Origin of the sequence: Yersinia frederiksenii ATCC 33641 (genome assembly GCF_000754805.1) — a bacterium.
Lineage (GTDB): Bacteria > Pseudomonadota > Gammaproteobacteria > Enterobacterales > Enterobacteriaceae > Yersinia > Yersinia frederiksenii.
Window position 1 is genome coordinate 2,117,258 of sequence record NZ_KN150731.1, and the last position, 57,671, is coordinate 2,174,928.

Below are 57,671 nucleotides of genomic sequence, written 5' to 3' on the forward strand. Positions count from 1 at the left end.
CGAGCGTGGTTTGCCCGTGGTGGCGACCAATGATGTGCGTTTTATCGATGAGTCAGATTTTGATGCGCACGAGATTCGTGTTGCTATCCATGACGGTTTTACACTAGTTGATCCTAAACGGCCCAAGAACTATAGCCCTCAGCAATTTATGCGTGACGAAGAGCAGATGTGTGAACTGTTTGCCGACATTCCTGAGGCGCTGATCAACAGTGTTGAGATAGCCAAACGTTGTAATGTGACCATCCGGCTGGGGGAGTATTTTTTACCTCAGTTCCCGACTGGCGATATGAGTACCGAAGACTTTCTGGTTGAAAAGTCTAAACAAGGTTTAGAAGAGCGACTGGAGTTTTTGTTCCCAGACCCTGAAGTTCGAGCACAAAAGCGGCCCGAATATGATGAACGTTTGGAAATCGAACTGAAAGTTATCAACCAGATGGGCTTCCCTGGTTACTTCTTGATAGTTATGGAATTTATCCAGTGGTCAAAAGATAACGGTGTGCCGGTAGGCCCAGGACGAGGCTCAGGTGCGGGTTCTCTGGTAGCCTATGCACTGAAGATTACTGACCTTGACCCACTGGAATTTGACCTTCTGTTTGAACGTTTTCTTAACCCTGAACGTGTATCAATGCCCGACTTCGACGTTGACTTCTGCATGGAGAAACGCGACCTGGTGATTGAACACGTCGCGGACATGTATGGCCGTGATGCGGTTTCTCAGATTATTACCTTCGGTACCATGGCTGCCAAAGCGGTGATCCGTGATGTGGGGCGTGTACTGGGTCACCCTTATGGTTTTGTTGATCGCATCTCTAAATTAGTCCCGCCTGATCCGGGCATGACGTTGGAGAAAGCCTTCGCCGCAGAACCGCAACTGCCAGAAATCTATGAGGCAGATGAAGAGGTTAGGGCGCTGATTGATATGGCGCGTAAGCTGGAAGGGGTAACACGTAACGCCGGTAAACATGCTGGTGGGGTAGTTATCGCACCAACCAAAATCACTGATTTTGCTCCACTTTATTGTGATGCCGAAGGGAAAAACCCGGTCACCCAATTCGATAAAAACGATGTGGAATATGCCGGGTTAGTGAAGTTCGACTTCCTTGGTTTGCGAACGCTTACTATCATTAACTGGGCGCTGGAGATGATTAACGCCCGGCGCGCCAAAACCGGTTTAGAGCCCATTGATATTGCTTCTATTCCGTTGGATGATAAAAAAAGCTTCGATATGCTGCAACGTTCGGAAACGACCGCCGTGTTCCAGCTTGAATCCCGAGGCATGAAAGATCTGATCAAGCGGCTGAAACCTGACTGCTTCGAAGATATGATTGCGTTGGTGGCACTGTTCCGCCCTGGTCCATTGCAATCAGGGATGGTTGATAACTTTATCGACCGTAAACATGGCCGTGAAGCTATCTCTTATCCCGATATTGAATGGCAGCATGAATCTCTAAAACCGGTGCTTGAACCAACTTATGGCATTATCTTGTATCAAGAACAGGTGATGCAGATTGCTCAGGTTCTGTCTGGTTATTCACTCGGCGGCGCAGACATGTTGCGGCGTGCGATGGGTAAGAAGAACCCGGCAGAGATGGCCAAACAGCGCTCGGTGTTTGAAGATGGGGCCAAAAGTCAGGGCGTTGATGGTGAACTGGCGATTAAGATCTTTGACTTGGTAGAGAAATTTGCCGGTTATGGTTTTAACAAGTCCCACTCCGCCGCTTATGCTTTGGTTTCTTACCAAACATTGTGGTTGAAAGCGCATTATCCGGCTGAATTTATGGCGGCGGTAATGACCGCTGATATGGATAACACCGATAAAGTCGTTGGCCTGGTCGACGAGTGCTGGCGCATGGGGCTGAAAATCTTACCTCCTGATATCAACAGTGGCCTGTATCATTTCCATGTAAATGATGACGGTGAAATTGTTTATGGTATTGGTGCCATCAAAGGTGTGGGTGAGGGGCCGATTGAGGCGATGCTGGAGGCTCGTAAAGAGGGGGGGTATTTCAAAGAGTTATTTGATCTATGTGCCAGAGTCGATACTAAAAAACTCAATCGTCGGATTTTAGAAAAGCTTATTATGTCCGGTGCCTTCGACCGTCTGGGGCCACACCGTGCCGCATTAATGAGTTCGTTGGGCGAAGCATTAAAAGCTGCGGACCAACATGCCAAGGCAGAAGCTATTGGTCAGGTAGATATGTTTGGTGTATTGGCAGATGCACCTGAGCAGGTTGAGCAATCTTATGCTAATGTGCCGCCGTGGCAGGAACAAATTGTTTTAGACGGTGAGCGGGAAACGCTGGGGCTGTACCTGACCGGCCACCCGATTACCCAATATCTTAAGGAAATAGAACGTTATGCCGGCGGGCTGCGTTTGAAAGATATGCATCCGACGGATCGGGGCAAAATGACCATGGCAGCGGGGCTGGTTATCGCTGCCAGGGTTATGGTGACAAAACGCGGAAATCGTATTGGCATTTGTACTTTGGATGACCGCTCTGGGCGTCTGGAGGTGATGTTATTCACCGATGCGTTGGAAAAATATCAGCATTTGTTGGAAAAAGACCGTATCCTGATAGCCACTGGACAGGTCAGCTTTGATGACTTTAGTGGTGGACTTAAAATGACCGCCCGTGAGTTAATGGACATCAGTGAAGCTCGTGAAAAATATGCCCGTGGGCTTGCTATATCGCTGACTGACAGGCAAATTGATGACCAGCTTTTGAACCGTCTCCGTCAATCGTTGGAACCCCATCGAGCGGGGACGATCCCAGTGCATCTTTATTACCAACGGGAAGATGCTCGCGCCCGGCTGCGGTTTGGAGCCACATGGCGCGTGACGCCCACCGATCGCTTATTGATAGATTTGCGAACGTTGGTAGGTAATGAGCAGGTGGAACTGGAATTTGACTAAAATAGGAATGCTATGAGTCTGAATTTTCTTGATTTTGAACAGCCGATTGCAGAGCTGGAAGCGAAAATTGACTCGCTGACCGCAGTCAGCCGTCAAGACGAAAAATTAGATATTAATCTGGACGAAGAGGTTCAGCGTCTACGTGAGAAAAGTGTCGAACTGACGCGGAAGATATTCTCGGATCTTGGCGCATGGCAAATTGCCCAATTGGCACGCCATCCTGGTCGCCCTTACACCCTGGATTATATCGCTAATATCTTTACCGATTTCGAAGAGCTGGCAGGTGATCGTGCTTATGCCGACGATAAAGCTATCGTTGGTGGTATCGCACGTCTGGATGGTCGTCCGGTGATGATCATTGGTCATCAAAAAGGCCGTGACACCAAAGAGAAGATCCGCCGTAACTTTGGTATGCCAGCACCAGAAGGTTATCGTAAAGCATTGCGTCTGATGGAAATGGCCGAGCGTTTTAAGCTGCCGATCATTACTTTCATTGATACGCCAGGGGCTTATCCTGGTGTGGGTGCTGAAGAACGTGGTCAATCTGAAGCCATCGCGCGTAACTTGCGCGAAATGTCGCGCCTGAATGTACCTATCGTTTGTACCGTCATTGGTGAAGGTGGCTCCGGTGGTGCATTGGCAATCGGTGTTGGCGATAAAGTGAATATGCTGCAATACAGCACTTATTCTGTTATCTCTCCGGAAGGTTGCGCTTCTATCTTGTGGAAAAGTGCAGATAAAGCACCATTAGCTGCAGAAGCTATGGGTATTACCGCCCATCGGCTGAAAGAACTGAAAATGATCGACTCGGTGATCCCTGAGCCGTTAGGTGGTGCACATCGCGATTACACTGCGATTGCGGCTTCACTGAAAGCACAGCTTCTGGCGGATCTCAGTGATTTAGACGTTCTGAACAATGAAGAGCTACTGAATCGCCGTTATCAGCGTCTGATGAATTACGGTTATTGCTGAGTAATAGTGTCCAGATTGTTGGTCATCTAAGTTAGCTATTGAAATCCGGTGCATATATTATGTACCGGATTTTTGTTTATAAATGTCTCGTTAATCCTGCCAAGCTCATCTCACGATGTTATATCTGCACAACGTTTAGCAATAACGATAAATAACAGAGCAGTATTATTTAATTATCATGCTGCCAATCGAGTATTTATCTCAAAGTAATGCCTAGCCTCATAATTTTCAGGTAAAAGGTACCCTAGGTGGAATTTTCATGTTGTTATAGATGATTAGTGAACAATTTGAGGATTCACCAATGAATATCATCGCCATCATGGGGCCAATGGGGGTCTACTATAAAGATGAACCTATTCGCGAGTTGAATGATGCTCTGCTCAACAGAGGTTTCCAGCTGATTTATCCCAAGGATCATGGCGATCTACTCAAACTGATCGAGCACAATGCACGGATTATTGGTGTTATTTTTGATTGGGATCAGCACAGTACAGAGCTGTGTGCTGAAATTAACGAGCTAAACGAATATCTTCCTCTCTATGCCTTCATCAATACGACATCTTCACTCGATGTGAGTTTGAATGAAATGCGCATGGCTCTTTATTTCTTTGAATATGCTCTGAATGCTGCAGAAGATATTGCACAGCATATTGAACAATATACGACAGAGTATATGGATAGCATTACTCCGCCTTTAACTAAGGCACTATTTAATTATGTCAAAGAAGGGAAATATACCTTTTGTACACCAGGGCATATGGCAGGAACGGCCTTCCAAAAAAGCCCAATAGGTAGCTTGTTCTATGATTTTTTTGGTGCCAATACCCTCAAAGCGGATATTTCAATATCAGTCACTGAATTGGGATCATTATTAGATCATAGCGGGCCGCATCTGGAAGCTGAAGAGTATATTGCCCGCACTTTCAATGCTGAACAGAGTTATATGGTGACGAATGGCACATCGACGGCAAATAAAATTATCGGTATGTACTCATCCCCTGCAGGTAGCACGGTATTAATAGATCGTAATTGCCATAAGTCTCTGACGCATCTTCTAATGATGAGCGATATTATTCCGCTCTATTTACATCCTGCTCGTAATGCATATGGCATTTTAGGCGGCATACCGCAGCGTGAATTTACCAGAGAGTCTATTGCAGAGAAAGTTGCACAAACTAACAATGCCGACTGGCCGGTACATGCGGTCATTACCAACTCGACCTATGATGGTTTGCTCTATAATACGGACTATATTAAGAAAGTACTGGATGTGCCTTCCATTCATTTTGACTCGGCGTGGGTTCCTTATACTAACTTTCATGAGATCTATGAGGGAAAAAGTGGCATGAGTGGGGAGCGGATTGCAGGGAAAGTATTTTATGAAACGCAATCGACGCATAAATTACTGGCCGCATTCTCTCAAGCTTCGATGATTCACATTAAAGGTGATTACAATGAAGGCACTTTTAATGAAGCTTATATGATGCATACCACCACCTCACCAAATTACAGTATCGTCGCCTCAATGGAGACTGCGGCAGCAATGATGCGGGGCAAGCCGGGTCGACGGATGATTATGCGTTCCATCGAACGGGCGATGCATTTCCGTAAAGAGGTACGACGTTTACGCTCGGAATGCGATAACTGGTTTTTTGATGTTTGGCAACCTGAGGCCATTGACGAAATCGCCTGTTGGCCACTACAGCCGGGGCAGAAGTGGCATGGTTTTAGCAATGTAGATGCAGATCATATGTATCTGGATCCTATCAAAGTGACTATCTTGACGCCGGGGATGAGCCCTGAAGGTGAACTTGAAGATGAGGGGATCCCTGCCGCGTTGGTCGCTAAATTTTTAGATGAGCGCGGTATCGTGGTAGAAAAAACCGGCCCATATAATTTACTGTTCTTATTCAGTATTGGTATTGATAAAACCAAGGCAATGAGTTTACTACGTGGATTGACCGAGTTTAAACGTGCTTTTGATCTTAATTTGCGAGTTAAAAATATGCTTCCGGATCTGTTTGCTGTGGATCCGGACTTTTACCGCCATATGCGCATCCAGGATCTGGCGGCCGGTATCCATCAACTGATCCGCCAGCATGATTTGCCTCGCCTGATGCGCCAGTCATTTGATGTGCTGCCAGAGATGAAACTCACGCCGTATAATATGTTCCAGCAACAGATCCGCGGTAATATAGTCGCTTGCGATATGGCCGATTTGATTGGCAAAGTGGTCGCTAATATGATCTTACCTTATCCACCAGGAGTGCCGCTGGTGATGCCCGGCGAAATGATTACTGAGAAGAGCCGGGCAGTATTGGATTTCCTACTGTTGCTGGGGGCTATTGGCGAACATTACCCCGGATTTGAGACAGATATCCATGGTGCCAAACGCAGCGATGATGGGCGTTATTGGGTCAATGTACTGAAAATTAACTAGGCTAAAACACATGCTGGCAATACGTCAGGTTCATCATATTGCGATAATTGGTTCAGATTATCAGGCAAGTAAGAAATTTTACTGCGAGGTATTGGGTTTTAGCCTAATGAGTGAAGTCTATCGTGAAGCTCGAGACTCATGGAAAGCTGATCTTGCGCTAAATGGACAATATCTTATTGAGTTATTCTCTTTTCCTGCCCCGACACCACGACCTAGCCGCCCGGAAGCTTGTGGTTTACGACACCTGGCTTTTCAGGTTGATGATATTGAGCTGGCGGTCCGGGAACTTGAGGCTGCTGGGGTAATTTGCGAAGCGATTCGCATTGATCCCTATACCGAATCACGTTTTACTTTCTTTAATGACCCAGATGGTTTACCTCTGGAGCTCTATGAATTGATACCGGAATAATATGAACACCACTTCCTCGGCACCCAATGTTTTGCTTAACCCGTTATTCGCGCAATTGGGCGAACAGCGGCGGGTATTAGTTGGGTTCAGTGGTGGTTTGGATTCCAGCGTACTGCTGCATTTATTAGTTTGCCTGCGTGATCAACTTATTCCTGAGTTGAAGATTCGCGCCATTCATATTCACCACGGACTAAATCCACAGGCTGATAGCTGGGTAATGCATTGCCAGCAGCAATGTAAACAATGGAGAATTCCGTTAGAAGTGGTGCGAGTGAGTATTGACGCTCGTCACTCTGGTATTGAAGCCGCTGCCAGAACCGCCCGTTATCAGGCATTCTCTTCACATTTAGCGGCTGATGAAGTGCTACTTACCGCCCAACACCTGGATGATCAGTGTGAAACCTTCTTATTAGCACTCAAACGTGGCAGCGGCCCTGCGGGTTTATCTGCGATGGCGGCTAAAATGCCTTTTGCGCACAGCCAGCTACTGCGGCCACTACTGGCATTCTCGCGCGAAATACTAGAAAACTATGCTCGAGCACAGCAGCTACAGTGGATTGAAGACGACAGTAATCAAGATGATCGCTTTGATCGCAATTTCCTGCGATTAAAAGTCTTACCTTTGCTCAATCAGCGCTGGCCGCACTTTGCTCAAGCCACGGCGCGTAGTGCCAGTTTGTGTGCTGAGCAGGAGCAATTGCTGGATGAGTTACTAGCCGATAATTTACAGCAGCTACAAAATCCTGAAGGCGCGTTATCTATTGCTGGCTTATTACTTGCTTCGGAAGCTAAGCGTGCGGCACTGTTACGGCGTTGGCTGGCTGGATGTGGTGCTTCAATGCCGTCGCAGAGCCAACTGCAACGTTTATGGCTGGAGGTTGCCATGGCCAGAGCGGATGCCGAACCTCAACTGATTATCGGGTCACATCAGGTTCGCCGCTTTCGGCAATATTTATATCTATTACCACCGCTGGCAGAGATAAGAGCACCGCATCTGACTTGGGCTACTGTTCTGGCGGCCCCAGACAAAACTGCAACAGTACCGGAACCCTTGGTTTTACCTGCCAATCTTGGTGTGTTGAGTTTTGTTGCTGATGGCGGGCAAGCTGTTAGAGCTGCCGCTATTGGTGAAGAAATAAATATACGTTTTGGTTTGCAAGGGGAGATAAAAATTGTTGGGCGGCAACATTCGCGCCATAGCAAGAAGATATGGCAGGAATTGGGCATTCCCCCTTGGCTGCGGGAACGTATTCCACTGCTGTACTTTGGCGAGCAATTAATTGCGGCTGCGGGTGTCTTTGTCACGCAGGCGGGTCAGGCTAATGAAGGTGAGCTATGCTGGCATCTGGATTGGAACACTGCGGTATTAAAAAATAAAAATAGTTAATGTGATTTATTTTTGAGGAGCAATGATGAAATTAGTCGTCAGTTTAGTGGTGTTAGGCTTATGTAGCTTTTCAGCGTTGGCCAAAAATGACATTGAAGCGGGCCGGGCGAAGTCAGCCACTTGTGTCGCTTGCCATGGTATGAATGGTAAAACCTCGGTGCCGATGTATCCCAGTTTAGCGGGGCAAAACTCAGTTTATCTTGAGCAGTCTCTCGCCGCTTATAAAAAGGGCAACCGTACAGGGGGGCAGGCTGAAGTGATGCGCGCTTATGTTTCTCAGTTGTCGGATGAAGATTTTTCGGATCTGGCTGCATATTATGCCAGTTTAAAACCCTAACGAGACTCGGATAAGCTTATCATGACGCATGAAATTATGGGTATTCAGTAAGTTTGAAAGCCGGATACAAAACAGGCCGCTTTTCAGCGGCCTGTTAGTAACTGCATGGAAATTATGATGCGCTAACTATTACAGTCCCTATTTCAGGGTGACTGAAGCTGGCTATATGGTCAAGACGTAGTTCACGCTCTTTCCCTTCCTGCTCAACAATCAAGTATTCGACTTTTTTTCTTAGCAGCAGATCGACAGCTTTACCCTCTACGATCTCGCCACCTCTCAACTTCAACGTCAGTATTAGGTGATGTTGGCAGGCGAGTTCCAGATTATCGTAGTCATCGCAATTGATGGGTTGATATTCATCGTTCATCAACATAATCGCTCACCAATAAGTTAGCAGCGGCATAGGCCGCCTGTTCCCTAACGGAGGACGGGAGTGCGTCGTTAGCCGCAACTTCGTCCAATGCTTTCAATACACAACGCAGTGCGTCTGGCACATAGCCACGGTCACCGCTTCCAATTTCGGCATAAAAACGGCGTACTAATTCACAGTATTGCTGCACAATAATCCTCCCGGAAAAGTTTAACCCGGTAGATTCTCAGCGGAAACACCACGCTGTCAAACTACGAAGATAAACTCTGAACTTATAAGGACTATAGCACAGGAGTGATAGAGATATTAGAGTGGAAACGAAGGTTTCTTTTTAGTATTGATGGCACTAATAACTCTCTTTATGCAGGGTTGGCTGGCTGCTGGCAGGCCTAATCAAGTACACTGTCCGCCAGATAATTAAGAGGTCACTCATGGCACTAAAAGCAACCATCCATAAAGCCGCAATTAATATCGCCGATATGGATCGTAATTTTTTTCAGGATATTAACCTGACAATAGCGCAACATCCCTCAGAAACGGACCAACGTATGATGCTGCGTTTATTGGCATGGATTTGCCATGCTGATGAACGTTTGCAGTTTACCAAAGGGTTGAGCGCCGATGATGAGCCAGAAATCTGGCGTCACAATGATCATAATGGCATCGAATTATGGGTTGAACTAGGGCTTCCTGAAGAGAAACGGCTACGTAAAGCCTGTAATCAGTCACAGCAAGTTGTGCTCTATGCTTACAGTGAACGTGCTGCCAAAGTGTGGTGGCCACAGGTTCAGGGAAAGTTATCTGGCCACCGTAATCTTCGAGTGCGTTTCCTGGATGATGAACAGATGGCAAAGTTAGCGGCATTATCTGCTCGCAATATGTCATTACAGGCTACGCTGCAAGAAGGAACTATTTGGCTATCAGATGCTCTGAATAATTTGGAAATTAGTTTTGATGAATGGCAAGGCAACGGGCAATAAGTGTGTTGATTATATCCAATAATATCAGCCTAGCCGATAGTGAGATTGAGCTGACGGCAATTCGAGCTCAAGGCGCAGGAGGGCAGCATGTTAATAAAACCTCAACGGCTATCCATTTGCGCTTTGACATTAAGGCCTCAAGCCTGCCAGAGTACTATAAAGAAAGGTTATTAGCGCTCAATAGCCATTTGATGACCGCCGAAGGGGTCATCATCATCAAAGCGCAAGAATACCGCAGCCAGGATATGAATCGCGAGGCTGCACAGCAGCGGCTGGTGGCATTGATTCGTCAAGCTATGGTGGTGGAAAAAACACGCCGGGCGACGAAACCGACCAAAGGCTCAAAAATTAGGCGAGTTGAAAGCAAAGTCCGCAAAGGAGCAACAAAAGCGCTGCGCGGTAAAATACATCAGGAGTGATGCCCATATCTGTCAGTGTTATAGATTGCGCTCGATACGGCCTCATTCCTTATATATCGGACACAGTATGGGAGAATGACTGTGAGTAAATTAGCAATAACGCTGTTTTTGGCAGTAGGTGCGCTGTCATTATTGGGCTGTAATAACCGCCATCAGCCGGTTGAACAGGATTTACAACCCATGCAGCAAAGTTATCACGGGGTGCTACCTTGCGCAGATTGCAGTGGTTTGGATACCTCACTGTTTCTTGATAGCGATGGGACCTTCGTCCTGAAAGAAACCTATCAAGGTAGTAAAAATGGCGACGAATCTTTTGCTGAATATGGCACCTGGGCACGTACTGCCGATAAATTAGTATTAACCAATGGGCAGGGTGAAAAACGTTATTTCCAGCCAGTAGGTAAAAATCTGGTGATGCTTGATATACAAGGCTTGCTGATTAAATCTAGTTTGAACTATCAGTTGGTACCGAGCGAAGAACCTTTGCCTAAAACGCCTATGCCATTAAGCGGGATGTATAAATACTTCGCTGATGCGGCAGTGTTTACCGATTGTGCCACGGGCAAAACTTTCCCAGTAGAGAATAATATTGCCTTGGAAAAGGGGTATTTGAATGCTCGTAAAAATGCAGGAGAGCCAGTATTCCTGCGGCTTAACGGTCATTTTGATATCCGGCCGTCAATGGAAGAGGGGCGGTCAGATAAGACGCTAATCCCGGCAGATAACATTCAGTTTATCGCGAATAAAAATTGCGATAGCAAATAATTCGACCCTTTGCTTTTGAAATTGAAGCAATAAAAAGCCGCTGGTCGTTATTCACTCTCCAGCGGCTGGGTAAGTAAAGCACCCAATGACTCATTGGGTGTGTTACTAACGCTAAATTAACGTTTAATTTGGCTCAGTAGGAACTCAATGATTTCGTTAGTTTTAATCATTTGTTTCTCGCCAGCACGGCGATTTTTGTATTCCACTTCTTCGCTGTCGAGATTACGATCACCAATAACGATATTGTGTGGTACGCCAATCAACTCCATATCAGCAAACATCACGCCCGGGCGCTCTTTACGGTCGTCGAGAATAACGTCAATACCATGAGAACGCAGAGTGGCATACAGTTCTTCTGCCAGTTCTTTCACTCGGAAAGATTTGTGCATATTCATGGGTAAGATGGCGACCTGGAATGGGGCGATAGCATCTGGCCAAATAATGCCACGGTCATCATGATTTTGCTCGATTGCCGCAGCAACTACACGGGAAACTCCGATACCGTAACAACCCATGGTCATCACTTGGTTACGGCCATCTTCGCCCTGAACCGTCGCTTTCATTGCTTCCGAGTATTTGCTCCCTAACTGGAAGATATGCCCAACTTCAATACCGCGTTTGATTTGCAGTGTGCCTTTTCCGTCGGGGCTGATATCGCCTTCAACGACATTACGTAAATCAGCAACCTGAGGCAGCGGTAAATCACGCTCCCAGTTAATGCCAAAGTAATGTTTACCGTCGATATTCGCGCCCGCACCAAAGTCACTCATCACTGCTACGCTACGGTCGATAACAACGGGTATCGGCAAGTTGATTGGGCCGAGAGAGCCAGGGCCTGCGCCGACGATAGCTCGAATTTCTTCTTCGGTAGCGAAAGTCAGTGGTTTGGCAACTTGAGGTAGTTTCTCCGCCTTGATTTCGTTCAATTCGTGATCGCCACGAACCAACAAAGCAACCAGTTTATGGCCGCTTTCTTCCTGAGCGTGAACCATCAGAGTTTTAACCGTTTTCTCGATTGGCATTTGGAACTGCTCAACCAAGTCAGCAATGGTTTTGGCATTTGGTGTATCAATGATCCGCAGTTCTTCTGCCGCTGCCGCGCGTGGCTCCGAAGGGGCCATCGCTTCAGCAAACTCGATGTTAGCAGCATAGTCAGAACCGGTTGAGAATACGATATCGTCTTCGCCACTTTCCGCCAGCACTTGGAATTCATGTGATGCACTGCCACCGATGGAACCCGTGTCTGCCAGTACAGCACGGAAATTCAGATCCATACGTTCGAAAATCTTACTATATGCGGCATACATCGCATCGTAAGTTTCTTGCAGGGATTCCTGAGTGGTATGGAAAGAGTAAGCATCTTTCATCAGGAATTCGCGTGCGCGCATCACACCAAAACGTGGGCGAACTTCGTCACGGAACTTGGTCTGGATCTGGAAGAAATTCAGCGGTAATTGTTTGTAAGAGTTAATCTCCCCGCGAATCAAGTCAGTAATCACTTCTTCATGCGTTGGACCGAGTACAAAAGGGCGCTCGCCACGATCAACAAAACGTAACAGCTCAGGACCGTATTGTTCCCAGCGGCCACTCTCTTGCCACAAATCAGCCGGCTGTACGACTGGCATGGAAACTTCGATAGCACCGGCGTTATTCATTTCTTCGCGCACGATGTTTTCGACTTTCTTCAACACCCGAACCCCGGTCGGCAGCCAGGTATAAAGACCTGAGGCCAGTTTACGGATCATCCCGGCGCGGAGCATCAGTTGGTGACTGATAACTTCAGCATCAGCAGGTGTCTCCTTCAGAGTGGAGAGCAAATATTGGCTAGTACGCATGATGTTTTGGTTCCATTAGCACTGCAATTATATCCGTCATCTTTCAAGTTACAGGTGTGTTGGCTACGCTCAATTACCCGAATCACATACTTATGTAAGCTCATCGGGATGTTCTCGCTTGCCGCCTTTCTGTACTTGAAATCTATTGGTTTAGAGCAGCCAAAAAAGTAAAAAGTAATTTAGTTTACCAGCGAGTGCGGGTTGTCAAAAGAGAGCAGACTGAAATTTAGCGATGGTCGATAGATAACACGGTCGTTTGCTGGCCAATAACTCGCCAACGCACATTGAATTCCAGCAGTAGAACAGCATATTCTCGGCTTTCACTATCTTCTTTACGGTAGGCAGGGCGTGGGTCTTGGGCCAATACCTGAGTGATAAAACGCCGCAAATGTGGATGGCGTTGTTGCTGTTGTACCAACTGTTGCTCAGCGGTGATGGAAAAGCAAACTTGCATATCGGCATCAGGGGCTGCTTGAGCAAAACCGGCTCGTGCCAATGGCTGACTCTCGGCAAAAGGCAGATAGGGCTTGATATCAATCACCGGGGTACCATCAACCAAATCCAGGCTGCCTAACTCTAAAATCACCTCTCCGCCACGGCAATGCACTGCTTTCAGTTCAATCAGAGACATCCCAATCGGGTTGGGGCGAAAGGTGGAGCGGGTGGCAAATACTCCCATTCGGGCATTGCCTCCCAGACGTGGAGGGCGAACTGTTGGGCGCCAACCACCATCCATGGTCTGATGGAAAACAAACATCACCCATAAATGGCTGAAATCAGATAAGCCGCGCACGGCTTCCGGTTGGTTATAGGGCGCCAGAAGTTGTAGCTCTCCTCCGCCATCTTCAATCAAACCGGGCTGCCGCGGTACCGCAAACTTTTCTTTATAGGGCGAGCGGATGACACCGATCTGATTAAAGGAAAATACACTCATTTTGATGAAACATTCAGTGCGGAGCCTTGACACACAGCTTGTTGATAACAGCCGGGGACACCACTGAGTATTTCACATTGATGCAGTAAGACCGCATTGGCTTTCATATAAGATGCACGGTTTTGCATCCTTTTACGAGCTGCTGCGAGACTCGGTGGGGAGTCTTGAACGGTGGATTGGCACGACTCACCGGACACTTCTCCTAAGTCGCGGAAAGGCTTGCCAACAAGCTCTTCAGCACTTTTATACAGTTTTACTGGTGCCGGACGAGGGGCAACCGTAGGGCTGGGTTTGGCAACCGGAGCGGGTTGCTTAACCGGACTATCTGTGGTGGATGGCTTTGATTGAAGCACGGAGCATCCAGTTAGCGAAAGGGCCAACAGACACAGAGGTAACGCACGCATAGAAATTCCTCAGCCTTTTTTATTTAAGAGGCGCTATTGAAGCAATCTATTATGCAAATAACAAGACGGGCCTTGGCCCGTCTTGCAATATATTTAGCAAATACTGAATTCAGTAAACCGAGTGTTCAGTGAAATAGTCAATTAGCGATTACCAGCCTTTGACTGCACCACCATTGAAGGCTTTGTTTGCTGCATCATAAACTTCGTCAGACTGGTAAGCCTGTACGAATTTCTTCACGTTTTCCGCATCTTTATTATCTTCGCGGGCTACGATCAGGTTCACGTAAGGTGATTCTTTATCTTCCACAAACAGGCCATCTTTCGCTGGTGTCAGGCCAATTTGGCTAGCGTAAGTGGTATTGATGACCGCCAAAGCGATTTGTTGGTCATCCAAAGAACGTGGCAACTGAGGGGCTTCCAGTTCAACCAATTTCAGGTTTTTTGGATTCTCAACCACATCCAGCACGGTTGGCAGCAGGCCAACACCATCTTTCAGTTTGATCAGGCCCACTTTTTCCAGCAGCAACAGAGAACGGCCTAGGTTAGTCGGGTCATTCGGCAAGGCTACCTGAGAACCCGGCTGCAGTTCTTCTAACGACTTAATTTTTTTAGAATAACCGGCAATCGGGTAAACGAATGAATTACCAACAGCAACCAGTTTGTAGCCGCGATCTTTAATTTGTTGATCCAGATAAGGCTTATGCTGGAAAGCATTCAGGTCGATATCACCTTTGCTCAATGCTTCGTTTGGTAATACATAGTCGTTGAATGTCACTAGCTCAACATCCAAGCCGTATTTGTCTTTTGCTACTTTCTGAGCCACTTCTGCAACTTGTTGCTCAGCACCGACAATAACACCCACTTTAATGTGGTTTGGATCTTTCTCTGCTGGGCCACAGCCTACCAGTGCCAGAGTACCAATCAGTGCACTGACTGCCGCGATAGATTTGAATTTTAAAGACATATCCCTTCCTCTATAGACATTCGTTAAGATGCGCCGCTGTGTGAGGCAGTCGCTATACCCTTCATACTTTGGGCTACAGGGTGGTTAGCCACGTTCACTCACCTGAATCACTTATTTAAGTAAGCTCATCAGGATTCATTCGCTTGCTGCCTACCTGCAGCCCCAAGTCCTTTGGGTAATTTATGTATTAATCACTATTTATGGGTAACGGCTTTTACGATCCGATCGCCACTGAACTGAATCAGATAAACCAGAATTACTAACAATACTAATACTGTATTCATTACAGTGGCGTTATAACCAATGTAACCATACTGATAGCCGATTTGGCCTAAGCCACCGGCTCCTACTGCACCCCCCATAGCGGAATAGCCCACCAGGGTAATTAAGGTAATTGTGGCTGCATTCACTAAGCCTGGAAGAGCCTCGGGCAGCAACACCTTCTTGATAATTTGCATTGGCGTCGCGCCCATTGCACGTGCTGCCTCAACCAAACCAGATGGAATTTCCAACAGAGCATTTTCCACCATGCGGGCTATAAAAGGTGCTGCGCCCACAGTTAACGGTACAATTGCTGCTTGTAAACCGATAGAAGTACCGACAATCATACGAGTGAATGGAATCATCCATACCAGTAAGATAATAAAAGGTATGGAACGGAAGATATTCACCACGCCAGACAGGGTTCGGTAAATCTTATTATTCGCAATAATTTGCCCTGGACGAGTGACATACAGTAGCACCCCAACCGGCAACCCTAGGACAAAGCCAAAGAAACCGGACACGAAGGTCATCATTAGAGTTTCCCAGACGCCTCGGGCCATTAACCACATCATTGCCTCAGACATAACCCAGAACCTCTACTTTTACATGATGATCTTGTAAGAACTTAATGGCAGCGAGGCCATCTTGAGTGTCGCCATGCACCTCAGCCAGCATGACCCCAAATTTAACGCCACCGGCATAATCCATCTGCGAGCTAAGAATGCCGATATCAATATTAAAGCGGCGTACTGCTTGTGAAATTAACGGCGCATCAACTGACTGGCCGGTGAATTCCAACTTCAGCAGGGGCACTCGGTCTGTGCTTGGCTCTTGAGTCATACGCTGGGCGTAATCTTCCGGAATATCCAGATGCAAGGTTGATTGGATGAATTGCTGAGCGAGCGGAGTTTTCGGGTGAGAGAACACTTCGCTAACGCTATCTTTTTCAATCAATTTACCTTCGCTGATGACCGCCACCTGATCACAGATACGTTTCACTACATCCATTTCATGGGTGATCAACAAAATTGTCAGACCTAAACGGCGATTGATATCTTTTAACAGTTCCAGAATTGAGCGGGTTGTTGCCGGGTCCAGTGCGCTGGTGGCTTCATCACACAACAAAACTTTAGGATTACTGGCCAAGGCACGGGCGATAGCCACACGCTGTTTCTGCCCACCGGACAGATTTGCTGGGTAAGCATCCTGCTTATCGGACAGGCCGACCAAATCTAATAGCTCAGTCACTCTCTTCTTTATATCTGCACGCGAAGTGTTATCCAATTCTAGGGGCAGCGCGATATTGCCATACACCGTACGGGAAGAGAGCAGGTTGAAATGCTGGAAAATCATGCCTATTTGACGACGTGCGCGCGTCAATTGGCCTTCAGATAAGGTTGTCAGATCTTGCCCATCAACCAGAACTTGTCCGCTGGTCGGTCGCTCTAACATATTGGCGCACCGTATTAGGGTACTTTTACCGGCACCTGAAGCACCAATAACGCCATAAATTTGCCCTGCGGGGACGTGTAGCGTCACGTCTGAAAGCGCGGTAATCGTGCGCGAACCCTGCTGGAACACTTTGCTGATGTGAGAAAGTTTAATCATATTATTCTTATTTTATCGTCGTTTCCGTGGCTAGATAAAAAGTAAACTTCAGTAGAACCAAAGTATGGATTGGATGTTAAGGCGTCTAGACGGCTAAGTCAACTGGCAACACCGATTCTCTTCCATTCTCAATCGGCAATGAAACATGCGATACTAACGGGGTTTACAGCCCTTAGGAGCAAATAAGTGACTCAGCCCGTCCCTGCAATATTTTTAGACCGTGATGGTACAATTAATGTCGATCACGGTTATGTCCACGAAATTGATAATTTTCAGTTTATCGACGGTGTTATTGATGCTTGCCGTGAATTGAAAGAAATGGGTTTTGCTTTGGTTCTGATCACCAATCAGTCGGGCATTGCACGCGGTATTTTTACCGAAGAGCAATTCTTAAGCCTAACCGAGTGGATGGATTGGTCCCTTGCCGACCGTGGTGTTGATTTGGATGGCATCTATTTTTGTCCACATCACCCCGACGCCAGTGTAGCGGAGTTCCGTGAAACATGTGAATGCCGCAAGCCATTGCCGGGCATGTTACTGCAAGCACAAAGCGAATTGAACATCGATATGGCTTCTTCTTATATGGTTGGCGATAAAATTGAAGATATGCAGGCCGCAGCAGCGGCAAATATCGGTACTAAAGTATTGGTTCGCACCGGCAAGCCGGTAACCGTTGAAGGTGAGGCTAGCGCTGATTGGGTGCTAAATAGCCTGGCAGAACTGCCAAAAGCGATAAAAACGCGTCATATATAGTCGTTGCGTTCAAATAACCAGCAATCGAAAAAAACTTTACTATAAACCCTTGCCATTCTGAAGCAGCTCCCTATAATGCGCATCCATCGACACGGCGCTGTGAGCAACTTCACAGAGTGGCCGGGAAGAGCAGAGAAAATTAACTGATTAAGTGGTTGACTCTGTAGCGGGAAAGCGTATTATCTGCCTCCCGCGTTACCGTAAGATTCGCCGCAAGGCAAACGGGTAACGAACGCTCTTTAACAATTTATCAGACAATCTGTGTGGGCACTCGCAAGACGATATCGAAGCCTGTTTCGACAGGCAGAAGTAATATCAAAGTCTTGAAGAGTGACCAAAGCAGTACACATTTGAACTTCGGTTCGAATGCATATTTGCAGAAAGTAATCTTTGAGCATCGCTTTTAATTAAGCAAATCAAACAAATCTTAAATTGAAGAGTTTGATCATGGCTCAGATTGAACGCTGGCGGCAGGCCTAACACATGCAAGTCGAGCGGCAGCGGGAAGTAGTTTACTACTTTGCCGGCGAGCGGCGGACGGGTGAGTAATGTCTGGGAAACTGCCTGATGGAGGGGGATAACTACTGGAAACGGTAGCTAATACCGCATGACCTCGTAAGAGCAAAGTGGGGGACCTTCGGGCCTCACGCCATCGGATGTGCCCAGATGGGATTAGCTAGTAGGTGGGGTAATGGCTCACCTAGGCGACGATCCCTAGCTGGTCTGAGAGGATGACCAGCCACACTGGAACTGAGACACGGTCCAGACTCCTACGGGAGGCAGCAGTGGGGAATATTGCACAATGGGCGCAAGCCTGATGCAGCCATGCCGCGTGTGTGAAGAAGGCCTTCGGGTTGTAAAGCACTTTCAGCGAGGAGGAAGGGGTTGAGTTTAATACGCTCAATCATTGACGTTACTCGCAGAAGAAGCACCGGCTAACTCCGTGCCAGCAGCCGCGGTAATACGGAGGGTGCAAGCGTTAATCGGAATTACTGGGCGTAAAGCGCACGCAGGCGGTTTGTTAAGTCAGATGTGAAATCCCCGCGCTTAACGTGGGAACTGCATTTGAAACTGGCAAGCTAGAGTCTTGTAGAGGGGGGTAGAATTCCAGGTGTAGCGGTGAAATGCGTAGAGATCTGGAGGAATACCGGTGGCGAAGGCGGCCCCCTGGACAAAGACTGACGCTCAGGTGCGAAAGCGTGGGGAGCAAACAGGATTAGATACCCTGGTAGTCCACGCTGTAAACGATGTCGACTTGGAGGTTGTGCCCTTGAGGCGTGGCTTCCGGAGCTAACGCGTTAAGTCGACCGCCTGGGGAGTACGGCCGCAAGGTTAAAACTCAAATGAATTGACGGGGGCCCGCACAAGCGGTGGAGCATGTGGTTTAATTCGATGCAACGCGAAGAACCTTACCTACTCTTGACATCCACAGAACTTAGCAGAGATGCTTCGGTGCCTTCGGGAACTGTGAGACAGGTGCTGCATGGCTGTCGTCAGCTCGTGTTGTGAAATGTTGGGTTAAGTCCCGCAACGAGCGCAACCCTTATCCTTTGTTGCCAGCACGTAATGGTGGGAACTCAAAGGAGACTGCCGGTGACAAACCGGAGGAAGGTGGGGATGACGTCAAGTCATCATGGCCCTTACGAGTAGGGCTACACACGTGCTACAATGGCAGATACAAAGTGAAGCGAACTCGCGAGAGCAAGCGGACCACATAAAGTCTGTCGTAGTCCGGATTGGAGTCTGCAACTCGACTCCATGAAGTCGGAATCGCTAGTAATCGTAGATCAGAATGCTACGGTGAATACGTTCCCGGGCCTTGTACACACCGCCCGTCACACCATGGGAGTGGGTTGCAAAAGAAGTAGGTAGCTTAACCTTCGGGAGGGCGCTTACCACTTTGTGATTCATGACTGGGGTGAAGTCGTAACAAGGTAACCGTAGGGGAACCTGCGGTTGGATCACCTCCTTACCTAACGATACGCATTGCGTAGTGTCCACACAGATTGTCTGATGAATGTAAACGAGCAAGCGCACCTGTTGATGTCGTGAGTTTCGACTCATGCTGATACGAAACGGTTAGATTTCGGTTTAATCGGAATTTCGTGTCCCCATCGTCTAGAGGCCTAGGACACTGCCCTTTCACGGCTGTAACAGGGGTTCGAATCCCCTTGGGGACGCCAATCCGATAATGTGTGAAAGACATTATCACCGGTTCTTGATGAACCACAAAGTATCTTAAAGATGACTTTAACGAGTCGTGTTTAAGATATTGCTCTTTAACAATCTGGAACAAGCTGAAAATTGAAACATTACAGCTGAAACTTATCTCTCCGTAGATGTACTGAGATAAGGAGTAACCTGTAATAGAGTCTCTCAAATAATCACAACGCAAGTTGTCGAAAGACACCTTCGGGTTGTGAGGTTAAGCGACTAAGCGTACACGGTGGATGCCTAGGCAGTCAGAGGCGATGAAGGGCGTGCTAATCTGCGAAAAGCGTCGGTAAGCTGATATGAAGCGTTACAACCGACGATACCCGAATGGGGAAACCCAGTGCAATTCGTTGCACTATTGCATGGTGAATACATAGCCATGCAAGGCGAACCGGGGGAACTGAAACATCTAAGTACCCCGAGGAAAAGAAATCAACCGAGATTCCCCCAGTAGCGGCGAGCGAACGGGGAGGAGCCCAGAGTCTGAATCAGTCTGTGTGTTAGTGGAAGCGTCTGGAAAGTCGCAGGGTACAGGGTGATACTCCCGTACACAAAAACACACTTACTGTGAACTCGATGAGTAGGGCGGGACACGTGACATCCTGTCTGAATATGGGGGGACCATCCTCCAAGGCTAAATACTCCTGACTGACCGATAGTGAACCAGTACCGTGAGGGAAAGGCGAAAAGAACCCCGGCGAGGGGAGTGAAATAGAACCTGAAACCGTGTACGTACAAGCAGTGGGAGCACCTTCGTGGTGTGACTGCGTACCTTTTGTATAATGGGTCAGCGACTTATATTTTGTAGCAAGGTTAACCGAATAGGGGAGCCGTAGGGAAACCGAGTCTTAACTGGGCGTCTAGTTGCAAGGTATAGACCCGAAACCCGGTGATCTAGCCATGGGCAGGTTGAAGGTTGGGTAACACTAACTGGAGGACCGAACCGACTAATGTTGAAAAATTAGCGGATGACTTGTGGCTGGGGGTGAAAGGCCAATCAAACCGGGAGATAGCTGGTTCTCCCCGAAAGCTATTTAGGTAGCGCCTCGTGAACTCATCTTCGGGGGTAGAGCACTGTTTCGGCTAGGGGGTCATCCCGACTTACCAAACCGATGCAAACTCCGAATACCGAAGAATGTTATCACGGGAGACACACGGCGGGTGCTAACGTCCGTCGTGAAGAGGGAAACAACCCAGACCGCCAGCTAAGGTCCCAAAGTCATGGTTAAGTGGGAAACGATGTGGGAAGGCATAGACAGCCAGGATGTTGGCTTAGAAGCAGCCATCATTTAAAGAAAGCGTAATAGCTCACTGGTCGAGTCGGCCTGCGCGGAAGATGTAACGGGGCTAAACCATGCACCGAAGCTGCGGCAGCGACACTTAGGTGTTGTTGGGTAGGGGAGCGTTCTGTAAGCCGTTGAAGGTGGACTGTGAGGTCTGCTGGAGGTATCAGAAGTGCGAATGCTGACATAAGTAACGATAATGCGGGTGAAAAACCCGCACGCCGGAAGACCAAGGGTTCCTGTCCAACGTTAATCGGGGCAGGGTGAGTCGACCCCTAAGGCGAGGCTGAAAAGCGTAGTCGATGGGAAACAGGTTAATATTCCTGTACTCGGTGTTACTGCGAAGGGGGGACGGAGAAGGCTAGGCTAGCCGGGCGACGGTTGTCCCGGTTTAAGCATGTAGGCGGAGTGACCTGGTAAATCCGGTTGCTTATCAACGCTGAGGTGTGATGACGATGCACTACGGTGCAGAAGTAGTTGATGCCAAGCTTCCAGGAAAAGCCTCTAAGCATCAGGTAACATTGAATCGTACCCCAAACCGACACAGGTGGTCAGGTAGAGAATACTCAGGCGCTTGAGAGAACTCGGGTGAAGGAACTAGGCAAAATGGTGCCGTAACTTCGGGAGAAGGCACGCTGGCATTAGGTAAAGAGACTTGCTCTCGTAGCCGAAGCCAGTCGCAGATACCAGCTGGCTGCAACTGTTTAATAAAAACACAGCACTGTGCAAACACGAAAGTGGACGTATACGGTGTGACGCCTGCCCGGTGCTGGAAGGTTAATTGATGGGGTCAGCCGCAAGGCGAAGCTCTTGATCGAAGCCCCAGTAAACGGCGGCCGTAACTATAACGGTCCTAAGGTAGCGAAATTCCTTGTCGGGTAAGTTCCGACCTGCACGAATGGCGTAATGATGGCCAGGCTGTCTCCACCCGAGACTCAGTGAAATTGAACTCGCTGTGAAGATGCAGTGTACCCGCGGCAAGACGGAAAGACCCCGTGAACCTTTACTATAGCTTGACACTGAACATTGAGCCTTGATGTGTAGGATAGGTGGGAGGCATCGAAGTGTGGACGCCAGTCTGCATGGAGCCAACCTTGAAATACCACCCTTTAATGTTTGATGTTCTAACTCGGCCCCGTGATCCGGGGTGAGGACAGTGTCTGGTGGGTAGTTTGACTGGGGCGGTCTCCTCCCAAAGAGTAACGGAGGAGCACGAAGGTTAGCTAATCACGGTCGGACATCGTGAGGTTAGTGCAAAGGCATAAGCTAGCTTGACTGCGAGAGTGACGGCTCGAGCAGGTACGAAAGTAGGTCTTAGTGATCCGGTGGTTCTGAATGGAAGGGCCATCGCTCAACGGATAAAAGGTACTCCGGGGATAACAGGCTGATACCGCCCAAGAGTTCATATCGACGGCGGTGTTTGGCACCTCGATGTCGGCTCATCACATCCTGGGGCTGAAGTAGGTCCCAAGGGTATGGCTGTTCGCCATTTAAAGTGGTACGCGAGCTGGGTTTAGAACGTCGTGAGACAGTTCGGTCCCTATCTGCCGTGGGCGTTGGAAGATTGAGAGGGGCTGCTCCTAGTACGAGAGGACCGGAGTGGACGAATCACTGGTGTTCGGGTTGTCATGCCAATGGCACTGCCCGGTAGCTAAATTCGGAAGAGATAACCGCTGAAAGCATCTAAGCGGGAAACTTGCCTCGAGATGAGTCTTCCCTGGGGCTTTAAGCCCCCTGAAGGAACGTTAAAGACTATGACGTTGATAGGCTGGGTGTGTAAGTGCAGCGATGCATTGAGCTAACCAGTACTAATGATCCGTGAGGCTTAACCTTACAACACCCAAGGTGTTTTTGTTATTTGAGAATTGATTTTCAGCGATGTTTACAGATTGAATTGGCTGGCTGCGTGATAGACATCATGTGGCGGGTTGATTGAAACAGAATTTGCCTGGCGGCCATAGCGCGGTGGACCCACCTGAACCCATGCCGAACTCAGAAGTGAAACGCCGTAGCGCCGATGGTAGTGTGGGGTCTCCCCATGCGAGAGTAGGACACTGCCAGGCATCAAACACGCATTATCAGAGTGACATCTGGTGATGGACAAAATCGCCATGAGCGGTTTTGCACAGCGAGGAACGCTGGCCCTGAAGAGGGTAAGTATCAGGAAGATACACGTAAAAGAATCGGTGGAGCGGTAGTTCAGTTGGTTAGAATACCTGCCTGTCACGCAGGGGGTCGCGGGTTCGAGCCCCGTCCGTTCCGCCACTTATTGCAAAACCCCTGAATCTATGATTCGGGGGTTTTTTGCATTATAAAATCGCAATCAGCTAGATTTATCCCTCTATAAAAGCCCATCAATAACCTTTCATGGCAGCATTTACTTCTCAAACATTTCTACTTTATAGACTATTTTTTAAATCCCGTTGGTTACTCAGTATATGCTTATATAAATAGAGCTGTTTGGCTAAGGGGAGGGTAATAGAGATGAGGACTACAGAGATATTAAGCCCTCCCATCGAGGGCTTAATAGTTAAGCAGGTTCTTTACGGCAAATTAATAATGTATGTCCAATACCAAGGCCATCAATATCTTTCTCGATATAGAATCCTGCAGCAGCTAAGCATTGGTAAAAAGTATCAGAATGATAAAAACGGCTATTGCCATTAGCCATACATGTAAAATAGAGAGAGGAAGCGTTTAGGCTAAATGCGCCAGCTTCGAATTGTTGCCTATCCCAAAATATCTCCATGATACATACGTAGCTGTCAGGCTTCATCGCCCGGTGAATAAGCTTGAGAATATGTACAATTCTTTCTTCACTAAAACAGTCTAGAAATTGGCTCATCCACCAAACATCAGCATCATTTGGTAGCTTATCAGCTAATAATAGATCGACAGGATAGGTACTAATACGGTGGCTAAGACCTTTACTTTTGACGTTTTCGTTAGCTAACACTAGCTGTTGTGGCAAATCTAACAATGTTATCTTCACGTCAGGGTCATAAGCCGCACACTGCAAAGCCCATTTACCTGTATTGGCACCAATGTCATATATATGCTTTGGTTCAAGATCAAAAATGGTTTTTAGTGCAAGTTGAAAAGCATTATCGGAATAAAAGTGATCAAAAGCGAACCAACTTTCACGAGCAGCAGTCGGTAACTCATTCAGTGCAGGATAAATAGTGGGCCATTCGCCAAAGACTGACAGTCCGGCTGGCTTTCCCGTCTCTAGTGCTTCTTTTAAATTGAATAAACCCTGGTAACAAACATCTTGTGTAAAATCCATATTTACGCGGGTCATTTGGTCATGTAATAAGTAGTGACCAACCTTTCCGAGATAAAATCGTTTCTCCCGCTGGTAGAGAATATTGCCACTAAGCCCCATATCTAGCAGGATGCTGATTGCATATCGACTGAGTGGACAAAGGGTATCAAGCTCATCCAGTGTAATGCCATTTTTACCTGATTCATCTAATGCGGCTAGGATCCCTGATTCTCTCAGGTTAAGTGCGGCTTGAAATAGCATCGGGGCAAAAGCTATTTTCTGAGCTTCAGTGATTGCCGCCAAAGCACTAATTTGGTCTTTATCATATCCGTAGCGCAAGCTAACGTCCTCGTAATTCAGGTAATTGCCCACCATTCGACGTTGTTCAATTGGAATGGTGAACAAGAAATTAATGTAATCTTTTGTTATAAAAGGATTTTATGCTAATGGCTGAACGAGTTTGGTCTGGATGTCTTTGTTCAAGTTAGCGATCCAGCGATTATATTTTGAATGTATTTTCCCATTCTTTGCATCCATGTTAGTGCTGCCAACGTATTTTATTTGGTAATCATTAGCACTGTAATTAATTCTTATCTCAACGATATGATCGCGATTGATTAATTTGCCATTAATCACACCTTCAGAAGCGGGTACCATTATCCAGCCACGGCTTATCCCGCCAGCTAAAATGGCTCTTTGTACTTCTGAAGCAGTATGACTACCCATCACTGTTTGGTTTACATCTTGGATTGGGGTTGTACCAGCACAGCCAGCAATAAATACAATAGATACTAATCCGACTAGAAGTGATTTTAATATTTTCATGATATTCCAATTTACTAATGATTTTTATGTTATTCATGAGGGGAATAACGCAGATATGCTATGCAACAGAGATAAAATACTCTGACTTATTCGAATACACAAATATTCTTATGTTTAATTTATTTTAAATAAATGTAAAATTTATATTATAACTTTGTCTTGTTTTTTATTTTCACTTTCACTGTGAATTTATTTTAACTTTATCTAAAGAATATTAAATTAGTGCCGATATATAATATATTTTCTCCTGCTAATTTGAATGGCAAAGCTAAATGATTTATTAATTAAACAAAGTCATAATTAAGACAATTTTTAAATGCTTTTTATCTAAAAATAGAATAAATTACCTTGCTTTGCTACTTGGGAATTTCTGATACTGTGGCTCATTCTTTGAATGTATTGAACTGGTGTGCTTTAGCTCCTGGTATGGGGATACATCAGGATTGGGTTGTTTGGGCGCAAGAGCCTGAACTCCGAACCTCATGGTTGGGAGATTTACCCAAGTCATCGCATATACCTATGATGTCAGCTAGAAGAATGAGTACAGGTAGCCGGTTAGCCGTTGCAGCAGGTCTTTCACTGTTAGAAGGAACCACTGCTGATATGGCGATTTTTACCAGTCGTCATGGCGAATTAGAACGCACTTATAAAATCTTACAGTGTCTCCATTCTCAGCAGAATATCTCTCCGACTGATTTTGCTATGTCAGTGCATAATACAGCCTCAGGATGGCTGACTATTGCTGGGAATATAGCAATGCCAGTGGCTTCTCTTGCCGCTGGAGTGGATAGTTTCCAGCAAGGTATTATTGAGGCAATGGGGATGCTTGCCAGCGGTGCTGAGCGTGTATTATTGGTCGATTTCGATGGGATTATGCCTGATTTTTATCATTCTCAGACTTCTCCAATAGGGTTGCCCTATGCTTTGGCATTACTGTTAACTGCGGGTGATGATTTACAGTGTGAACGTATCTCTTCGATTGATTCTTATGAGTCTGGATTACCTCAAGGTCTTAGCTTCTTACGTAATTGGTTGAGTAAAAAAGCTTCTTTTGTTGTACCTGGTCAGCAGAATAATTGGCAATGGAGTCAGTGATGGACAGCTCTCTCGCAGTACAGACTGCCTCCCAGCATTCTTCTTTACTTAATCGCTTATGGCGGGTTGTGGCGACAGGTTTTTGCTTTGCACTTTTTGGTCTTGGGGGGCTGATATTATCTATTGTCTGGTTTTCCTTCCTTCGTCTCATTGTTCGCTCTGAGACCGTACGCAGTCGAGTTACTCAACTGAGTATTCGTTATAGTTTTCAACTGTTTCTGCGAGTCGCCAGATTTCTTGGTGTTTTTGATTACCAGATAAAAAATAGTGAATTATTCGCTGAAGATGCAGGGTGTTTGATTGTTGCTAACCATCCCAGCTTATTAGACTATGTGTTACTAGCAGCACATATGCCCAGGTGTGATTGTATTGTCAAAGAAGCATTACTAAACAATATATTTGTCTCTGGCGTTATTAAGTCTGCTGGTTATTTAGTTAATGCTGAATCAGATAAATTATTAGCACATTGTCAATCTCGTTTAGCTCTAGGTGGGAGTATTCTTATATTTCCTGAGGGGACGAGAACAACAGCGGGGAGTATACTGAGCCTGCAACGAGGAGCGGCTAATATTGCATTACATAGTGGATGTGATATTCGAGTGGTGTTTATTGATTGTAACCCGCCAATGCTGACTAAAGAGCTTAAATGGTATAATATCCCACCGATCAAACCTCAATTTAATATTATTGTTCAAAATAAAATCAATACCAGTGATTTTATTCAAGCTAACGAGTTATCGTTAGCGCTGGCGGCAAGACGACTTACTAAGCATTTAACCTGTGCATTAATGCCTGAATCTAAGAGAACGAATTAATGGAATTACTGAGTAGTGAGATTAAACAGCTAATTATTGATGCCTTAAATCTGGAAGGAATGTCAGTGGATGATATTGATTCGCAGGCTGCATTATTTGGTGATGGTTTAGGCCTGGATTCCATTGATGCGCTAGAACTTGGATTAGCATTAAAAAACCGATATAGCGTTGTGCTCTCGGCGGAGAGTGAAGATATGCGCCAACACTTTTATTCGGTAGAAACGCTCGCGAAATTTATTTCTGAACAGCGTAACTAACAGGATAGTGCAATAATGGAAAAACAAGAGATATATCAGCAGATTAAAATCCTTCTGGTTAAGCTTTTCGAAATTGATGAAGCTGATATCAAGCCAGAATCACGGCTGTATGAAGAATTAGAATTAGACAGTATTGATGCTGTCGATTTGGTTGTGCATTTACAGAAAGTGACTGGTAAAAAAATAATGCCAGAAATGTTCAAATCAGTTCGAACTGTGCAAGATGTTGTCGATGCTGTCGACAATTTATTAAACACCAAATCGTAAGTGGTGGAATCAGGTGACAACTAATCAAAGTAATTTATTCATTGGTCGCCTGACTATTTTGCTCAAAATTTTTACCGTTATTGCATTTATTGCCTATCCGTTGGCTGTGTGGTTCGGTTTGACGTACTGGGGAATGCAGGTATTAGCCCCCATACTGTTATTGATGTTTACACTGCGGCTCTTTGTCGTGCGTCATCAAATTAAACAACAACTTTGGTTAGGTAAAGCGCTGGCAGTTACAGGTATCATTCTGTCTTTGGCAAGTTGGGGGTTAGGGAAGGCGCAGTGGTTGTTGTTTTATCCGGTTGTGGTAAATATCCTATTGCTGTCACTGTTTGCCTATTCTCTGTTTTATCCCCCTCCCATCATTGAACGATTGGCAAGACTGGCTGAACCCGAATTATCTCCCCAAGCGGTGGCTTATACCCGCAAAGTCACGCTGGTATGGTGCGTTTTTTTTGCTGTAAATGGCACTATTTCTCTAGCTACTTGTTTGTACAGCAATATGCATTTATGGGTTTTGTATAACGGTGGCTTGAGCTATTTACTTATTGGTTCTTTGATGGGTCTGGAATGGATAGTCAGAAAAAGAGTTCAACAGCAATGAATCTGCCCATGGCTAATTGGTTGGATAATTCTCGTGATGATGCTTTGGTGATTGCTATATGCGGTACAACAGAGATAACTTTGCATCAATTTAGGTATGACGTGACCTCTCTATTTAATAAAATCACGCTATTGCCTAATGAGCGCTGGGCGTTATGTTTTGAAAATAGCTATTGGTTTACCGTCGCATTGTTGGCCACTCTGTATTGCCAAAAAACACCGGTTATTTTCGGCCATGCTCGAGAAGCTGTTCTTAAAGAGCAACAGCATGAATTTGATGGCATGTTGACTGATCAATTACTGCATCTTGATTGCCAGAATATAAGGATAACTGACCACGCATCTGTTGAGGCTATTTATCATCCACTACCTGATTGGTCTCCAAATGCTGCATTAATCCTCTTCACATCAGGCTCGACGGGTACACCTAAAGCCATAGTCAAATCTGTTGAATGTTTAGATATTGAAAGCCATTGGTTGGCCGAGCAATGGAATCCTTGCTTTGATAAAAAGGATAATCCCTTAATTGTTGCGTCGGTTTCTCATCAACATTTATATGGGCTAACATTCCGTATTTTTTTACCCCTTTCGCTGGGGATACCCTTTCAGGCTGAGTTGATGACTTACCATGAGCAACTTCAATTATTACCTAAGTCTTGTTCGCCTATCTTTATTAGTAGCCCCGCGTTTTTAAAACGTATAGACACGAAGTTAGCGCCGATTTTGTGTCGGCAGATCTTTACAGCAGGCGGTCCGCTCAGTTTTCATGACGCACAATCTACCCGGAATGCTCTGGGTATTTTGCCAACGGAGATTTATGGCGCCACCGAAACGGGTCTTATTGCTTATCGTCAGCAATCAGAACAACAACAAGCCTGGCAGTTTTTTTCAGGGGTAACTCTGGATATGAATAGCGACAAGACTTTCACTGTTTATTCTGACCTCATATCTGAATCAAACGGTGTGCTGATGAGCGATGTTATTGAGTTATTTGATGACAAGCGAAGTTTCTACTTGGTGGGGCGTAAAGATCGAATAGTTAAAATTGAAGAAAAGCGTGTTTCATTAACAGAAATAGAGCAGCGCCTAATATCACTGCCCGATATTGCCGACGCGACAGTATTGGTTTTAACCCAAAATGAGCGAGTGAACATCGCAGCAGTAGTGGTGTTGACTGATGATGGAAAAGAAAAGTTTTCCTCAGCAACCATGGCTTCTTTTAATCAGAAATTAAGAAGTGATTTACGTCATTGGCTTGAACCTGCCTCTCTTCCCCGGCGTTTACGTGTAATTGAATCTATCCCCGTTAACCCACAAGGGAAGCGAGATTATGCGCGGCTACAGGAGCTATTTTTATGATGTTGCCTACGGTCATCAGTCAGCAAATAATAGATAATCACCTCGCGAATATCGATATCTTATTACCGGCTGATTTATTGTGGTTCAGAGGCCATTTCCCTACTTGCCCGATATTACCGGGTGTTGCACAAATCAATTGGGTGATGCACTACGCCAATCAGCTATTTGGTCCAATGCCAGTGGTGAAAAGTATTGATGTTGTCAAATTTCAGCGTCCCCTAATGCCTGATGACAAAGTGATACTCCTACTGAATTGGGATCGTGCCAATGACAAACTGACTTTTAAATATCTTGTTCACGGCGAGATAACGGCCAGTAGCGGAAAGATTACCCTATGTCAGTAATCTCTTTTATGCCGTGCATCATTATCCCCTGTTTCAATCATGGTCGTACCATGGCTGGCGTTTTATCTCAGTTGGCGGTTTATCAACTCCCTTGCCTGATTATTGATGATGGTAGTGATATTGATACTGCTAATGAGTTAGCACGCTTGGCGGATGAATACTCGTGGGTTGTGTTGGTGACACAACCTGAAAATCGAGGTAAGGGGCATGCGGTACTGAATGGATTGGCGGTGGCGCAAAAACACGGTTATAGCCATGGCCTGCAAGTCGATGCTGATGGTCAGCATCAGTTATCGGATCTGCCAAAAATGTTGGCAGAGGCTGAGAAACATCCTCATTGTCTGATTTCAGGGCGGCCGATTTACGACAAGTCAGTGCCGAAGGCGAGGCTTTATGGCCGCTATATCACGCATTTCTGGGTATGGGTCGAAACCTTGTCCTTATCGCTAAAAGACAGTATGTGTGGCTTTCGTGTTTATCCAATTGCTGAAACACTGGCTTTAGCTGCGCGTCACCCATTGGGTGTACGGATGGATTTTGATACCGAGGTGATGGTGAGATTGTATTGGCAAGGGACGGAGAGCCGGTTCTTGCCAACCAGAGTGACTTATCCGGAAGGGGGGATTTCTCATTTTGATGCTTTGCGCGACAATCTGCGCATCTCATGGATGCACACCCGTTTATTTTTCGGCATGCTGCCACGTATTCCTGCACTACTAAAACGTTATCTGCAAAAGCCTGAGCACCATTGGTCCCAGACTCAAGAGCGCAAAGGTTTGTGGGGAATGCGTTTGATGCTGCGTAGTTACCAGATGTTGGGGCGCACAGCTTTCAATCTGATGTTATACCCGGTGATTGGCTATTTTTGGCTTACCGGTCATCGCCAGCGGCGGGCCTCAATCGACTATTTACAGCGGCTCACCGCTTTCGCCCAACAGCGAAATCACCCCTTGCCCAGACCCTTGAATAGTTTCCGCCATTTCATGCGTTTTGGTGAATCGATGCTCGATAAACTGGCCAGTTGGCAAGGGGAGTTAGTGGTGGGCAGAGATGTCGTCTTGGTGGGGCGTGAGCGCTGTGAAGCACAAATTGCCAGCCGCCAAGGGGCACTCATTCTAGCATCGCATTTAGGGGACATTGAATCTTGCCGAGCCTTGGCCGAGTTATCTGTGGGCGTGAAAGTTAATGCATTAGTCTTCACGCATCATGCGGCTCGTTTTAATCAGGTAATGAAGGAGATTAACCCGCACGCACTGATTAACCTGATTCAGGTGACAGCTATTGGGCCTGATACCGCCATTTTATTGCGCCAAAAGCTGGACGAAGGTGAGTGGATCGCAATTGTTGGTGATCGAACCTCGGTCAGTCCTTATCAACGAGATAATCGACCCAGGGTTATCTGTAGCTCATTTTTAGGCCACCCTGCGCCTTTCCCTGTTGGGCCATTCGCCTTGGCTGCAGCATTGCGTTGTCCGGTGTTTTTGATGTTTGGGTTAAAACTCACAGGGCATGAAAAACAAACGGTCCCCTCTGCTGCTTGCGCCCGGTTGCATGTCTATTTTGAGCCTTTTGCCGATCCGCTGATATTACCGCGAGCAAATCGTCAGCTCGCTTTACAGCAAGCGGTGGATCGCTATGCCGCGCGTCTGGAGCATTACAGTTTATTAGCGCCGCTCGATTGGTTTAATTTTTATGATTTTTGGCATTTAAACGATGAAAAGCCAAACCAAGGAAATCCGTGACATGAATTTACCCGATGACCCACGTTTTACTACCCGGATAGTCCACAACATCCCTTTCCATGATATCGACCCTATGGGGGTGGTGTGGCACGGCAATTATTTCCGTTATTTCGAAATTGCCCGTGAGGCATTACTGAACCAAATTGATTATGGCTACCGTGCAATGCAAGCTTCAGGCTATGTTTGGCCAATCGTTGATACAAGAGTGAAATATATTGCACCGCTTGAATTTGAGCAGCGCATTCATATTTGCGCTTCTATTGAAGAATATGAGAATCGCCTACGGATCGGTTACCAGATTTATGATGCCAATAGCGGCAAGCGTATGACGACGGGATATACCATTCAGGTCGCTGTTAAGGCATCGACAAAAGAGATGAGTTTTGTTTCACCGCCAGTGCTGCTAGAAAGAATGGGTATCACTTTATGAAACCTATCCTGACAGCCATATTATTTTGCCTATGTATCAGTGCCCATGCGGTGACATTGTCATCATTACAACAACGATTCAGTGAACAACCGGTATTGCGCGCGGAGTTTGAGCAGCAGCGCAGCATCAGTGGCATGGATAAGCCCTTAAAATCAAGTGGTAATTTACTGATTTCGCGTGAGAAAGGTTTGTGGTGGTCTCAACAGAAACCCTTCGCTTTGACACTTTTGTTAGATGATAAACGTATGGTGCAAACCATGGCGGGCCAACCTTCACAGGTTATTACTGCCGACAGCAACCCACAAATGTTCCAGTTTAATCATTTATTAACGGCGCTCTTTCATGCTGACACCTCAGTTTTGGAGCAGAATTTCACCTTAACATTTACCGATAGTGGTCAAGAACGCTGGGTATTAATGTTAACGCCGAAAACAACGCCACTCGATAAATTGTTTAAAACCATCACGTTGCATGGGCAATATTTCCTGGAAACCATTGATATAGAAGATATGCAGGGAGATGGAACTCACATCCGTTTCTTCAATCAACTCACTGAACCTAAGACACTGAGCCATGCCGAACAGCAGCTTTTTGCGTACTGATTGCCATCGAAAACTGGCCATCGGTTGGTTATTTATCTGCTTGCTGTTGCTAGCAACATTACTCTGGCTGATTCCCCGCAGTCAGGTTAATAGCAGTGTCTTGGCGTTGCTGCCCAAACAGGAGTTGGCAGGTGTTCCTGCCGAATTAACCGAAGGGTTTAGCCAACGCCTTGATCGCCAGTTAGTGTGGCTGGTAAGCCCAGATAAAGAGACATTGGCTCCGGTAAACTGGTGGCTACAGCAATTGCAGAAAATGCCAGAGCTGCATCAAGTCAGTGGTGAAATGACTGCACAACGCCAACAAGAGTGGGGGACTTTTTTCTTTCAGCACCGCAATGTGCTGCTTGATGATGCCACACGTCAGCGATTAAGCCAGGGGGGAGATGCGCAGGCACAGTGGATCCTCGGGCAAGCATACTCAGCATTTGCCGGGGTCAGTGGTAAAGAGTTGAAGTATGACCCACTGCTACTGGTGCGCGGTTCACAGCTAGCACAGCAACAAAATAGTGGCACACTCAGTCTTAATAAAGGATGGCTGGTGGCGAAAGATAGTCACGGGCGTCAATGGTATTTGATCCACGGAGAGTTACGAGCTTCCTCTTATGATATGACCAGTGCGCGTAGCACCGTTGAATCATTGGCGGAATTAAAACAGCAACTTCAACAGCGTTGGCCCGGCACTGAAGTGTTGGAGCGCGGGACGATTTTTTACAGTAATTATGCCAGTCAGCAGGCAGAAAGTGATATTTCGACCATTGGTTTGATCTCGATAGTCGGTGTTTTCCTGCTGGTGTTGATGATGTTTAAATCACTATTACCACTGGGTTTATGTCTTCTATCCATCACTATCGGAGCATTAGCCGGGGCGGTCGCAACGTTACTTGTCTTTGGTGAAGTTCACGTGATGACATTGGTATTAAGCGCCAGCATCATTGGGATTTCAGCCGATTATACCCTTTATTACCTGACCGACCGGATGGCGCATGGCCGTCAGATAACCCCATTAGAAAGCTTGATAAAACTCTTCCCCGCGCTGTCCATGGCACTGCTGACCACCGTCATTGCCTACTTAATTTTACTTATTGCTCCTTTCCCTGGTTTACAGCAATTGGCGATTTTTGCGGCCGCAGGTTTAACCGCTGCCTGTATTACCGTGATGTGTTGGTACCCCATATTGGCTAAGGGATTACCGGTTCGCCCGATCCCTCGTTTAACACTGATTTATTTATGGCTAACTCATTGGCAAAACAATCGTTTGCTGCGATTAGGTCTCCCGGCTGTGATGGTTGTTCTGATTATCAGTGGCGTCACCACATTACAGGTCAATGATGATATTAGTGAATTACAGGCGATGCCTGCTGAATTCCAGCAACAAGAACAGCGCATTGCGGCACTGACCGGACAGCACAGTGACCAGAAATGGTTCGTGGTTTATGGTGATAATGCCGAACAGGCATTACAGCGACTAGAGCAATTCTCGCCACATCTGTTACAGGCTAAAAAGTCAGGATGGATTGAGGGCTATCGTGCGTTGCCATTGCCGTCACTATTACGACAGCAGCAAAACCTTGCGTTACTTGCGCAAACTGCACCGGTTATTATTCAAAAACTACAGCAAGCGGGTATGAGTGTTGCCATGCCAGATATACCTGCCAAGGGCAGCGCTAATATAGGGGTGACCCCGTCACTGTGGCTTGATTCGGTGGTGAGTGAGGGGTGGCGGCTACTCTGGCTGACACTACCTGATGGGCGAACCGCTATGTTGGTGCCTGTTAGTGGTGTCCGTAATCCAACTGCTTTACAGCAGTTAGCTAGTTCGACACCCGGAGTCACTTGGGTTGACCGGAAAACAGAATTCAATGAGTTATTCTCCCTTTACCGCACTTACTTATCATGGCTGCTACTGGTTTCTGTTCTTGTTATAGCCGTAGTTTATTGTTGGCGTTTGGGTGTTCGTCGCGGTTTATCTTGTGTTACTCCCACAATCCTTTCACTCGGAATGGGGCTGGCGGTGCTTTCTTTTAGCGGCCATTCATTGAATCTGTTCTCGTTACTGGCATTGATATTGGTGCTGGGTATTGGCATCAATTATACCTTGTTCTTTACCAACCCCCGCGGGACACCAAGCACCTCAATGTTTGCCATTTTTATGGCGGTGTTTACCACGCAACTGACTTTCGGCATGTTGGTATTTAGCCACACTCAAGCTATCAGTAGCTTTGGCATTGTGCTGAGCAGTGGCGTATTTACTGCCTTTCTATTAGCGCCCCTCGCGCTGCCCAAACCCAAAGGAGAGCGTACGTGAGTTATAAACGCAGTGGGGTGTTGTTGGTTTTCATCTTCTTGATGCTGGGATGCGCCAGTTCGTCGGATCAAACCCAACCTAAAGCTTGGCTTAAACCCGGAGTGAGAGTGGATTTACCGCGACCTACGCTGGCGGAACCTATCAATCAACAGCAGCTATTGACCGCGACAGCACAGGGAAAACAGCAGTCATTATTAGTGCTACTCAATGCTGATGGGCAGCGCTTGACCTTGGTGGGATTATCCCCGCTGGGGATCCGTTTGTTTAAGGTTTCCTATGATCCACAAGGTATTCACTTAGAACAGACCATGAAAATTGTTGGTTTACCTCCAGCAAATCAGGTTCTTGCCGATATTATGTTGAGTTATTGGCCTATTGCGTCATGGCATACACTATTACCTGTCAATTGGCGGCTGGTGGATGAGGGCGATAAGCGCAGGCTCTATGATGATAAAGGCAAAATAGTGACCGAGGTGAGCTACCAAATATCGAATAATAGCCGCCAGCCGATAGCAATTGAGCAATTTATATTTCACTACCACATTACTATCCAGAACGTAGAGGGCTAAGAGCTATGGTCTATTTCTCGGCAGTCGGGATGGTCAATGCGCTCGGCAATTCAGTGTCGGAGGTGAGTGAGAGTCTCAGGGCAGGGCAATCCCTGGGAATGGCTCCACAGCAAGGTTGGCTATTGGACGACTCACCTGTTTGGTTGGGGGCGGTTAATGCTGAGTTACCGCCAGTGCCTGAGTCGCTTTTACAGCACAACAGCCGCAACAATCGCCTGTTGCTGGCAGCATTGCAACAGATTCAGTCTGAAGTTGCTGCCTGTGTCATTCGCTATGGCGCATCAAGGGTGGCGGTAATTATGGGGACCAGCACCTCGGGTATTTTTGAAGGTGAGCGGGCGGTCAGAGAGTATCAACCCGCGACCGATGAAGAGAACGTAGGGGGCTTTCCGGCGGGATATGATTATCAACAGCAAGAATTAGGTGATCCCAGCATCTTCCTTGCTCGTTATTTAGGTTTGACCGGGCCGAGTTATACCTTGTCTACCGCGTGTTCTTCCAGTGTGCGGGCGATTATCAGTGGTCAGCGCCTGATAGAATCAGGCATGGTCGATGCGGCAATCGTCGGTGGTGCAGACAGTTTATGCCGGATGCCAATCAATGGTTTTCACAGCCTTGAGTCATTGTCGGCTGAGCGTTGCACCCCTTTCGCTGCTGAGCGTAAAGGAATCAATGTGGGTGAGGCGGCGGCGTTAATCCTGTTGTCACGCGAGCCTGCACCTGTGGCACTGCTTGGCGTGGGTGAATCTTCCGATGCCTGGCATATGTCGGCTCCCCATCCCGAAGGGCGTGGGGCAGAACATGCCATCAGAATGGCGTTAAGTCAGGCGGAGTTGCAGCCCGCAGGCGTGGGCTACATTAACCTGCATGGCACGGCGACACGTTTAAATGATCAGATAGAAGCTCAGGTTGTGAATCGGATTTTTGGTCATCAAACCCCATGTAGTTCAACTAAACATCTTACCGGACACACTTTGGGGGCCGCAGGTGCGACAGAGGCGGCATTAAGCTGGTTGATGTTGAGCCATGATTTACCTTTGCCGGTGCAAGACTTCACTCTCCGAGCCAGGGACCAGACGTTGGCCGAGATTAATTTGGTCACCGGCCCGGAAAAACTCAAAAAACCGGTTATTTTGTCTAACTCATTCGCTTTTGGTGGCAATAACGCTTGTCTGATTTTGGGAGCCCCTAATGGCGAATTTTGCTGAAAATTATCTTCCTCATCAATCGCCTATGGTGATGTTAGATGAGCTCTGTTCGGTAGGGAAAGAGGATGCCGAATGCCGAGTGACCTTGAGTGAAGATGGTGTTCTTGCGCCTTTCCTCGATGCTGATGGCTGCCTGCCGAACTGGTTTGCCATCGAACTCATGGCGCAAACCATTGGGGTATGGCGGGGTTGGCATGGTTTGGAACAAGCGATGCCACCCTCGATTGGCATGTTGCTTGGCGGACGGGCTATTAGCTGTGAATTACCCGTATTCCCGGCAGGTAGCGAGCTTCGGGTCTACGTTCATTTAATCTTACAAGATGAAAAAATGGGCAGTTTTGAGTGCAGCATCAGCATTGCTGGAAAGCCAGTTGCACGCGGCCGATTAAATACATATCAACCAGATAGCGAAGAAATAAAGAAACTTACATTGGGGAAGGGTGCATGAAGCGTTCTATTTTAGTCACCGGGGCCAGCAAAGGAATAGGGCGGGCCATTGCACTGCGTCTGGCTGCGGATGGTTTTTTGATCGTTGTACATTATCACCGTGATGCCGTCGGCGCTGAGGCAACTCTGGCCCAACTCACGGAAGCGGGTGGTGAAGGGCGCTTAATCAGTTTTGATATCAGTGCCAGACAGCAGTGCAAAGAGGTGCTGGAGCACGATATTGCCACTTATGGCGGCTACTATGGCGTGGTAAATAATGCCGGTATTACTCGCGACGGTGCATTTCCCGCACTGACAGAAGCAGATTGGGACGGTGTTATTCATACCAATCTGGATAGCTTCTATAACGTATTGCACCCCTGCGTAATGCCGATGATCGGCCTGCGTAACGGAGGGCGCATTATTGCACTATCCTCGGTTTCTGGTGTGGTCGGAAATCGCGGTCAAGTCAATTACAGCGCAGCTAAGGCCGGAGTAATTGGCGCATGCAAGGCTCTGGCTCTTGAGCTAGCAAAACGAAAAATTACCGTAAATTGTATCGCGCCGGGTTTGATTGATACCGGCATGATTAATATGGAACCTATAGCGCTGGAAGAAGCGATGCGGATGATCCCACTCAAACGGATGGGGCAAGCCGAAGAGGTGGCTGGGTTAGCCAGTTATCTGATGTCAGACATTGCGGGTTATGTGACTCGCCAGGTGATTTCAATCAATGGAGGAATGATATGAGCAGCAGGATGGTTGCCACCAATAGAGTTGTGATTACCGGAATGAGTGGCGTCACTGCCTTTGGCGATAACTGGGCTGATATTTCGGCGCGTATCTATGCCGGTCAAAATGCCGTGCAATATATGCCGCAGTGGGAAGAATACCAGGGACTGAATACACACTTAGGTGCGCCGATTAACGATTTTGTGGTACCGGCACATTATACCCGTAAACGTATTCGATCGATGGGACGAGTTTCATTGTTGGCTACCCGAGCAACTGAGCTGGCGTTAGAGCAAGCTGGGTTAATTGGTGAGGAAGTGCTAACTAACGGCGACACTGGCATTGCCTATGGCTCTTCTACCGGCAGCACTAAACCGGTGAGTGAATTTGCCACGATGCTGACCGAAAAACACACCAACAATATTACCGGCACCACCTATGTACAAATGATGCCCCATACGGCGGCAGTCAATACCGGGCTATTTTTTGGTTTGCGCGGGCGGGTTATCCCAACCTCAAGTGCCTGTACTTCGGGCAGTCAGGCCATCGGTTATGCCTATGAAGCCATTCGTCATGGTTATCAAACCGTGATGGTCGCTGGTGGTGCGGAAGAGTTGTGCCCTTCAGAGGCGGCAGTGTTCGATACATTATTTGCGACTAGCCAACTGAATGATTCACCCAAATTATCCCCAAGGCCCTTTGATCGTCAGCGCGACGGTTTAGTTATTGGTGAGGGGGCCGGGACGCTGATTCTGGAAGAGTTGGAACATGCTAAAGCACGTGGAGCCACTATATATGGCGAAATCATCGGTTTTTACACTAATTGCGATGCCAGCCATATTACTCAGCCACAAAAAGAAACAATGCAAATCTGTATTGAAAAGGCGCTATTGAGTTCTGGCCTGAGTGCGGCTGACATCGGTTATATCAGTGCTCATGGTACGGCGACCGAACGTGGCGATATTGCAGAAAGTCAGGCTACGGCGGCCATTTTTGGTCATCGAACGCCCATTTCCTCTCTAAAAAGCTATTTTGGCCATACGCTAGGAGCCTGTGGTGCACTTGAAGCCTGGATGAGTTTGGAAATGATGAGAGCTGGGCGCTTTGCCCCAACTATCAACCTAACTGAACCGGATCCTGCCTGTGGTGAGCTGGATTATCTGATGGGGGAAGGGCGCTATATTGATACTGAATTCTTCCAGACAAATAATTTCGCCTTTGGTGGCATTAATACTTCACTGGTGATCCGTCGCTGGCCGTAATCGCCATTAATTTCCTCATTGTTGATTTTTTATCAAAAGTATTGTGTTGAATGATGTGTTTTTAGGCAATAAAACTCTTGGCATAATCACTTCAGATTTTGACTGGGGAGCTCCGGCAAAAGGGCTCTCGGTCAATAGCCCGTTTTTAAACACACATCATTTATTGTCTAATCACGATAAAAAATATTATCTGTTCAAAATGAGGAATTATGATGAGCATACCTGCATTCGGTTTGGGAACTTTTCGCCTTCAAGATCAAATTGTTATTGATTCTGTTAGCCAGGCTTTAAAATTAGGTTATCGCGCAATTGATACCGCCCAAATCTATGAAAATGAAGCGGCAGTGGGCCAGGCCATCGCAGAAAGTGGTATTAATCGTGATGAGTTATTTATCACGACCAAAATCTGGATTGCTAACTTGGCGCAAGGGAAATTAATCCCTAGCCTGCAAGCAAGCTTACAGAAGTTGAAAACCGACTATGTGGATTTAACCTTAATTCACTGGCCATCACCTAATGATGAAGTTTCTGTTGCCGAGTTTATGGCTGAGTTAGTGAAGGCCAAACAGTTGGGGCTGACCCGCCAGATTGGTATTTCTAACTTCACAATTGATTTAATGCAGCAGGCCATTGCGGCTGTGGGCGCAGAGGCCATTGCGACTAACCAAATCGAACTCTCTCCACTATTACAAAATCGCAAAGTTGTTAAGTTCGCCCAGGAACAAGGTATTGCGATTACCTCTTATATGACATTGGCTTATGGTAAAGCACTTGATGAGCCGGTTATCAAGGCTATCGCTGAGAAACATGCGGCGACCCCTGCTCAAGTGATTTTAAGCTGGGCAATGCAACAGGGTTACAGTGTTATTCCCTCATCAACCAAAGTGGCAAACTTAGCCAGTAACTTGTTGGCTCAGGAATTACAGTTAAGTGCAGACGATATGGCACTGATTGCTACCCTGGATCGTGACGATAGACTGGTCAGCCCTGATGGTCTGGCACCCAAGTGGGATTAATCCCTGCTTAAATGACGAAGCAAACCACCTCGCAAGGGTGGTTTTTTATTTTGCAGCATGGCCCGAAACTAGGCGTTCATTGATAAAGTCAATAAAGCAGCGCAGCCGATTACTGACCGCTTGGTCACTGTAGTACACCGCATTAATTGGCATGGCAACCGGCAAGGTGTGCTCTTCCAGTATCGGCACCAAATCCCCGCGTTGCAGATCTTGTTGAATCATAAAGTCAGACAGACAGGCAATGCCATTGCCTTCAAGGCAGAGGCGGCGCTGTGTTTCGCCATTATTTGAGGTTAAATCTGATGTTATTTCATAAAGTTGCCCATCAGGTCCGGCGAGCGGCCAGCGATTTAGCACCGGCAAATCAATAAATCCCAGACAGACGTGATGCTGTAGGTCTGCCACCGTTTGTGGTGTGCCATGCTGTCTTAGATAGGCGGGGGAGGCTAGCAGATGGCGATAGCTGGTCATGAGTTTTCTGGCGCGCAAGGTCGAATCCTGCAAAGTGCCGACCCTGATAGCAATATCAACTTTTCGCTCGATAAGATTAATGAAGGTCTCAGATGAGACCAGCGATAAGGTGACTAAAGGGTAACGTTGACGAAATTCAGCCATCAGCGGCGCCAGGACATGCAATACCACCGGGGTTGAAGCATCGATGCGCAGCAATCCTTTCGGATTTAGCTGGCTGTCTAACAGTTCATTTTCAGCGGTGGCCATGTCGCGCAAAATATTTTGTACTCGGCGAAAATAGTGCTCGCCTTCTTGCGTCAGGCTGATTTGCCTTGTGGTGCGGTTAAGCAGGGTGACACCTAACTTACCTTCCAATCTTTTTACAGTTCTACTGACCACCGAATTGGCTTGTTCAAGCTGCTCTGCCGCACGGCTGAAACTGCCACACTCCACCACAGTTACGAAGGTAATCAGCTCATCTGAGTTTGCTTTCATTGTTGCTACTCCAGCAAAAATATTTTGATATTTTGAGCATTTTTGTCATTTAAGCATAGGTCCATAATCTCCGCTATCAAGTTGACCCATTTTAATTGAACTGAATTTCTGGAGTAAATTATGCCACTCGCTTTACTGGCGCTGACCATCAGTGCATTCGCTATTGGTACCACGGAGTTTGTTATTGTTGGGTTGGTACCGACAATTGCTGAACAATTAGGGGTTTCTGTCCCCTCAGCTGGTTTGTTAGTTTCAATTTATGCATTAGGGGTTGCTATTGGTGCTCCGGTGCTAACCGCATTAACCGGGCGTATTCCACGTAAAATGCTATTGATTGGTCTGATGGTATTATTCACCTTAGGTAACTTATTAGCTTGGCAATCCCCCGGTTATGAATCATTGGTGATAGCCCGCTTATTAACTGGTTTGGCACATGGGGTGTTTTTCTCTATCGGCTCGACGATTGCCACCAGTCTGGTACCTAAAGAGAAAGCAGCCTCAGCAATAGCCATTATGTTTGGCGGCTTAACAGTGGCATTGGTCACGGGAGTTCCACTCGGAACATTTATTGGGCAGCATTTCGGCTGGCGAGAAACGTTCCTTGCAGTATCACTGATTGGTGTGGTTGCGACTATCGCCAGTGCTATTTTGGTGCCTAATAATATTCCTCAGCAAGCTTCAGCTAGTATAAAACAGCAATTGCAGGTACTGACTCACCCTCGTTTACTGCTGATTTATGCAATTACTGCATTAGGGTATGGCGGTTTCTTCACGATGTTTACTTTCTTGGCCCCAGTTATGCAGGAGTTGTCCGGCTTCTCGGCTGCTGCCGTGAGCTGGATTTTACTGGCATACGGTGTCTCAGTTGCCATTGGTAATATTTGGGGCGGTAAACTGGCCGACCGGCATGGTGCGGTACCTGCGTTGAGTTTTATCTTTACTGCACTGGCTGCTTTGTTATTTGTTTTCCAGTTTAGTGCCAGCCATAGTATTGCTGCGCTGATTACCTTACTGGTTATGGGCATTTTTGCTTTTGGCAATGTCCCAGGCTTGCAGGTCTATGTGGTGCAAAAGGCGCAACAGTATACGCCACACGCGGTTGATGTTGCCTCAGGTTTGAATATCGCGGCATTCAACGTAGGCATTGCATTAGGTTCAATTATTGGCGGTCAGACAGTCACTCGTGTGGGATTGGCACAAACACCGTGGATTGGTGGCGTGATTGTCATCGGTGCATTATTGCTGGTGACACTGAGTGGCAAACTCGACAAAAAGTCCCTGCGCCCGGTTACGATAAGCTAGGTCTCATTTCAAACATTCACTATTCGCCCGCTTTTGCGGGCTTTTTTGTTAATAGAAGCCTTATTAGTGCATTATGAATGACATACATTGAATCTACTCTTGGATATCCTAAGACCAGCAGCATAAGCTGGGGAAAAGACATTACTGACCGGAGCATCTGAGCGTATAATCAGAAGACTACCGGCTGCGGTTATCCCACAAGCCAGAGTGATTTTGAATAAGGAATAGGCCATCAAAGTGCCGAAACGAACATATGCAATGCGGTATGTTGCAGGTCAACCGGTTGAACAGATTTTCCCTGGCTCCGCTAAACAATTGGGGCAGGGGTTACCGCCAGGCACGCCATTGCCTACCTCAGAATTCCTACGTGTGATGGTGTGGAACATCTTTAAGCAGCAGCGGGCTGAATGGCTATCGGTGCTCAAAGGGTTCGGTCGGGATGCTCAACTGATGTTGTTGCAAGAAGCTCAAACAACACCCGAGCTGGTGAGGTTTGCTACGTCCCATTATCAAGCAGCTGACCAAGTGCCAGCCTTTGCACTACCTCAGCACCCCTCAGGTGTGATGACGTTAGCAGCCACACACCCAGTCTACTGTTGCCCGCTGCGCGAGCGCGAGCCGTTACTGCGGTTATCTAAATCGGCATTAATCACTGTTTACCCCATTCATGATGGTCGCTTACTGATGGTAGTAAATATTCATGCCGTGAACTTTAGTCTAGGTGTCGATGTTTACAGTAAACAGTTAGAGCCTATTGGTGAGCAGATTGCCATGCATCGAGGCCCGGTTATTCTGGCGGGGGATTTCAATGCCTGGAGCCGTCAGCGGGTTAATGCTTTGCAGCGCTTTGCTCAAGGAGCCGGATTGGCCGAAGTTGAGTTTCAGGCTGATCATCGTAGCCGAGCTTTTGGCCGCCCTCTGGATTTTGTGTTTTATCGTGGCCTCACCCTTGCCGATGCCTCGGTATTAGTCACCCGCGCGTCTGATCACAATCCACTGTTGGTCGAATTCCAGCCATAAAAAAAGCACCCCGAAGGGTGCTTTTTAACAGCTTTCTACCGATTCTAATGTTAGGCATCCGGAGTCGATTTGTTGTTAACAAACAACGTCAATTTCAAACCGGGTACTAATTTATTAGCTTTGCTGATTACCGAATTCCATCGCATCACATCGTCGGTGTTTACACCGTGACGCTTGGCAATACTGGCAAATGAATCACCTTTACGAACCTGATAGGTGATGCTGTTGCTGGTTGTATTGCTTGCCAGTTGCAGGGTTTGCCCAACTTTTAAGGTGCTCGAGGCACGTAAGTTGTTCCAACTCTGCAAATCGCTGGTCTTGATATTCAACCGCTTGGCAATCGTAGATAAGGTATCGCCGGGGCGAACTTTATACTGCGAACTTGATGCTGATGTTGTGCTGCTCTGTGCCAACTTGGTTGGTTGAACCGCGGCAATATCGGTATCTGCCAATGAATCTTTAAGCTGCTCAGCATGGGCTTTCGGCAACATAATATAACGAGGACCATGTCCATCAGGTGCCGTTACATTGCGCTTATACCCAGAATTAAAGGATTTCAACTTAGTAAGTGACATCCCCGCCATCTCAGCCGCCTGAGTTAGCTGTATCTGCTGACCAACATCCACACGCGCTAAGGCACGGTCTTTGTCGGGTTCAGGTAAGGTTATACCGTACTTTTTGCTGTTCTTGATTAATTCACCCAAGGCCAGCATTTTTGGAACATAAATTGACGTTTCACGAGGAAGCGACAATGCCCAAAAGTTCGTCGGTTTACCCTTTGCCTTATTAGCTTTCACCGCCTGCATGACTCTGCCTTCACCACTGTTATATGCAGCGACTGTTAACAACCAGTCACCGTTAAACATTTTGTTCAGGCGCTCCATCATATCAAGCGCTGCTTTGGTAGAAGCAACCACATCTCTGCGGCCGTCATACCATTGGTTTTGTTTCAAGCCATAATTTCGACCGGTACTTGGCACTATCTGCCATAGCCCTGCGGCGTTGGCGGATGATGTCGCGTGTGGGTCAAAAGCGCTCTCCACTATGGGTAGCAGTACCAGTTCCATCGGCATCTTACGTTTCTTAATCTGCTCGACTATCAGGTACATGTACGGCTCTGCCCGTAATGTTACATCGTGGAGATAGCTCTTATTTTTTAAGTATTTTTGCTTCTGTTCACGGATCCGGGAATTCTCCGGAACCTTCATCTTCAGCTCGTCGCTAATGAAGTTCCACAAATCTTGCTGCGCGAGGCCACTTTCACTATCAAGCCATCGCGCGGAACCCTCTCGGGCGCTATTTATGTACTTTCCTGCTTCACTTTCTTGACCTGCCGAAGACAAACTCTGTGCATGCTGTACAGGAACCTGTACGCCCACCTTGGACGACTGGCACCCAACAAGCAAGACTGAGGCGAGAAATATCGCTTTGGTCTTCATGTGTGTGTCAATGTAGTTGCTTAAAAGACGAGCAATCATACTTTGCTTCGACAAAAAACACAACTAAAAGCTCAGAAGCGGTCTTTCTGGGCACGTAATTCGGAAAAAACTGAGACAAGTGACTCTGGCGGTGAAATTACGCCTATTTTCCTTTGTAAATCAACGTCATTGCAACGTAAAAAAACATTAATTTTACGTTCAATTTGCAATTTTACCGGTAGGCTAGGTAGGTTTTTTGCACGTAATTGCATGATTTGTTGTTGATATGTAGCAATGTCATGGTCCGATGGCAGAATAAAACGAGCAAACTTAAGATTGGCGAGAGTGTATTCATGCGCGCTGCAAATTAAGGTTTCGTCAGGAAGCTGCGCGAGCTGTTGAATAGACGAGTACATTTGCGCTGCTGTGCCTTCAAATAGCCTGCCGCAGCCGGCAGAAAAAAGTGTATCACCACAGAAAAGATAAGGTTTGCTGTAGTATGCGATATGTCCCAAGGTGTGTCCGGGCACAGCAAATACGTGGTAATTTTGACCAGCAATTACCAGGTCATCGTCCCCTTTTACGATAACTGTCGCCCCTTTATTGGCAGTTTCTTGCGGCCCATAGACGGGAATATTAGGGTAATGACGACGTAACTCAGCAACACCGCCGACGTGATCATTGTGGTGATGGGTCAGTAATATGGCTTGGGGAAGATAGTCACCTTGGTTCAGCATGGCCAATACCGGATGCGCTTCACCAGGATCAACGATAACGCAATGTTTCTGTGAGTCTGCTAATAGCCAAATGTAATTGTCTTGAAACGCAGGAATGCTGATAAGATTCATTTGATACCTCTACTCTAATGGCTTGAAAGAAGATAATAAAACATGAAACCAGCACAGACACACCAAAAGATAGATGCGCCCGCATCCTGGGCTGAGTTACCTTGGGGTGAGTATTATCGCGCAGCAATTGAGCAGCAATTGCAACCTTGGTGGCCGAAATTCTTTGGTTTCCACTTATTGAAAATAGGCCATTTAAGCGCGGAAATCGCCAGTGATAAATGTGCGATCTCCCATCAGGTTAATGTGGGCGAGCAAGGCAAAAATATGCAAGTGCTTGCCAGCCCGTACCAATTACCTTTTGCTGAAAAGTCAGTAGATGCTTGTTTGTTATCTCATACTTTAGCCTACGCCTCTGACCCGCACCGCATTTTACGTGAGGTGGATCGCGTCCTGATTGATGATGGCTGGCTGGTTATTAGTAACTTTAACCCACTGAGTTTATTAGGGGCAGGGAAGTTGGTGCCATTACTCCGTCAGCGGCAGCCCTACGTTAGCCGAATGTTTACCCAGATGCGTTTGTTAGATTGGCTAAGTTTATTGAATTATGAGGTTTTGTATTTATCACGCTTTCACGTGCTGCCGTGGCACAAAGAAGGTGGGCGCTTTATCAGCACCCATTTGCCTGCATTGGGGTGTGTCAGCCTGATTGTTGCCCGTAAGCGCACCATCCCGTTAACGTTCAATCCGATGAAATTTGGTGCGCGTAAACCGTGGTTTAGCCGGGCTGTGGGAGCAACTAAAAGTTATCGTGATCAACCCTGAACTGCCCGCAACATCAAATATAGAGTCTTATCCAACGTCAAAGACGGAGGAAGGATTAATCAGGGTTATAGCCGCTATCTTCTAGTGTCGGTGAATTTGCGCCTTGACGGGCCAATTCATCACAACGTTCATTCTCTGGATGACCCGCATGACCTTTTACCCATTCCCATTGCACTGTATGGGTTTGGATGGCTAGATCCAGCCGCTGCCATAAGTCGACATTCCGCACCGGTTTGCGGTCAGTTGTTTTCCAGCCACGCTTTTTCCAATTGTGAATCCACTGGGTGATACCTTGACGAACATATTGGCTGTCGGTGCTGAGTGTCACTTTACAAGGAGAGGTTAAGGCTTCCAGCGCCACAATGGCTGCCATCAACTCCATGCGGTTGTTAGTGGTGAGAAAATAGCCCGCACTAAAAGTTTTTTCATGCTGTTTGTAACGCAAAATTGCGCCATAACCACCGGGCCCCGGATTGCCAAGGCAAGATCCGTCGGTGAAAATTTCTACCTGCTTAGTCATCTCTGGTAGACTCATCCTATCTGTTTAAACGTTAAGTCTGACATAAACGAGCGCTATGAGCACTGGCAATATGCAAGTTACACCGACCAGACAGATTGTTCTGGATACTGAAACCACCGGTATGAATAAACTTGGCGTTCATTACGAAGGCCATAAAATTATTGAGATCGGCGCGGTTGAAGTGATCAACCGTCGCCTGACGGGCAGAAATTTTCATGTCTATGTGAAACCTGATCGTCTGGTGGATCCAGAAGCTTATGGTGTTCACGGTATCAGTGATGAGTTTCTGGCAGATAAGCCGACTTTTGCGGATATTACTCCTGAATTTCTCGAATTTATCCGCGGTGCTGAGTTAGTCATCCATAACGCGGCGTTCGATATCGGCTTTATGGATTACGAATTCCGTATGTTGCAGCAGGATATTCCAAAAACGGAAACCTTCTGTACCATCACCGATAGCCTGTTACTGGCCCGCCGCCTGTTCCCCGGCAAGCGAAATAACCTCGATGCGCTGTGTGATCGCTACCAGATAGACAACACCAAACGAACATTGCACGGCGCGTTACTCGATGCCGAAATTCTGGCTGAAGTTTATCTGGCGATGACTGGCGGTCAAACTTCACTTTCTTTCTCAATGGAAGGTGACCAGTCGCAGAATGACTCTTCAGAAGATATTCAGCGCATTATCCGCCCAGCCTCTGGATTGAAAATTATTTATGCGGCTGATGAAGAGCTAGAAGCCCATAATTCACGCCTGGACTTGGTCATGAAAAAGGGCGGCAGTTGCTTGTGGCGAATGCCGTTGGAGCCAGAAGAGAGCGCTAACGCAGAATAAAGTGATATTCAGTCGAAAAACTGTGCAACCGGCTTATTTTACTAGAAAAAGTGTTGACGAGATCGTGTTCCATACGTAATATTCGATTCGTTCTTAACCGGAACAGCAGCGTGGTGCGGTAGTTCAGTCGGTTAGAATACCGGCCTGTCACGCCGGGGGTCGCGGGTTCGAGTCCCGTCCGCACCGCCAACATTCAGAAGCCCTGAGTTAGCAATAACTCAGGGCTTCGTTGCATTTAGGTTCCCGCAAATACATTCCCGAAAAACCCGTTTGAGGGATCGCCGGGCAGATAAGAAAAACAGATACCCGTGGGTATCTGTTGAAGCGGTTTTACTGCGCAGCCTTAGTGTTTCCGGCTTCGGCGGCGGTTTTCACCCAACCATCAAAGGTGGCCTGATGCGCTTGAATCCAACCATTCACATGACGTTCAATATCGGCATCTGACGATTCACCAGCATGCATCCGCATATTCTGAGCATTCACATCATTAATGGATAATTTCATGATGGAGAACAGTTTAGCGGCGGCAGGGTTGGCTTCAGCCCACTTTTTGTTCGCCACAATGTGCATCACACTGGGTGGGAAACCATAGTTCGCGCCGTTAGAAAGCTGGGTATCGATAGTTTTATCTGGTAAGGATGAGAATGGCACCTGTAACCATACAACATCACGCCCCGGCACCAAGACATCACTGACCCAATATGGCGTCCAAGTGTAGTACAGAATCGGTTTGCCTTCTTTGTAACGGGTGATGGTATCGGCAATCATGGCGGCATAGTTACCCTGATTGTGGGTCACGGTATCGCTCAAACCATAAGCCTGGATTTGATGATTGATCGGTGCTTCACAACCCCAGCCTGGGTTACAGCCGGTAAGATCGGCTTTGCCATCATTATTGGCATCAAACAACTTGGCGATTTTTGGATCTTTTAGCTGCTCAATATTGGTGATGTGGTATTTATCGGCGGTTTTTTTGTCGATCAAATAACCCTGCGCCAAGCCTTCAATGAAGTTACCCTGACGGTAGAATTTGGCATCACCACCGGCCGCGGCATATTGGTCGTTATGCAGTGGCACCCAGTTGACAGCCAAGAAAGTGGCATCACCTGCGGCAATGGAAGAATAGGCAACATTGTAATCAACTTCTTTGGTCGGCTGGACATCATAACCGAGCTTTTCCAGCGCTTTATTCACCAGTGAGGTCTGGAAGGTCTCTTCCGAAATGGTACTTTGCAGAGGCAAGACCGTAATGCCTTTGCCAGGTAACTCTGCTGCGGATAACTGAGTGCTGATCAGTGTGGTGAGGGCCAGGGCCCAGACTCTTGTCGTGCGCATAGTTTTTCCTTTTATCCCCTGCGTCCTTGACGCTGCTGCTGTGTTAGCGGCGCTCGCGCACCCGAATCACTTACTCATGTAAGCTCAGCGGGATTTGCTCACTTGCAGCCTTGCCGCAGCGCCAATGACTTTGGGTATAGTATTGAGTGTAATGAGCTGAAATTACTTAGTGCTACGGAATGGTTTAGTCAGCAGCCCAATTGGGCCGGTGGCATACCAGTGGCTGACACCTTTACTGCGGCGATCGCGGCCTAATGATTGGGTCAGACGGTCAAGAATAATCGCCAGAATTACGATACCCATACCACCCACCGCGGCTAACCCCATATCGAGTCGGCCAATCCCACGCAGTACCATTTGGCCTAAGCCTCCTACGGCAATCATTGAGGCGATAACCACCATCGACAGTGCCAGCATCAAGGTTTGGTTGACACCCGCCATGATGGTGGGCATTGCCAGTGGTAACTGTACTTTGAACAGCAATTGGCGTGGATTTGCCCCAAAGGATTCTGCTGCTTCAATCAGATCTTCCGGCACTTGCTTAATGCCGAGAATGGTCAGGCGGACAATAGGTGGCAGAGCAAAGATAATCGTCACCACCACACCGGGGACATTACCGATACCAAATAACATGACGATAGGCACCAGATAGACGAACGCTGGTGTGGTTTGCATGGCATCCAATAAAGGGCGAATGATACGAGCGGCATTATTACTGCGTGCTAACCATATCCCGAGCGGTAGTCCGATAAGGATACAGAAGAACAGCGAAGTCAGAACTAACGCCAGTGTCACCATGGCTTGCGACCAGGCACCAATAGCGCCGATAGCCACCAGTGATACCAAGGTTGCGACTCCCATTCCCAAGGTAGAGAACTGCCAGGCGATCAAAGCGAAAACTAAAATAGCAATTGGCGCTGGCATGCCCAACAACAAGTGTTGGAAGCCGCTAAGAATAAAATCAACCGGTACACGAATACCCTGGAACAGCGGGCGAAAATGCAGCACAACCCAATCAATGCCGTGGGTGACCCATGAATCCAGCGGCAACCAAGTGGTATGGAAGGGGTCCATCAAGCTGAAGTGTTCGGGTGCGGCGGCAGGAGCGCTGTTGAGCCAGTCAGTATTTGCGACTTGGCTCTGTGCGGCCTGAGTGGCAACCTCATGGCTGGTACTCCCTGCGGCATGGCTACCTTCGGCCATGCTGGCTCCCCAAGGGTCAGCAGCGGCTGACAAGCTCTGAGGGGCATCTGTTGTGGCAGGAGCGGCGGATGCTGCAGCATCCGTTGCCCACGGGTTACTGACGGTTTGATCGTTAACCTGGATTTGATCACTCATTTGGCGTCTCCTTATCTAGGGCCTGCAGCAGCATGGCTTTGGAAATAATACCGATATAACTGTTATCTTCACCGACCACAGGAACCGCGCACGGCGCCTGTGCAACCAGTGAAATCAACTCACTAAGAGGCATATCAGCGGGAACCGGGGCCGGATCAGCCAGCAAGGCACTATCCAGTGATTGGTTCTCAGCTAAGGCTTTTTTCAGTGAGTCTATCGATACCACGCCAATAAACTTCTGCCCGCGTTCCAGCACATAGCCGTAATCGCGATCTTCATCCTGAAGCAGTTTTAACGCTGAACGAGGGCCGAAACCCGGGGTTTTACGGATCAAAGATACCGGGCGACGGCGCGCGATATCTTTGGCACTGAACACATGACTGATATCGACACCACGGAAGAAGGTGCGAACATAGTCATTGGCCGGATTATTCAGTATCTCATCCGGTGTGCCGACTTGAACGACTTCGCCGCCCTGCATAATGGCGATGCGATCGCCAATACGCATCGCTTCATCCAGATCATGAGAGATAAAGACAATGGTGCGTTGATGTTTGGCCTGTAATTTGACCAACTCATCTTGCATTTCGGTTCGGATTAATGGGTCGAGAGCCGAGAAAGCCTCATCCATCAATAAGATATCGGGATTATTTGCCATCGCACGGGCAAGCCCAACACGCTGACGCATCCCGCCGGAAAGCTCATCGGGATAGGACTGTGCGTAACTTTCCAGACTCACCTGACGTAATGCTTCCAGTGCTTTTTCATGGCGTTCTTGTTGTGGGACGCCGGCGAGCTCCATGCCGAATGCGGTGTTGTCGAGCACATTCAAATGGGGCATTAATGCAAAGGATTGGAAGACCATACTAATCTTGTTACGGCGCACGGTGCGCAGGGCACTATCAGATATCTTGGCAATATCTTCGCCGTCGATCAGTACTTCGCCACGGGTGGGTTCTATCAGACGATTGAGAAGGCGTACCAGGGTGGATTTACCGGAACCGGATAACCCCATGATGACGAATATCTCGCCTTCTTCAATGGCCAGATTGGCATCTTTAACGCCAACGGACAAACCGGTTTTGGCAAATATCTGCTCTTTATTTTTACCTGATTCAAGCAGTTTAAAAGCGCGTTCGGGATGCTCACCAAATATCTTATATAGGTTTTTTACTTCGAGTTTAATTGCCATGCAGCTGGTGTATTCCTCTGTCAATTTTAAATTATTTTTATTCGATCAATATTATCCTGATGAAAAAATAGAGCGCCATATACCCTAACACAGTGAGAATCTGAGACAACCCTCAATATTCCTATAATCAAAATTTCAATAGTCCTCATCTCAATATATATCTTTTTAAATGGTTAATTTACTTATGTTAATATTGTGGTTTTTCCTCATTGAGGCATGGCGTAATATTGCTGTTGTGATCGGCGTCTAATTATTGACTGAATGGTGTAAATATTGCACATATATCTTTAATGCATTCACTATATTATTATCGATTATATTCACCCAATATCTTTGTCTGATTAACGACCAAATCAAATGCGGTTAATCAGCCTGAAATGAACAATGCAGCGCTGCCGAATCCCCCTAATGCTCTAGCCTGCGGCCAAATGAGTAGCCAAGTAATAGTTTCAAATTTTGGTATGAAATTGACCTGTTGAAGTGACGAAACAGAGGTGGAGTTGGAGGGGGATTTTTACGTTATCACTGCAGGAATATGATGGGAAAAAAATGGGCAAGCCACGGCTGCCGCCCATCAGTGTGGCATGCCCCTTTTTTAAGTGACAATAAGGGGAATCAAAAGAAGGTTGAGAAAGCTTAAAAATTCCAGTCTTCGTCTTCAGTACTGACTGCTTTACCGATCACATAAGATGAACCTGAGCCGGAGAAGAAATCGTGGTTTTCATCAGCATTTGGCGATAATGCCGCCAAAATAGCCGGGCTGACGGCCGCCTGGCTTGCCGGGAACAATGCCTCATAACCTAAATTCATTAATGCTTTATTTGCATTATAATGCAGAAATTTTTTGACATCTTCTGTCCAACCGACGTCATCATAAAGATCTTCTGTATAGCGGACTTCATTGTCATATAAGTCTTGCAGCAAGTCGAAAGCAAAATTCTTTATTTCTTGACGTCGGTTATTATCAACTCTCTCTAATCCTTTCTGGAATTTGTAACCAATGTAATACCCATGTACCGCCTCATCGCGGATGATCAGCCTAATAAGGTCAGCTGTATTGGTTAATTTGGCCCGACTTGACCAATACATCGGCAAATAGAATCCAGAATAGAATAGGAATGACTCCAAAAATACACTGGCAATCTTTTTCTTCAGTGGGTCGTCATTATGATAATGCTGAAGGATAATATCGGCTTTCTTTTGTAGCGGGCCATTCTCCTCACTCCAACGATAGGCATCATCCACATCAGATGTCATGCAAAGTGTAGAAAAAATAGAGCTATAAGAGCGGGCGTGGACTGCCTCCATAAAGCTGATATTTGAAAAAACGGCTTCTTCATGGGGGGTGATGGCATCTTTAATCAACGCCGGTGCCCCCAGAGTATTTTGAATAGTATCCAGCAGTGTCAGGCCGGTAAAAACTCGAATGGTCAGTTGTTGCTCATTGGGGGCCAGTGTGGCCCAAGAGGGAATATCATTTGATAGCGGGACTTTTTCCGGTAACCAAAAGTTTGCCGTCAGACGGTTCCATACTTCCAGATCTTTATCGTCTTCAATTTTATTCCAATTGATGGCACTGACCGGTGTTATCAGTTTTACTGTATTCATAGATAATTCCCTATTAATCCGATTCTGCTTATTCAGTACCGCGCATTACAGCGAGCAGGAAACACAACCTTCAACTTCGGTGCCTTCAAGCGCCATCTGACGTAGTCGAATGTAATAAATAGTTTTAATCCCTTTCTGCCAGGCATATATCTGCGCTTTATTGATATCGCGGGTAGTGGCGGTATCGCGGAAAAACAGCGTCAGTGATAACCCTTGGTCAACATGTTGGGTGGCCTCAGCATAGGTATCGATGATTTTCTCCGGACCTATCTGATAAGCATCTTGGTAATATTCAAGATTCTCGTTGGTCATATAAGGTGCGGGATAATATACGCGGCCAATTTTGCCTTCTTTGCGGATCTCAATCGGCGAGACAATCGGGTGGATACTTGATGTCGAATGATTGATATATGAGATAGAACCGGTCGGCGGTATGGCTTGCAAGTTCTGATTATAAATACCGTGCTCCATCACTGAGTTGCGTAACTTTTCCCAGTCCTGCTGATTTGGAATGGCAATGCCAGACTTGGCAAACAGTGCCTGTACTTTGGCGGTTTTAGGTTGCCAACTCTGTTCCACATACTTAGTAAAATAACGGCCAGAAGCATAATCTGATTCGTCGAAGCCTTTAAAGTGGCTGCCTCGCTCTATTGCCAATAGATTGGATGCGCGGATCGCGTGATATACCACGGTGTAAAAATAGATATTGGTAAAGTCCAGTGCCTCTTCTGAGCCGTAAAAAATACGTTCACGCGCCAGATAACCGTGCAGATTCATCTGCCCCAAACCAATGGCATGAGACTCCTGGTTACCTTTTTCAATGGAGGGCACCGAGCGAATGTTGCTCATATCTGAGACTGCGGTCAACCCACGAATGGCGGTTTCAATTGATTTGCCAAAGTCAGGTGAATCCATGGTGTGGGCGATATTCAGCGAACCAAGGTTACAGGAGATATCCTTGCCAATATGGTGATAACTAAGGTCATCGTTGTATTCGGTTGGTGAATTAACCTGCAAGATTTCTGAGCACAAATTGCTCATGTTGATCCGGCCTTTAATCGGATTAGCACGATTGACCGTATCCTCAAACATCATATAGGGATAGCCGGATTCAAACTGGATCTCTGCCAGAATCTGGAAGAACTCACGCGCTTTGATTTTGCTTTTACGTATGCGTTTGTCATCAACCATTTCGCGGTATTTTTCACTGATGCTGATTTCTGACATCGGCACGCCATAAACCAGCTCGACATCATAAGGAGAGAATAGGTACATCTCCTCGTTATTTTTCGCCAGTTCAAAGGTGATATCCGGAATAACGACCCCCAGCGACAGGGTTTTAATGCGGATCTTTTCGTCGGCATTCTCTCGTTTGGTATCGAGAAAACGTAAAATATCCGGATGATGGGCGTGAAGATATACCGCACCAGCCCCTTGGCGCGCGCCTAACTGATTAGCATAAGAGAAAGCATCCTCCAGCATTTTCATGATAGGAATAACGCCAGAAGACTGATTTTCAATGCGTTTTATGGGAGCGCCAACTTCTCGAATATTGCTCAGTAGGAAAGCCACACCGCCGCCACGTTTAGAAAGTTGTAGCGCCGAGTTAATCGAACGGCCAATTGACTCCATATTGTCTTCCATGCGCAGCAGGAAGCAGGAAACCAGCTCGCCGCGCTGATTTTTGCCGCAATTGAGGAATGTTGGCGTGGCGGGTTGGAAGCGGCCAGAGGTCATCTCTTCGACCAAATCCCTTGCGACTTGCGGGTTGCCCGCCGCCAGCGTCAAGGCAACCATGCAAACGCGATCTTCATAGCGTTCCAAATAGCGTTTGCCATCAAAGGTTTTCAGGGTATAGCTGGTGTAATACTTAAATGCGCCAAGGAAAGTCGGGAAGCGAAATTTTTTGCTATAAGCTTGCTGAAATAAGCTTTTGATAAAGCTGAAATTATACCTCTCCAGCACCTCTTTCTCGTAATATCCTTCTTCAACCAGATAATCGAGTTTTTCCTGCAAATTATGGAAGAACACGGTGTTTTGATTAACGTGCTGCAAGAAATATTGCCGGGCAGCCAGACGGTCTTTATCAAACTGGATACGTCCGTCGGCATCATAGAGGTTCAACATCGCATTCAGTGAGTGGTAGTCAAGTTCACTGCTGGATGGATCGGTAATTTTCACTGTTGTCGTTGCCAAAATTCAGTTACTCCCTTGCGCACATTTGCCACATCTTCTGCTGTACCCAGTAGTTCAAAGCGATACAGATATGGAACCTGGCATTTTTGGGAAATAATCTTCCCCGCCAGACAGTAGGCGTCGCCAAAATTAGTGTTACCCGCAGCAATCACACCGCGAATTAATGAACGGTTGTGGGGATCATTCAGGAATCTAATCACCTGAATGGGCACCGCACCAACTGGGCTGCCCCCACCATAACTGGGTACGAGCAAAATATAGGGCTGTTCAATCCGTAGTTTTTCTCGCGCACCGGCAATGGGAATTCGGATTGCCGGGAGTTCCAGCCTCCCGACAAAACGGTGCGTGTTTTCTGATGAACTGGAGAAATACACCAGCGGATTCATTTGATTGCCCTCATCAAGCACCGACGGCCTGAACCAGTGCACTGATTTTGTCAGGGCGAAAGCCAGACCAATGTTCTTCCCCGGCAATAATGACCGGAACCTGCTGATAACCAAGAGATTTAACATGATGCAAAGCCTGTAAATCTTCAGTTAAATCAATCACCTGATAAGAAATCCCTTGTTTATCCAATGCACGGTAAGTGGCATTGCACTGGACACAATCAGGTTTACTGTAAATAATAATGCTCATGATTCGCATTTACCTTTTATCTTAAGGAAAGGCGGGCTTAGCAGGTTGTCCCTGTCGTATTGCAAAACACAGGGTTGTTGGCTGCTCTCACTCACCCAACTCCTTGGGTTTATTTCGTTGCCGTTCCAACTTGAGATCTGTTGGGAATGGCGTCTGTTGGCGACCTACCTCTGATTATCAGCTACGGTTTCATTCTCGTAAGTGATAAATCAAATACTATATCTAGTGTTTAAATAATTCAACCACACTACATGTAGTTATTTGTGGGTAATTTATGCACATAATAGAGACAAGACCGTCAGCACGGGGCTGGCAGCTGCTTTGACTAATGATAAGCAGGATGAAAATATTTCTGAGGTGAATAGCCTGTGGAAGAAATGTTTATTAGCGCAAGCTAACGGTAGTCGGTTAAATGCATTCTTAATACTGATAGCAAAAGTTAAATCGGAAATTTCAACATCAGTAAAATGCATTTTTAAGGCATTGAAAGTGCTGTCCGGAGACCCACTAGTAGTAATGGTTGAACAACAGGCAGGAGGAATTCAGTTGCTGGCCTAGTTGGATCGACGCTTTATCGATAGCGATGTTGCTGCATAGACGCAAAGTCAGGGGCTTACTATTGCAGCGGTATCAGATTGGGTGTTGGAAACCAAAGTCGCTAAGGGCAGAAAGGCTCATACCCTGAATCGGTTGGTGGCACGACTCGCTGAAGTAATCTTGTCTTCCTCTAAGCAATTATAGGTGCTGGCCCGTGGTGAAGATCACCCGGGCCTCCGATAAAAAAACCTATAAATACGGCCGTAGACACAGCAATGAGGAGGGATTATCGGTAATCAGAGGGATATCAGCGGCGTGTTAATAGCACACCCAGTACGAGACCTATCGCCGCACCAATACCAACACCTTGCCATGGTTTATCATGTACGTAGTTATCGGCATTGCCAGCGACGTCGCGTGCATGCTGTTTCAAGCTGGTTGAGCCGCTGAAACGTGCTCGAGCATCGCGTAATACTCCCTCGGCATTTTGGCGCACCTTGGCGAGTTCCTCTTTTGTTTTCTCACCTGATGAGCGCAAGACATCGTCAAGGGTATCTGCCAGAAGAGTCACATCCTGATCGAGATCTCTTTCCACTTTTTCTGATTTCTTGAACATTTGACGCTCCATTTTGCTTAATGAACACTAAGCATAGACCATCAGGGCTCGTGTCAATTGGCTTCAGGAGTAATCTGAATCAGGGACTTAGCAGCCAGCGGCAATAAAATCGCCATGTGTACTGATTGGAATGATGGAGTTAAACGGTACCAAACCGAATAGAATCAATAGCAATACACCAAT

The 57,671-nt window shown here is 47.0% G+C and carries 54 protein-coding genes, 3 tRNA genes, 3 rRNA genes and 1 pseudogene (2 of these 61 running past the window's edge); 37 read left to right on the forward strand and 24 right to left on the reverse strand.

Going from position 1 to position 57,671, the window contains the following annotated elements:
* From dnaE to DJ58_RS12355, 6 genes are all read left to right on the forward strand, one after another.
* Window positions 1–2,914: the 3' portion of a DNA polymerase III subunit alpha gene (gene dnaE / locus DJ58_RS12380; RefSeq protein ID WP_004706688.1), read on the forward strand. It extends 569 nt beyond the left edge of the window; 2,914 of the gene's 3,483 nt are visible here — the last part of the coding sequence; its start codon lies off the left edge, out of view; its stop codon occupies window positions 2,912–2,914.
* Between the two features lie 12 nt (window positions 2,915–2,926).
* On the forward strand, window positions 2,927–3,886 hold the full coding sequence (accA, locus tag DJ58_RS12375) for an acetyl-CoA carboxylase carboxyl transferase subunit alpha (RefSeq protein ID WP_004706687.1): 960 nt from the start codon (window positions 2,927–2,929) through the stop codon (window positions 3,884–3,886).
* Between the two features lie 301 nt (window positions 3,887–4,187).
* Window positions 4,188–6,326, forward strand: coding sequence for a lysine decarboxylase LdcC (locus DJ58_RS12370; protein ID WP_032910237.1), 2,139 nt, complete (start codon window positions 4,188–4,190; stop codon window positions 6,324–6,326).
* Window positions 6,327–6,336: 10 nt separating this feature from the next.
* A complete protein-coding gene (locus tag DJ58_RS12365; RefSeq protein ID WP_004706685.1) occupies window positions 6,337–6,735 on the forward strand; it encodes a VOC family protein in 399 nt (132 codons plus the stop codon).
* A 1-nt stretch (window position 6,736) separates the two neighbouring features.
* The gene (gene tilS, locus DJ58_RS12360) at window positions 6,737–8,122 is read left to right on the forward strand and encodes a tRNA lysidine(34) synthetase TilS (RefSeq protein WP_004706684.1); all 1,386 of its coding nucleotides are present in this window, start codon (window positions 6,737–6,739) and stop codon (window positions 8,120–8,122) included.
* Window positions 8,123–8,144: 22 nt separating this feature from the next.
* Window positions 8,145–8,459, forward strand: coding sequence for a c-type cytochrome (locus DJ58_RS12355; protein WP_004706683.1), 315 nt, complete (start codon window positions 8,145–8,147; stop codon window positions 8,457–8,459).
* A 112-nt stretch (window positions 8,460–8,571) separates the two neighbouring features.
* On the opposite strand, the gene rof is transcribed toward DJ58_RS12355, so the two are convergent.
* Together rof and DJ58_RS12345 are read right to left on the reverse strand one after the other, a co-directional pair.
* On the reverse strand, window positions 8,572–8,832 hold the full coding sequence (rof, locus tag DJ58_RS12350) for a Rho-binding antiterminator (protein WP_032910235.1): 261 nt from the start codon (window positions 8,830–8,832) through the stop codon (window positions 8,572–8,574).
* Window positions 8,816–9,019 carry a YaeP family protein gene (locus DJ58_RS12345; RefSeq protein ID WP_004706681.1) on the reverse strand — a complete coding sequence of 68 codons (204 nt, stop codon included), beginning with the start codon at window positions 9,017–9,019 and terminating at the stop codon, window positions 8,816–8,818. The genes rof and DJ58_RS12345 overlap by 17 nt, the downstream gene beginning before the upstream one ends.
* A 241-nt stretch (window positions 9,020–9,260) precedes the next feature.
* Between DJ58_RS12345 and DJ58_RS12340 the strand changes: the two genes are divergently transcribed.
* The 3 genes from DJ58_RS12340 (at window position 9,261) to nlpE (ending at window position 10,993) form a co-directional block, all read left to right on the forward strand.
* Complete coding sequence (locus DJ58_RS12340) at window positions 9,261–9,809, forward strand: YaeQ family protein (protein WP_004706680.1); 549 nt, start codon at window positions 9,261–9,263, stop codon at window positions 9,807–9,809.
* A 2-nt stretch (window positions 9,810–9,811) separates the two neighbouring features.
* A complete protein-coding gene (arfB, locus tag DJ58_RS12335) occupies window positions 9,812–10,228 on the forward strand; it encodes an alternative ribosome rescue aminoacyl-tRNA hydrolase ArfB (protein WP_032913234.1) in 417 nt (138 codons plus the stop codon).
* An 81-nt stretch (window positions 10,229–10,309) separates the two neighbouring features.
* On the forward strand, window positions 10,310–10,993 hold the full coding sequence (gene nlpE, locus DJ58_RS12330) for an envelope stress response activation lipoprotein NlpE (RefSeq protein ID WP_004706678.1): 684 nt from the start codon (window positions 10,310–10,312) through the stop codon (window positions 10,991–10,993).
* A 116-nt stretch (window positions 10,994–11,109) separates the two neighbouring features.
* Here the strand turns inward: nlpE and proS are convergent, their stop codons facing one another.
* The 6 genes from proS to metN all read right to left on the reverse strand — a co-directional run bounded on the left by proS (window position 11,110) and on the right by metN (window position 17,002).
* Window positions 11,110–12,828: a proline--tRNA ligase gene (proS, locus tag DJ58_RS12325; protein ID WP_004706677.1), complete on the reverse strand. Its 1,719-nt coding sequence runs from the start codon at window positions 12,826–12,828 to the stop codon at window positions 11,110–11,112.
* Between the two features lie 226 nt (window positions 12,829–13,054).
* On the reverse strand, window positions 13,055–13,762 hold the full coding sequence (gene tsaA, locus DJ58_RS12320; RefSeq protein WP_004706676.1) for a tRNA (N6-threonylcarbamoyladenosine(37)-N6)-methyltransferase TrmO: 708 nt from the start codon (window positions 13,760–13,762) through the stop codon (window positions 13,055–13,057).
* Entirely contained in the window at window positions 13,759–14,166 is a 408-nt protein-coding gene (gene rcsF, locus DJ58_RS12315) for an Rcs stress response system protein RcsF (protein WP_032910233.1), read from the reverse strand. Before rcsF ends, tsaA begins: the two co-directional genes overlap by 4 nt.
* Window positions 14,167–14,314: 148 nt before the next feature.
* Window positions 14,315–15,130: a MetQ/NlpA family lipoprotein gene (locus DJ58_RS12310; protein WP_004706674.1), complete on the reverse strand. Its 816-nt coding sequence runs from the start codon at window positions 15,128–15,130 to the stop codon at window positions 14,315–14,317.
* Between the two features lie 194 nt (window positions 15,131–15,324).
* Window positions 15,325–15,978, reverse strand: a complete 654-nt coding sequence (locus DJ58_RS12305) for a methionine ABC transporter permease MetI (protein ID WP_032817044.1) — start codon at window positions 15,976–15,978, stop codon at window positions 15,325–15,327.
* Complete coding sequence (metN, locus tag DJ58_RS12300; protein ID WP_004706672.1) at window positions 15,971–17,002, reverse strand: methionine ABC transporter ATP-binding protein MetN; 1,032 nt, start codon at window positions 17,000–17,002, stop codon at window positions 15,971–15,973. The genes DJ58_RS12305 and metN overlap by 8 nt, the downstream gene beginning before the upstream one ends.
* A gap of 186 nt (window positions 17,003–17,188) precedes the next feature.
* Here metN and gmhB point away from each other — a divergent pair, with 186 nt between their 5' ends.
* The 6 genes from gmhB to DJ58_RS12270 all read left to right on the forward strand — a co-directional run bounded on the left by gmhB (window position 17,189) and on the right by DJ58_RS12270 (window position 23,517).
* Window positions 17,189–17,755 carry a D-glycero-beta-D-manno-heptose 1,7-bisphosphate 7-phosphatase gene (gene gmhB, locus DJ58_RS12295; RefSeq protein WP_004706671.1) on the forward strand — a complete coding sequence of 189 codons (567 nt, stop codon included), beginning with the start codon at window positions 17,189–17,191 and terminating at the stop codon, window positions 17,753–17,755.
* A 429-nt stretch (window positions 17,756–18,184) separates the two neighbouring features.
* Window positions 18,185–19,727 (forward strand): 16S ribosomal RNA (locus DJ58_RS12290).
* Window positions 19,728–19,862: 135 nt separating this feature from the next.
* Window positions 19,863–19,938 (forward strand) — tRNA-Glu (locus DJ58_RS12285).
* 240 nt (window positions 19,939–20,178) lie between these two features.
* Window positions 20,179–23,085 (forward strand): 23S ribosomal RNA (locus DJ58_RS12280).
* 114 nt (window positions 23,086–23,199) lie between these two features.
* A 5S ribosomal RNA gene (gene rrf / locus DJ58_RS12275) occupies window positions 23,200–23,315 on the forward strand.
* The 16S, 23S and 5S rRNA genes sit together here with 2 tRNA genes alongside, the layout of an rRNA operon.
* A gap of 125 nt (window positions 23,316–23,440) precedes the next feature.
* Window positions 23,441–23,517, forward strand: a tRNA-Asp gene (locus DJ58_RS12270).
* Between the two features lie 265 nt (window positions 23,518–23,782).
* Here the strand turns inward: DJ58_RS12270 and DJ58_RS12265 are convergent.
* Window positions 23,783–24,856: a methyltransferase gene (locus DJ58_RS12265; protein ID WP_032911722.1), complete on the reverse strand. Its 1,074-nt coding sequence runs from the start codon at window positions 24,854–24,856 to the stop codon at window positions 23,783–23,785.
* A gap of 99 nt (window positions 24,857–24,955) precedes the next feature.
* On the reverse strand, window positions 24,956–25,342 hold the full coding sequence (locus DJ58_RS12260) for a hypothetical protein (RefSeq protein WP_032911717.1): 387 nt from the start codon (window positions 25,340–25,342) through the stop codon (window positions 24,956–24,958).
* A gap of 378 nt (window positions 25,343–25,720) precedes the next feature.
* Between DJ58_RS12260 and DJ58_RS0121775 the strand changes: the two genes are divergently transcribed.
* From DJ58_RS0121775 to dkgB, 17 genes are all read left to right on the forward strand, one after another.
* On the forward strand, window positions 25,721–26,437 hold the full coding sequence (locus DJ58_RS0121775; protein ID WP_032911716.1) for a beta-ketoacyl synthase chain length factor: 717 nt from the start codon (window positions 25,721–25,723) through the stop codon (window positions 26,435–26,437).
* Window positions 26,437–27,252: a lysophospholipid acyltransferase family protein gene (locus DJ58_RS12255; protein ID WP_004711675.1), complete on the forward strand. Its 816-nt coding sequence runs from the start codon at window positions 26,437–26,439 to the stop codon at window positions 27,250–27,252. The genes DJ58_RS0121775 and DJ58_RS12255 overlap by 1 nt, the downstream gene beginning before the upstream one ends.
* Complete coding sequence (locus DJ58_RS12250; protein WP_032911715.1) at window positions 27,252–27,509, forward strand: phosphopantetheine-binding protein; 258 nt, start codon at window positions 27,252–27,254, stop codon at window positions 27,507–27,509. Before DJ58_RS12255 ends, DJ58_RS12250 begins: the two co-directional genes overlap by 1 nt.
* A 15-nt stretch (window positions 27,510–27,524) precedes the next feature.
* Window positions 27,525–27,776, forward strand: a complete 252-nt coding sequence (locus DJ58_RS12245) for an acyl carrier protein (protein ID WP_004711672.1) — start codon at window positions 27,525–27,527, stop codon at window positions 27,774–27,776.
* A 13-nt stretch (window positions 27,777–27,789) separates the two neighbouring features.
* Window positions 27,790–28,383, forward strand: coding sequence for a COG4648 family protein (locus DJ58_RS12240; RefSeq protein WP_004711670.1), 594 nt, complete (start codon window positions 27,790–27,792; stop codon window positions 28,381–28,383).
* An 8-nt stretch (window positions 28,384–28,391) separates the two neighbouring features.
* Window positions 28,392–29,741, forward strand: coding sequence for an AMP-binding protein (locus DJ58_RS12235; RefSeq protein WP_004711669.1), 1,350 nt, complete (start codon window positions 28,392–28,394; stop codon window positions 29,739–29,741).
* The gene (locus DJ58_RS12230; RefSeq protein WP_032911713.1) at window positions 29,738–30,085 is read left to right on the forward strand and encodes an ApeI family dehydratase; all 348 of its coding nucleotides are present in this window, start codon (window positions 29,738–29,740) and stop codon (window positions 30,083–30,085) included. The genes DJ58_RS12235 and DJ58_RS12230 overlap by 4 nt, the downstream gene beginning before the upstream one ends.
* Complete coding sequence (locus tag DJ58_RS12225) at window positions 30,076–31,827, forward strand: glycosyltransferase family 2 protein (protein WP_032911712.1); 1,752 nt, start codon at window positions 30,076–30,078, stop codon at window positions 31,825–31,827. The genes DJ58_RS12230 and DJ58_RS12225 overlap by 10 nt, the downstream gene beginning before the upstream one ends.
* 1 nt (window position 31,828) lies before the next feature.
* Window positions 31,829–32,257, forward strand: a complete 429-nt coding sequence (locus DJ58_RS12220) for an acyl-CoA thioesterase (RefSeq protein WP_004711665.1) — start codon at window positions 31,829–31,831, stop codon at window positions 32,255–32,257.
* Complete coding sequence (locus tag DJ58_RS12215; protein ID WP_032911711.1) at window positions 32,254–32,859, forward strand: LolA family protein; 606 nt, start codon at window positions 32,254–32,256, stop codon at window positions 32,857–32,859. Before DJ58_RS12220 ends, DJ58_RS12215 begins: the two co-directional genes overlap by 4 nt.
* Window positions 32,831–35,164, forward strand: a complete 2,334-nt coding sequence (locus DJ58_RS12210; RefSeq protein ID WP_032911710.1) for an MMPL family transporter — start codon at window positions 32,831–32,833, stop codon at window positions 35,162–35,164. The genes DJ58_RS12215 and DJ58_RS12210 overlap by 29 nt, the downstream gene beginning before the upstream one ends.
* Before the next feature lie 41 nt (window positions 35,165–35,205).
* On the forward strand, window positions 35,206–35,733 hold the full coding sequence (locus tag DJ58_RS12205) for a DUF3261 domain-containing protein (protein ID WP_050132372.1): 528 nt from the start codon (window positions 35,206–35,208) through the stop codon (window positions 35,731–35,733).
* A gap of 5 nt (window positions 35,734–35,738) precedes the next feature.
* Window positions 35,739–36,941 carry a beta-ketoacyl-[acyl-carrier-protein] synthase family protein gene (locus DJ58_RS12200; RefSeq protein ID WP_032911708.1) on the forward strand — a complete coding sequence of 401 codons (1,203 nt, stop codon included), beginning with the start codon at window positions 35,739–35,741 and terminating at the stop codon, window positions 36,939–36,941.
* A complete protein-coding gene (locus DJ58_RS12195; protein WP_032911707.1) occupies window positions 36,925–37,389 on the forward strand; it encodes a hotdog family protein in 465 nt (154 codons plus the stop codon). The genes DJ58_RS12200 and DJ58_RS12195 overlap by 17 nt, the downstream gene beginning before the upstream one ends.
* Window positions 37,386–38,117: a 3-ketoacyl-ACP reductase FabG2 gene (locus tag DJ58_RS12190; protein ID WP_032911706.1), complete on the forward strand. Its 732-nt coding sequence runs from the start codon at window positions 37,386–37,388 to the stop codon at window positions 38,115–38,117. Before DJ58_RS12195 ends, DJ58_RS12190 begins: the two co-directional genes overlap by 4 nt.
* 8 nt (window positions 38,118–38,125) lie before the next feature.
* Window positions 38,126–39,361 (forward strand): beta-ketoacyl-ACP synthase, encoded by a 1,236-nt coding sequence (locus DJ58_RS12185; protein ID WP_004711650.1) that lies wholly within the window; start codon window positions 38,126–38,128, stop codon window positions 39,359–39,361.
* A 212-nt stretch (window positions 39,362–39,573) separates the two neighbouring features.
* Window positions 39,574–40,377, forward strand: a complete 804-nt coding sequence (gene dkgB, locus DJ58_RS12180) for a 2,5-didehydrogluconate reductase DkgB (protein ID WP_032911705.1) — start codon at window positions 39,574–39,576, stop codon at window positions 40,375–40,377.
* A 45-nt stretch (window positions 40,378–40,422) separates the two neighbouring features.
* Here dkgB and yafC read toward each other — a convergent pair whose 3' ends face one another.
* Window positions 40,423–41,325 (reverse strand): DNA-binding transcriptional regulator YafC, encoded by a 903-nt coding sequence (yafC, locus tag DJ58_RS12175; RefSeq protein WP_004711645.1) that lies wholly within the window; start codon window positions 41,323–41,325, stop codon window positions 40,423–40,425.
* Between the two features lie 120 nt (window positions 41,326–41,445).
* On the opposite strand from yafC, the gene DJ58_RS12170 reads away from it, so the two are divergent.
* Together DJ58_RS12170 and DJ58_RS12165 are read left to right on the forward strand one after the other, a co-directional pair.
* Window positions 41,446–42,627 (forward strand): MFS transporter, encoded by a 1,182-nt coding sequence (locus DJ58_RS12170; RefSeq protein ID WP_004711644.1) that lies wholly within the window; start codon window positions 41,446–41,448, stop codon window positions 42,625–42,627.
* A 237-nt stretch (window positions 42,628–42,864) separates the two neighbouring features.
* Entirely contained in the window at window positions 42,865–43,647 is a 783-nt protein-coding gene (locus DJ58_RS12165; protein WP_071985049.1) for an endonuclease/exonuclease/phosphatase family protein, read from the forward strand.
* Between the two features lie 50 nt (window positions 43,648–43,697).
* On the opposite strand, the gene mltD is transcribed toward DJ58_RS12165, so the two are convergent.
* Both mltD and gloB read right to left on the reverse strand, forming a co-directional pair.
* Entirely contained in the window at window positions 43,698–45,086 is a 1,389-nt protein-coding gene (mltD, locus tag DJ58_RS12160; protein WP_032911704.1) for a murein transglycosylase D, read from the reverse strand.
* Between the two features lie 71 nt (window positions 45,087–45,157).
* Window positions 45,158–45,913 carry a hydroxyacylglutathione hydrolase gene (gloB, locus tag DJ58_RS12155; protein WP_004711639.1) on the reverse strand — a complete coding sequence of 252 codons (756 nt, stop codon included), beginning with the start codon at window positions 45,911–45,913 and terminating at the stop codon, window positions 45,158–45,160.
* Between the two features lie 42 nt (window positions 45,914–45,955).
* Here gloB and DJ58_RS12150 point away from each other — a divergent pair, with 42 nt between their 5' ends.
* Window positions 45,956–46,675, forward strand: a complete 720-nt coding sequence (locus DJ58_RS12150) for a class I SAM-dependent methyltransferase (RefSeq protein WP_004711638.1) — start codon at window positions 45,956–45,958, stop codon at window positions 46,673–46,675.
* 55 nt (window positions 46,676–46,730) lie between these two features.
* Here the strand turns inward: DJ58_RS12150 and rnhA are convergent, their stop codons facing one another.
* Window positions 46,731–47,195 carry a ribonuclease HI gene (rnhA, locus tag DJ58_RS12145; RefSeq protein ID WP_032911703.1) on the reverse strand — a complete coding sequence of 155 codons (465 nt, stop codon included), beginning with the start codon at window positions 47,193–47,195 and terminating at the stop codon, window positions 46,731–46,733.
* Between the two features lie 70 nt (window positions 47,196–47,265).
* Here rnhA and dnaQ point away from each other — a divergent pair, with 70 nt between their 5' ends.
* Together dnaQ and DJ58_RS12135 are read left to right on the forward strand one after the other, a co-directional pair.
* Window positions 47,266–48,030 (forward strand): DNA polymerase III subunit epsilon, encoded by a 765-nt coding sequence (dnaQ, locus tag DJ58_RS12140; RefSeq protein WP_032911721.1) that lies wholly within the window; start codon window positions 47,266–47,268, stop codon window positions 48,028–48,030.
* A gap of 112 nt (window positions 48,031–48,142) precedes the next feature.
* Window positions 48,143–48,219 (forward strand) — tRNA-Asp (locus tag DJ58_RS12135).
* Between the two features lie 141 nt (window positions 48,220–48,360).
* On the opposite strand, the gene proX is transcribed toward DJ58_RS12135, so the two are convergent.
* From proX to DJ58_RS0121785, 10 genes and pseudogenes are all read right to left on the reverse strand, one after another.
* A complete protein-coding gene (gene proX, locus DJ58_RS12130) occupies window positions 48,361–49,365 on the reverse strand; it encodes a glycine betaine/L-proline ABC transporter substrate-binding protein ProX (protein ID WP_004711632.1) in 1,005 nt (334 codons plus the stop codon).
* Between the two features lie 162 nt (window positions 49,366–49,527).
* Window positions 49,528–50,703, reverse strand: a complete 1,176-nt coding sequence (proW, locus tag DJ58_RS12125; protein ID WP_032911702.1) for a glycine betaine/L-proline ABC transporter permease ProW — start codon at window positions 50,701–50,703, stop codon at window positions 49,528–49,530.
* Window positions 50,696–51,895: a glycine betaine/L-proline ABC transporter ATP-binding protein ProV gene (gene proV, locus DJ58_RS12120; RefSeq protein ID WP_004711630.1), complete on the reverse strand. Its 1,200-nt coding sequence runs from the start codon at window positions 51,893–51,895 to the stop codon at window positions 50,696–50,698. The genes proW and proV overlap by 8 nt, the downstream gene beginning before the upstream one ends.
* Before the next feature lie 636 nt (window positions 51,896–52,531).
* A complete protein-coding gene (gene nrdF, locus DJ58_RS12115; RefSeq protein ID WP_004711628.1) occupies window positions 52,532–53,503 on the reverse strand; it encodes a class 1b ribonucleoside-diphosphate reductase subunit beta in 972 nt (323 codons plus the stop codon).
* A gap of 45 nt (window positions 53,504–53,548) precedes the next feature.
* On the reverse strand, window positions 53,549–55,699 hold the full coding sequence (gene nrdE, locus DJ58_RS12110; protein WP_161598515.1) for a class 1b ribonucleoside-diphosphate reductase subunit alpha: 2,151 nt from the start codon (window positions 55,697–55,699) through the stop codon (window positions 53,549–53,551).
* Window positions 55,681–56,085, reverse strand: coding sequence for a class Ib ribonucleoside-diphosphate reductase assembly flavoprotein NrdI (nrdI, locus tag DJ58_RS12105; protein WP_004711624.1), 405 nt, complete (start codon window positions 56,083–56,085; stop codon window positions 55,681–55,683). Before nrdI ends, nrdE begins: the two co-directional genes overlap by 19 nt.
* A gap of 13 nt (window positions 56,086–56,098) precedes the next feature.
* On the reverse strand, window positions 56,099–56,335 hold the full coding sequence (nrdH, locus tag DJ58_RS12100; protein ID WP_004711621.1) for a glutaredoxin-like protein NrdH: 237 nt from the start codon (window positions 56,333–56,335) through the stop codon (window positions 56,099–56,101).
* 392 nt (window positions 56,336–56,727) lie between these two features.
* Window positions 56,728–56,853: pseudogene (locus DJ58_RS24040) on the reverse strand (carboxymuconolactone decarboxylase family protein); the annotation flags it as partial.
* 326 nt (window positions 56,854–57,179) lie between these two features.
* Entirely contained in the window at window positions 57,180–57,488 is a 309-nt protein-coding gene (locus tag DJ58_RS12095) for an ElaB/YgaM/YqjD family protein (protein WP_032911700.1), read from the reverse strand.
* Window positions 57,489–57,575: 87 nt separating this feature from the next.
* Window positions 57,576–57,671, reverse strand: the 3' portion of a protein-coding gene (locus DJ58_RS0121785; protein ID WP_050300835.1) for a hypothetical protein. It continues 195 nt past the right edge of the window; only the last 96 of its 291 coding nucleotides appear in the window; the start codon falls outside the window, past its right edge; the stop codon is at window positions 57,576–57,578.

What these genes read in the sequence shown, in the direction of transcription:
- accA (WP_004706687.1), top strand. Translation starts at nt 2,927, where the DNA reads ATGAGTCTGAATTTTCTTGATTTTGAACAGCCGATTGCAGAGCTGGAA.
- DJ58_RS12370 (WP_032910237.1), top strand. Translation starts at nt 4,188, where the DNA reads ATGAATATCATCGCCATCATGGGGCCAATGGGGGTCTACTATAAAGAT.
- DJ58_RS12365 (WP_004706685.1), top strand. Translation starts at nt 6,337, where the DNA reads ATGCTGGCAATACGTCAGGTTCATCATATTGCGATAATTGGTTCAGAT.
- tilS (WP_004706684.1), top strand. Translation starts at nt 6,737, where the DNA reads ATGAACACCACTTCCTCGGCACCCAATGTTTTGCTTAACCCGTTATTC.
- DJ58_RS12355 (WP_004706683.1), top strand. Translation starts at nt 8,145, where the DNA reads ATGATGAAATTAGTCGTCAGTTTAGTGGTGTTAGGCTTATGTAGCTTT.
- rof (WP_032910235.1), bottom strand. Translation starts at nt 8,832, where the DNA reads ATGTTGATGAACGATGAATATCAACCCATCAATTGCGATGACTACGAT.
- DJ58_RS12340 (WP_004706680.1), top strand. Translation starts at nt 9,261, where the DNA reads ATGGCACTAAAAGCAACCATCCATAAAGCCGCAATTAATATCGCCGAT.
- proS (WP_004706677.1), bottom strand. Translation starts at nt 12,828, where the DNA reads ATGCGTACTAGCCAATATTTGCTCTCCACTCTGAAGGAGACACCTGCT.
- tsaA (WP_004706676.1), bottom strand. Translation starts at nt 13,762, where the DNA reads ATGAGTGTATTTTCCTTTAATCAGATCGGTGTCATCCGCTCGCCCTAT.
- rcsF (WP_032910233.1), bottom strand. Translation starts at nt 14,166, where the DNA reads ATGCGTGCGTTACCTCTGTGTCTGTTGGCCCTTTCGCTAACTGGATGC.
- DJ58_RS12310 (WP_004706674.1), bottom strand. Translation starts at nt 15,130, where the DNA reads ATGTCTTTAAAATTCAAATCTATCGCGGCAGTCAGTGCACTGATTGGT.
- DJ58_RS12305 (WP_032817044.1), bottom strand. Translation starts at nt 15,978, where the DNA reads ATGTCTGAGGCAATGATGTGGTTAATGGCCCGAGGCGTCTGGGAAACT.
- metN (WP_004706672.1), bottom strand. Translation starts at nt 17,002, where the DNA reads ATGATTAAACTTTCTCACATCAGCAAAGTGTTCCAGCAGGGTTCGCGC.
- DJ58_RS12260 (WP_032911717.1), bottom strand. Translation starts at nt 25,342, where the DNA reads ATGAAAATATTAAAATCACTTCTAGTCGGATTAGTATCTATTGTATTT.
- DJ58_RS12255 (WP_004711675.1), top strand. Translation starts at nt 26,437, where the DNA reads ATGGACAGCTCTCTCGCAGTACAGACTGCCTCCCAGCATTCTTCTTTA.
- DJ58_RS12250 (WP_032911715.1), top strand. Translation starts at nt 27,252, where the DNA reads ATGGAATTACTGAGTAGTGAGATTAAACAGCTAATTATTGATGCCTTA.
- DJ58_RS12245 (WP_004711672.1), top strand. Translation starts at nt 27,525, where the DNA reads ATGGAAAAACAAGAGATATATCAGCAGATTAAAATCCTTCTGGTTAAG.
- DJ58_RS12235 (WP_004711669.1), top strand. Translation starts at nt 28,392, where the DNA reads ATGGCTAATTGGTTGGATAATTCTCGTGATGATGCTTTGGTGATTGCT.
- DJ58_RS12230 (WP_032911713.1), top strand. Translation starts at nt 29,738, where the DNA reads ATGATGTTGCCTACGGTCATCAGTCAGCAAATAATAGATAATCACCTC.
- DJ58_RS12225 (WP_032911712.1), top strand. Translation starts at nt 30,076, where the DNA reads ATGTCAGTAATCTCTTTTATGCCGTGCATCATTATCCCCTGTTTCAAT.
- DJ58_RS12220 (WP_004711665.1), top strand. Translation starts at nt 31,829, where the DNA reads ATGAATTTACCCGATGACCCACGTTTTACTACCCGGATAGTCCACAAC.
- DJ58_RS12215 (WP_032911711.1), top strand. Translation starts at nt 32,254, where the DNA reads ATGAAACCTATCCTGACAGCCATATTATTTTGCCTATGTATCAGTGCC.
- DJ58_RS12210 (WP_032911710.1), top strand. Translation starts at nt 32,831, where the DNA reads ATGCCGAACAGCAGCTTTTTGCGTACTGATTGCCATCGAAAACTGGCC.
- DJ58_RS12205 (WP_050132372.1), top strand. Translation starts at nt 35,206, where the DNA reads ATGCTGGGATGCGCCAGTTCGTCGGATCAAACCCAACCTAAAGCTTGG.
- DJ58_RS12200 (WP_032911708.1), top strand. Translation starts at nt 35,739, where the DNA reads ATGGTCTATTTCTCGGCAGTCGGGATGGTCAATGCGCTCGGCAATTCA.
- DJ58_RS12195 (WP_032911707.1), top strand. Translation starts at nt 36,925, where the DNA reads ATGGCGAATTTTGCTGAAAATTATCTTCCTCATCAATCGCCTATGGTG.
- DJ58_RS12190 (WP_032911706.1), top strand. Translation starts at nt 37,386, where the DNA reads ATGAAGCGTTCTATTTTAGTCACCGGGGCCAGCAAAGGAATAGGGCGG.
- DJ58_RS12185 (WP_004711650.1), top strand. Translation starts at nt 38,126, where the DNA reads ATGGTTGCCACCAATAGAGTTGTGATTACCGGAATGAGTGGCGTCACT.
- dkgB (WP_032911705.1), top strand. Translation starts at nt 39,574, where the DNA reads ATGAGCATACCTGCATTCGGTTTGGGAACTTTTCGCCTTCAAGATCAA.
- yafC (WP_004711645.1), bottom strand. Translation starts at nt 41,325, where the DNA reads ATGAAAGCAAACTCAGATGAGCTGATTACCTTCGTAACTGTGGTGGAG.
- DJ58_RS12170 (WP_004711644.1), top strand. Translation starts at nt 41,446, where the DNA reads ATGCCACTCGCTTTACTGGCGCTGACCATCAGTGCATTCGCTATTGGT.
- mltD (WP_032911704.1), bottom strand. Translation starts at nt 45,086, where the DNA reads ATGAAGACCAAAGCGATATTTCTCGCCTCAGTCTTGCTTGTTGGGTGC.
- gloB (WP_004711639.1), bottom strand. Translation starts at nt 45,913, where the DNA reads ATGAATCTTATCAGCATTCCTGCGTTTCAAGACAATTACATTTGGCTA.
- DJ58_RS12150 (WP_004711638.1), top strand. Translation starts at nt 45,956, where the DNA reads ATGAAACCAGCACAGACACACCAAAAGATAGATGCGCCCGCATCCTGG.
- rnhA (WP_032911703.1), bottom strand. Translation starts at nt 47,195, where the DNA reads ATGACTAAGCAGGTAGAAATTTTCACCGACGGATCTTGCCTTGGCAAT.
- dnaQ (WP_032911721.1), top strand. Translation starts at nt 47,266, where the DNA reads ATGCAAGTTACACCGACCAGACAGATTGTTCTGGATACTGAAACCACC.
- proX (WP_004711632.1), bottom strand. Translation starts at nt 49,365, where the DNA reads ATGCGCACGACAAGAGTCTGGGCCCTGGCCCTCACCACACTGATCAGC.
- proW (WP_032911702.1), bottom strand. Translation starts at nt 50,703, where the DNA reads ATGAGTGATCAAATCCAGGTTAACGATCAAACCGTCAGTAACCCGTGG.
- proV (WP_004711630.1), bottom strand. Translation starts at nt 51,895, where the DNA reads ATGGCAATTAAACTCGAAGTAAAAAACCTATATAAGATATTTGGTGAG.
- nrdF (WP_004711628.1), bottom strand. Translation starts at nt 53,503, where the DNA reads ATGAATACAGTAAAACTGATAACACCGGTCAGTGCCATCAATTGGAAT.
- nrdI (WP_004711624.1), bottom strand. Translation starts at nt 56,085, where the DNA reads ATGAATCCGCTGGTGTATTTCTCCAGTTCATCAGAAAACACGCACCGT.
- nrdH (WP_004711621.1), bottom strand. Translation starts at nt 56,335, where the DNA reads ATGAGCATTATTATTTACAGTAAACCTGATTGTGTCCAGTGCAATGCC.
- DJ58_RS12095 (WP_032911700.1), bottom strand. Translation starts at nt 57,488, where the DNA reads ATGTTCAAGAAATCAGAAAAAGTGGAAAGAGATCTCGATCAGGATGTG.